55 protein-coding genes are annotated in these 54601 nt (G+C 71.7%); 27 read left to right on the top strand and 28 right to left on the bottom strand.

The annotated features are described in order from the left end of the window. Positions 1–423 precede the first annotated feature (423 nt). On the bottom strand, positions 424–738 hold the full coding sequence (locus Ade02nite_RS17400) for a helix-turn-helix domain-containing protein (RefSeq protein WP_239168836.1): 315 nt from the start codon (positions 736–738) through the stop codon (positions 424–426). Continuing rightward, positions 639–959, bottom strand: a complete 321-nt coding sequence (locus Ade02nite_RS49315; RefSeq protein ID WP_239168828.1) for a helix-turn-helix domain-containing protein — start codon at positions 957–959, stop codon at positions 639–641. Before Ade02nite_RS49315 ends, Ade02nite_RS17400 begins: the two co-directional genes overlap by 100 nt. Before the next feature lie 222 nt (positions 960–1181). Between Ade02nite_RS49315 and Ade02nite_RS17395 the strand changes: the two genes are divergently transcribed. Continuing rightward, positions 1182–1952, top strand: coding sequence for a GNAT family N-acetyltransferase (locus tag Ade02nite_RS17395; protein WP_203763814.1), 771 nt, complete (start codon positions 1182–1184; stop codon positions 1950–1952). Between the two features lie 30 nt (positions 1953–1982). Here the strand turns inward: Ade02nite_RS17395 and Ade02nite_RS17390 are convergent, their stop codons facing one another. Together Ade02nite_RS17390 and Ade02nite_RS17385 are read right to left on the bottom strand one after the other, a co-directional pair. Next, positions 1983–2924: a hypothetical protein gene (locus tag Ade02nite_RS17390; protein ID WP_203763811.1), complete on the bottom strand. Its 942-nt coding sequence runs from the start codon at positions 2922–2924 to the stop codon at positions 1983–1985. A 106-nt stretch (positions 2925–3030) separates the two neighbouring features. Next, the gene (locus Ade02nite_RS17385) at positions 3031–4632 is read right to left on the bottom strand and encodes an alpha/beta hydrolase (RefSeq protein WP_203763809.1); all 1602 of its coding nucleotides are present in this window, start codon (positions 4630–4632) and stop codon (positions 3031–3033) included. A 126-nt stretch (positions 4633–4758) separates the two neighbouring features. Here Ade02nite_RS17385 and Ade02nite_RS17380 point away from each other — a divergent pair, with 126 nt between their 5' ends. From Ade02nite_RS17380 to Ade02nite_RS17360, 5 genes are all read left to right on the top strand, one after another. Next, positions 4759–4917, top strand: coding sequence for a hypothetical protein (locus Ade02nite_RS17380; RefSeq protein ID WP_203763807.1), 159 nt, complete (start codon positions 4759–4761; stop codon positions 4915–4917). 96 nt (positions 4918–5013) lie between these two features. Further along, the gene (locus tag Ade02nite_RS17375; RefSeq protein WP_203763805.1) at positions 5014–8118 is read left to right on the top strand and encodes a sensor histidine kinase; all 3105 of its coding nucleotides are present in this window, start codon (positions 5014–5016) and stop codon (positions 8116–8118) included. 38 nt (positions 8119–8156) lie between these two features. After that, a complete protein-coding gene (locus Ade02nite_RS17370; protein WP_203763803.1) occupies positions 8157–8591 on the top strand; it encodes an SRPBCC domain-containing protein in 435 nt (144 codons plus the stop codon). Then, positions 8578–8907, top strand: a complete 330-nt coding sequence (locus tag Ade02nite_RS17365) for an ArsR/SmtB family transcription factor (RefSeq protein WP_203763800.1) — start codon at positions 8578–8580, stop codon at positions 8905–8907. The genes Ade02nite_RS17370 and Ade02nite_RS17365 overlap by 14 nt, the downstream gene beginning before the upstream one ends. Beyond that, a complete protein-coding gene (locus Ade02nite_RS17360) occupies positions 8904–9662 on the top strand; it encodes a DUF899 domain-containing protein (protein ID WP_203763797.1) in 759 nt (252 codons plus the stop codon). Before Ade02nite_RS17365 ends, Ade02nite_RS17360 begins: the two co-directional genes overlap by 4 nt. On the opposite strand, the gene Ade02nite_RS17355 is transcribed toward Ade02nite_RS17360, so the two are convergent. Beyond that, positions 9649–10764, bottom strand: a complete 1116-nt coding sequence (locus Ade02nite_RS17355) for a SigB/SigF/SigG family RNA polymerase sigma factor (RefSeq protein ID WP_203763794.1) — start codon at positions 10762–10764, stop codon at positions 9649–9651. The genes Ade02nite_RS17360 and Ade02nite_RS17355 overlap by 14 nt on opposite strands. A 130-nt stretch (positions 10765–10894) precedes the next feature. Between Ade02nite_RS17355 and Ade02nite_RS17350 the strand changes: the two genes are divergently transcribed. Genes Ade02nite_RS17350 through Ade02nite_RS17330 form a run of 5 tightly spaced genes read left to right on the top strand, consistent with a single transcriptional unit; the run spans position 10895 to position 14967 of the window. Beyond that, positions 10895–11416, top strand: coding sequence for a GAF domain-containing protein (locus tag Ade02nite_RS17350; RefSeq protein ID WP_203763791.1), 522 nt, complete (start codon positions 10895–10897; stop codon positions 11414–11416). 9 nt (positions 11417–11425) lie between these two features. Then, positions 11426–12130, top strand: coding sequence for a GAF and ANTAR domain-containing protein (locus tag Ade02nite_RS17345; RefSeq protein WP_203763788.1), 705 nt, complete (start codon positions 11426–11428; stop codon positions 12128–12130). A gap of 28 nt (positions 12131–12158) precedes the next feature. Beyond that, entirely contained in the window at positions 12159–13940 is a 1782-nt protein-coding gene (locus tag Ade02nite_RS17340) for a thiamine pyrophosphate-requiring protein (protein ID WP_203763786.1), read from the top strand. Positions 13941–13969: 29 nt separating this feature from the next. Then, complete coding sequence (locus Ade02nite_RS17335) at positions 13970–14173, top strand: hypothetical protein (RefSeq protein WP_203763783.1); 204 nt, start codon at positions 13970–13972, stop codon at positions 14171–14173. Positions 14174–14205: 32 nt separating this feature from the next. Further along, positions 14206–14967, top strand: coding sequence for a nucleotidyltransferase domain-containing protein (locus Ade02nite_RS17330; RefSeq protein WP_203763780.1), 762 nt, complete (start codon positions 14206–14208; stop codon positions 14965–14967). Here the strand turns inward: Ade02nite_RS17330 and Ade02nite_RS17325 are convergent. The 3 genes from Ade02nite_RS17325 to Ade02nite_RS17315 are packed head-to-tail and all read right to left on the bottom strand — an operon-like array spanning position 14927 to position 16700. Next, positions 14927–15556 carry a class I SAM-dependent methyltransferase gene (locus Ade02nite_RS17325; protein ID WP_203763777.1) on the bottom strand — a complete coding sequence of 210 codons (630 nt, stop codon included), beginning with the start codon at positions 15554–15556 and terminating at the stop codon, positions 14927–14929. The genes Ade02nite_RS17330 and Ade02nite_RS17325 overlap by 41 nt on opposite strands. Beyond that, the gene (locus Ade02nite_RS17320; RefSeq protein ID WP_203763774.1) at positions 15553–16017 is read right to left on the bottom strand and encodes a hypothetical protein; all 465 of its coding nucleotides are present in this window, start codon (positions 16015–16017) and stop codon (positions 15553–15555) included. The genes Ade02nite_RS17325 and Ade02nite_RS17320 overlap by 4 nt, the downstream gene beginning before the upstream one ends. Before the next feature lie 20 nt (positions 16018–16037). After that, the gene (locus Ade02nite_RS17315) at positions 16038–16700 is read right to left on the bottom strand and encodes a TetR/AcrR family transcriptional regulator (RefSeq protein ID WP_203763771.1); all 663 of its coding nucleotides are present in this window, start codon (positions 16698–16700) and stop codon (positions 16038–16040) included. A 58-nt stretch (positions 16701–16758) separates the two neighbouring features. Between Ade02nite_RS17315 and Ade02nite_RS17310 the strand changes: the two genes are divergently transcribed. After that, positions 16759–17142 carry a VOC family protein gene (locus tag Ade02nite_RS17310; RefSeq protein WP_203763767.1) on the top strand — a complete coding sequence of 128 codons (384 nt, stop codon included), beginning with the start codon at positions 16759–16761 and terminating at the stop codon, positions 17140–17142. 19 nt (positions 17143–17161) lie between these two features. Then, the gene (locus Ade02nite_RS17305) at positions 17162–17968 is read left to right on the top strand and encodes an alpha/beta fold hydrolase (protein ID WP_203763764.1); all 807 of its coding nucleotides are present in this window, start codon (positions 17162–17164) and stop codon (positions 17966–17968) included. A gap of 221 nt (positions 17969–18189) precedes the next feature. Here Ade02nite_RS17305 and Ade02nite_RS17295 read toward each other — a convergent pair whose 3' ends face one another. The 7 genes from Ade02nite_RS17295 to Ade02nite_RS17265 form a co-directional block, all read right to left on the bottom strand. Then, complete coding sequence (locus Ade02nite_RS17295; RefSeq protein ID WP_203763761.1) at positions 18190–19110, bottom strand: phosphatidylinositol mannoside acyltransferase; 921 nt, start codon at positions 19108–19110, stop codon at positions 18190–18192. A gap of 459 nt (positions 19111–19569) precedes the next feature. Beyond that, on the bottom strand, positions 19570–22293 hold the full coding sequence (locus Ade02nite_RS17290; RefSeq protein WP_203763757.1) for a TIM barrel protein: 2724 nt from the start codon (positions 22291–22293) through the stop codon (positions 19570–19572). A 58-nt stretch (positions 22294–22351) separates the two neighbouring features. Then, positions 22352–22927, bottom strand: a complete 576-nt coding sequence (locus Ade02nite_RS17285; RefSeq protein ID WP_203763755.1) for a DUF6346 domain-containing protein — start codon at positions 22925–22927, stop codon at positions 22352–22354. Positions 22928–22940: 13 nt separating this feature from the next. Then, positions 22941–23939, bottom strand: a complete 999-nt coding sequence (locus Ade02nite_RS17280) for a hypothetical protein (protein ID WP_203763753.1) — start codon at positions 23937–23939, stop codon at positions 22941–22943. Continuing rightward, a complete protein-coding gene (locus Ade02nite_RS17275) occupies positions 23939–24253 on the bottom strand; it encodes a hypothetical protein (RefSeq protein WP_203763751.1) in 315 nt (104 codons plus the stop codon). The genes Ade02nite_RS17280 and Ade02nite_RS17275 overlap by 1 nt, the downstream gene beginning before the upstream one ends. Beyond that, positions 24250–24645 carry a YbaB/EbfC family nucleoid-associated protein gene (locus Ade02nite_RS17270; protein ID WP_203763749.1) on the bottom strand — a complete coding sequence of 132 codons (396 nt, stop codon included), beginning with the start codon at positions 24643–24645 and terminating at the stop codon, positions 24250–24252. The genes Ade02nite_RS17275 and Ade02nite_RS17270 overlap by 4 nt, the downstream gene beginning before the upstream one ends. A 109-nt stretch (positions 24646–24754) precedes the next feature. After that, positions 24755–26176, bottom strand: a complete 1422-nt coding sequence (locus tag Ade02nite_RS17265; protein ID WP_203763747.1) for an LVIVD repeat-containing protein — start codon at positions 26174–26176, stop codon at positions 24755–24757. 127 nt (positions 26177–26303) lie between these two features. On the opposite strand from Ade02nite_RS17265, the gene Ade02nite_RS17260 reads away from it, so the two are divergent. The 7 genes from Ade02nite_RS17260 to Ade02nite_RS17230 all read left to right on the top strand — a co-directional run bounded on the left by Ade02nite_RS17260 (position 26304) and on the right by Ade02nite_RS17230 (position 33082). Next, a complete protein-coding gene (locus Ade02nite_RS17260; RefSeq protein ID WP_203763745.1) occupies positions 26304–26966 on the top strand; it encodes a DUF305 domain-containing protein in 663 nt (220 codons plus the stop codon). Between the two features lie 33 nt (positions 26967–26999). Further along, positions 27000–27707 (top strand): VIT1/CCC1 transporter family protein, encoded by a 708-nt coding sequence (locus Ade02nite_RS17255; protein ID WP_203763743.1) that lies wholly within the window; start codon positions 27000–27002, stop codon positions 27705–27707. Between the two features lie 18 nt (positions 27708–27725). Continuing rightward, entirely contained in the window at positions 27726–28355 is a 630-nt protein-coding gene (locus Ade02nite_RS17250) for a hypothetical protein (protein ID WP_203763740.1), read from the top strand. Between the two features lie 176 nt (positions 28356–28531). Further along, on the top strand, positions 28532–28831 hold the full coding sequence (locus tag Ade02nite_RS17245; RefSeq protein ID WP_203763737.1) for a hypothetical protein: 300 nt from the start codon (positions 28532–28534) through the stop codon (positions 28829–28831). Positions 28832–28972: 141 nt separating this feature from the next. After that, on the top strand, positions 28973–29221 hold the full coding sequence (locus Ade02nite_RS17240; protein ID WP_203763734.1) for a hypothetical protein: 249 nt from the start codon (positions 28973–28975) through the stop codon (positions 29219–29221). Between the two features lie 135 nt (positions 29222–29356). Next, complete coding sequence (locus tag Ade02nite_RS17235; protein WP_239168826.1) at positions 29357–30796, top strand: FAD-binding oxidoreductase; 1440 nt, start codon at positions 29357–29359, stop codon at positions 30794–30796. Positions 30797–31141: 345 nt separating this feature from the next. Continuing rightward, positions 31142–33082 carry a trypsin-like serine protease gene (locus Ade02nite_RS17230; RefSeq protein ID WP_203763728.1) on the top strand — a complete coding sequence of 647 codons (1941 nt, stop codon included), beginning with the start codon at positions 31142–31144 and terminating at the stop codon, positions 33080–33082. A gap of 79 nt (positions 33083–33161) precedes the next feature. Here the strand turns inward: Ade02nite_RS17230 and Ade02nite_RS17225 are convergent, their stop codons facing one another. From Ade02nite_RS17225 to Ade02nite_RS17215, 3 genes are read right to left on the bottom strand one after another with little or no spacing between them, the layout of a single operon-like run. Continuing rightward, positions 33162–33398 carry a hypothetical protein gene (locus Ade02nite_RS17225; RefSeq protein ID WP_203763725.1) on the bottom strand — a complete coding sequence of 79 codons (237 nt, stop codon included), beginning with the start codon at positions 33396–33398 and terminating at the stop codon, positions 33162–33164. A 38-nt stretch (positions 33399–33436) separates the two neighbouring features. After that, positions 33437–34063: a DUF6461 domain-containing protein gene (locus Ade02nite_RS17220; RefSeq protein ID WP_203763722.1), complete on the bottom strand. Its 627-nt coding sequence runs from the start codon at positions 34061–34063 to the stop codon at positions 33437–33439. An 18-nt stretch (positions 34064–34081) separates the two neighbouring features. Then, positions 34082–35728: an FAD-binding protein gene (locus tag Ade02nite_RS17215; protein ID WP_203763719.1), complete on the bottom strand. Its 1647-nt coding sequence runs from the start codon at positions 35726–35728 to the stop codon at positions 34082–34084. 77 nt (positions 35729–35805) lie between these two features. Between Ade02nite_RS17215 and Ade02nite_RS17210 the strand changes: the two genes are divergently transcribed. Continuing rightward, positions 35806–36393, top strand: a complete 588-nt coding sequence (locus Ade02nite_RS17210; RefSeq protein ID WP_203763716.1) for a TetR/AcrR family transcriptional regulator — start codon at positions 35806–35808, stop codon at positions 36391–36393. A 343-nt stretch (positions 36394–36736) separates the two neighbouring features. Here Ade02nite_RS17210 and Ade02nite_RS17205 read toward each other — a convergent pair whose 3' ends face one another. Then, positions 36737–40735 (bottom strand): CHAT domain-containing protein, encoded by a 3999-nt coding sequence (locus Ade02nite_RS17205; RefSeq protein WP_203763713.1) that lies wholly within the window; start codon positions 40733–40735, stop codon positions 36737–36739. 535 nt (positions 40736–41270) lie between these two features. Here Ade02nite_RS17205 and Ade02nite_RS17200 point away from each other — a divergent pair. Together Ade02nite_RS17200 and Ade02nite_RS17195 are read left to right on the top strand one after the other, a co-directional pair. Then, positions 41271–41498 (top strand): hypothetical protein, encoded by a 228-nt coding sequence (locus Ade02nite_RS17200; protein WP_203763710.1) that lies wholly within the window; start codon positions 41271–41273, stop codon positions 41496–41498. A gap of 62 nt (positions 41499–41560) precedes the next feature. Then, positions 41561–41929 (top strand): DUF2255 family protein, encoded by a 369-nt coding sequence (locus Ade02nite_RS17195; protein WP_203763707.1) that lies wholly within the window; start codon positions 41561–41563, stop codon positions 41927–41929. 35 nt (positions 41930–41964) lie between these two features. Here the strand turns inward: Ade02nite_RS17195 and Ade02nite_RS17190 are convergent, their stop codons facing one another. Together Ade02nite_RS17190 and Ade02nite_RS17185 are read right to left on the bottom strand one after the other, a co-directional pair. Continuing rightward, positions 41965–42654, bottom strand: a complete 690-nt coding sequence (locus tag Ade02nite_RS17190) for a polysaccharide deacetylase family protein (RefSeq protein WP_203763704.1) — start codon at positions 42652–42654, stop codon at positions 41965–41967. 21 nt (positions 42655–42675) lie between these two features. Further along, a complete protein-coding gene (locus tag Ade02nite_RS17185; protein WP_203763701.1) occupies positions 42676–42858 on the bottom strand; it encodes a hypothetical protein in 183 nt (60 codons plus the stop codon). A 147-nt stretch (positions 42859–43005) separates the two neighbouring features. Here Ade02nite_RS17185 and Ade02nite_RS17180 point away from each other — a divergent pair, with 147 nt between their 5' ends. Next, positions 43006–43722 carry a GNAT family N-acetyltransferase gene (locus Ade02nite_RS17180; protein ID WP_203763698.1) on the top strand — a complete coding sequence of 239 codons (717 nt, stop codon included), beginning with the start codon at positions 43006–43008 and terminating at the stop codon, positions 43720–43722. Here the strand turns inward: Ade02nite_RS17180 and Ade02nite_RS17175 are convergent. Next, complete coding sequence (locus Ade02nite_RS17175; protein ID WP_203763695.1) at positions 43689–44501, bottom strand: hypothetical protein; 813 nt, start codon at positions 44499–44501, stop codon at positions 43689–43691. The two genes, Ade02nite_RS17180 and Ade02nite_RS17175, sit on opposite strands and share 34 nt — an antisense overlap. 228 nt (positions 44502–44729) lie before the next feature. On the opposite strand from Ade02nite_RS17175, the gene abc-f reads away from it, so the two are divergent. Both abc-f and Ade02nite_RS17165 read left to right on the top strand, forming a co-directional pair. Then, on the top strand, positions 44730–46322 hold the full coding sequence (gene abc-f / locus Ade02nite_RS17170) for a ribosomal protection-like ABC-F family protein (protein ID WP_203763692.1): 1593 nt from the start codon (positions 44730–44732) through the stop codon (positions 46320–46322). Then, on the top strand, positions 46323–46655 hold the full coding sequence (locus tag Ade02nite_RS17165; RefSeq protein WP_203763689.1) for a gamma-glutamylcyclotransferase family protein: 333 nt from the start codon (positions 46323–46325) through the stop codon (positions 46653–46655). It begins immediately after the preceding gene. 31 nt (positions 46656–46686) lie between these two features. Here Ade02nite_RS17165 and Ade02nite_RS17160 read toward each other — a convergent pair whose 3' ends face one another. The 6 genes from Ade02nite_RS17160 to Ade02nite_RS17135 form a co-directional block, all read right to left on the bottom strand. Then, positions 46687–47532: a cytochrome c biogenesis CcdA family protein gene (locus Ade02nite_RS17160; RefSeq protein ID WP_203763686.1), complete on the bottom strand. Its 846-nt coding sequence runs from the start codon at positions 47530–47532 to the stop codon at positions 46687–46689. Further along, positions 47533–48105: a redoxin family protein gene (locus Ade02nite_RS17155; protein ID WP_203763683.1), complete on the bottom strand. Its 573-nt coding sequence runs from the start codon at positions 48103–48105 to the stop codon at positions 47533–47535. It abuts the gene before it with no gap. A gap of 47 nt (positions 48106–48152) precedes the next feature. Next, a complete protein-coding gene (locus Ade02nite_RS17150; RefSeq protein WP_203763680.1) occupies positions 48153–49481 on the bottom strand; it encodes an alpha/beta hydrolase family protein in 1329 nt (442 codons plus the stop codon). 63 nt (positions 49482–49544) lie between these two features. Continuing rightward, entirely contained in the window at positions 49545–50477 is a 933-nt protein-coding gene (locus Ade02nite_RS17145; RefSeq protein WP_203763677.1) for an SIS domain-containing protein, read from the bottom strand. A gap of 30 nt (positions 50478–50507) precedes the next feature. Then, positions 50508–51167 carry a TetR/AcrR family transcriptional regulator gene (locus Ade02nite_RS17140; protein ID WP_203763674.1) on the bottom strand — a complete coding sequence of 220 codons (660 nt, stop codon included), beginning with the start codon at positions 51165–51167 and terminating at the stop codon, positions 50508–50510. A gap of 1 nt (position 51168) precedes the next feature. Continuing rightward, positions 51169–51783, bottom strand: coding sequence for a TetR/AcrR family transcriptional regulator (locus Ade02nite_RS17135; RefSeq protein WP_203763671.1), 615 nt, complete (start codon positions 51781–51783; stop codon positions 51169–51171). Between the two features lie 79 nt (positions 51784–51862). On the opposite strand from Ade02nite_RS17135, the gene Ade02nite_RS17130 reads away from it, so the two are divergent. Continuing rightward, complete coding sequence (locus Ade02nite_RS17130) at positions 51863–53815, top strand: acyl-CoA dehydrogenase family protein (protein ID WP_203763668.1); 1953 nt, start codon at positions 51863–51865, stop codon at positions 53813–53815. Positions 53816–54601 lie beyond the last annotated feature (786 nt).

Raw genomic sequence — 54601 nt, 5'->3', positions numbered from 1 at the left:
CCCAAGCGACGCGCGGTCTGCGTAAGCTCCCGACACGGTCCCGCCCCCGCGGGGCCAGGGCGACGAATTCGCCCGAGCAATGAACCTGCCCGAGCGACGAACCCACCCGGGTGGCGCGCCCGCTCGGGCGGAGGCTAGACACCTTTCGGGGTTGGGGTCTGGCCGGGGTTGGTGGGGATAGACCCGTTCCGGTGAGGTAGCCGTCGAGCAGCGCGGGGCGGTATTGCTGGCGTTTGAGGCGGTTCTTCACCGCGGTGAGCAGGTCCGCGCCGGTGCGCAGGCAGTGGTTGGCCAGGCTGCGTTTCATCGTCGACCAGACCTTCTCGGCCGGGTTGAGCTCGGACACCCGGGCGCTGCTCTTCGCGGTCACCTTCACCACCGGCGTCACACCCCGCGGCGCCCAGGTGGTGGCCTTGGACGCTCTTAACGTCTGCCCGCATTCGTCAGCGAAACAGATCCATGCCCCGGTACGGGCGGCGACTCTTTTAGCGACGGCCACTGATACCGCCGCCAATGCTCGATCGCCGCCTCGTCACGCTCGATTCCGCGATGGATCGGCATCTGCACGCAGTAGCCAAGCCGGCGCATCGCCTGCCACGCCGTGGTGATACCGACTTTCACATGGAACATGGTCGCGATCAGCGCGACAACCCGCGCGAGGGTCCACCGCTGATCATCGCCGTACCCGGCCGCGGCCGGGCCCTGTTCGAGACGTTCGGACAACCGGGCCAACTGCACGTCCGGCAGTTTCGGGTCCGGACCCGACGCGCCCTTAGACACCAGACCCGCAGCACCCACGCACGCCGCCACTGATACGCCGACTTCGCCGACACCTGCAACCGCGCCGCGACCTCGACCGCCCGCAACCCCTGCGCGAACAACTCCGCCGCGCTCTGCCGGACCTGCTCCCGCCGTGCCCGTTCCGCCTGATCAACACCACCACCATCGCCGTACCGCATACACCCAGAACAACCGAAAACACCCAACGACGTCGATCCCCCAGAAGACTCACAAAGGACTCGAACGAGACCTCCACCCCGAAAGGGGTCTAGCTGGGGCGACGGCGCTCCAAGGGGCAAGAGCGGCTGCGGCGGCGGATCGGTGCGCGTTGTCCGTGGCGGAAGCCGCGGGGAAGAGGTGGGTGGGCAGTGCGGATTACCTGATCGGTCTAGCCTGCGTTTGTGGACATCTCTGGATTGGCGCTCCGGACGCAGGCGGCGTGGTTTCGCGCCTTGGCCGCCGGCGGCTTCGCGCAGACCAGCGTCGGGGATGGGTTCGCGGTGTCGACGGGCCTGCACTCCAACAGCGAGAACGGCGCCGTCATCGACCCGTCGGTTGCCGGCTCCGACGAGCTGGACGCGCTGCTCGACTGGCTGCGCGAGAAGGCCGTGCCCGCCTCGGTGCTCGTCACCGGCCCGCCGGGTCCGGAGGCGACCGCCCGGCTGATCGACCGAGGACTGAAACCGGAGCGCACCGGGCACAACATGGGCCGCCCTCTGGCCGGCCTCGACCACGACGTCGCGCCGGCGTGGCAGATCAGCGAGGTGACCGACGTCCAGGCGCTGCGGGAGAACCAGCGCGTGTACGCCGACGACGGCTGGTGGGGCGAACCCGGCGAACTCGACCGCCGCGTCGACGTCGCCGCCCGCCTCGGCTTCGGGCCCGGCAGTCCGATCCGGCACTGGACCGCCCACCATCAGGGTGTTCCGGTCGGAGCCGCGACCTCGTTCCAGTTCGAGGACGCCGTGTGGCTCGTCCACTGTTGCGTCACCACAGGCCGGCGCCGCCACGGCATCGGCACCGCGCTCACCCGCGTCCGGCTCGCGGCCGCCGCTCGCCAGGGTGCCGTCCAGGCCGTCGCCTTCCCTTCACCGGACGGCTACCACCTGCACCACGCCCTCGGGTTCGAGCTGGCGCCGGTCCACCCGGACCGCTGCTTCTACTTGCAATAGCGCAGAGGCTCATTCGTCACCAGGCACGCGTCACCGGTTGCCGGACCGGCGGCCGGCGGTGTGCAGGACGTGCAGGGCGTCGGCGGTGACCCAGGGGTTGGGGCGGCGTGTGCTGGTGCCGCCCCAGTCGACCGGGTCGGGTGTCGTGGTGGTGTAGTAGCGGGCGTGTGCCGGCCAACCGCCGTCGACTTGCAGGGACTCGAGCAGGTCGAGGGCGTCGGCGCAGCGGGGGTCGCCGAGCAGGCCGAGATCGGCGAGGGCCTTCAGGCCGCCCAGGATGTCGTAATGCCAGTAGAGCGGGTAGTGCAGCTTGGTGAACTCCGGATGGATCAGCGAGCCGTCGCTGACCCGGAAGGCCAGCCGGCGGGTCAGGAAGACCTCGGCGGCCCGCTTCGCCTCGGTGATCAGGCCGTGGGCTGCCAGGCCGCGCATCGGCAGCAGGGTCTCGCAGAACGACGACGTGTCCGCCGCGGGGTTCTTGTCGCAGTTCCATCCGCCGTCGGGCCACTGCCAGTGGAGCAGGCGCTCGGCGAGGGCGTCGCAGCGTTCGTCGGCCAGGCCGAGCCGGGTCAGGTACCAGAGGGCGTTGCCCTGCTGGGAGGCGTGGCATCGGTGGCGGCCCCGCACGACGGGCATGCCGCGCCGGCCGTAGGCCGTGGACTTCGAGGAGGCTTCGAACTCCACGTAGTACGCGTCGTCGAGCCAGGCGGCCAGAACCCGCTCGCGCAGCGGATGCAGGGCGGGGTCACCGGGCGGGTAGCCGAGGTCGGCCAGCGCCGCGAGGGCCCAGTGGGCGCCCTGCCACTTGGCGTAGACGCCGGGTGCGGCGGCCGCGTCGAGAATGGCGCGGACCCGCGCTGAGGAACGGATGTCGTCGGGTGCGACGGCCTCGCCCATCTTCCACCGCAGCGAAGGCTCCCTCTCCGAGGGCCACGCGGAGAGTCTCGTGCGCGGGGAGGGGGTGGGCTCCATCCACGCAGGCTAGTCCCGGCCGAAGGCGTCCGGCGCCACCGGCACGAACGAGCTCTGATAGCGCCGATGCGGCGCGGACGCCCGCCGGCATTGTCCGGGATGCACCCTAAGAGTTCGCCGCGGGGAACGGCGCGCGGTCCTGCTCGCAGACCGTGCCCTTCGGCGGCACGGTGCCGGCGATCAGGTACTTCGTGTACCAGTCGGTGACGCACGCGCTGAAGCTGCTCGTGTGGCCGAAGCCGGTCATCGTGAGCAGGCGGGCGTTGCCCAGCTCGCGCTCCATCCGGCGGGCGAAGTCGTAGCGGGTCGCCGGGTCGTACGTCGGGTTGACCAGCAGGACCGTCGCCGACGTCTTGCGGTCCCACGGGCCGGCGTAGCGCTCGGTGACGCGCGGCCAGTTGGCGCAGCCGACCTCACCGAACGCCTCCGCGCGCCCGAAGGTGGGATGCGCGGCCTCGAAGACCTTGGCGAAGCCGGGGTAGAGCGCCGGGTTGCGCGGCAGCGGAGCGTCGGCGCAGTTCACGGCGAAGAAGGCGTCGTTGCCGGTGTACGAGTACGCGTCCGGCATGCCACCGCGGGCGGGCACCGCCTTCAGATCCCTGGTGGGGGCCTTGAGGACCGCGGGCGCCCCGGTGATGGTGTCGTACGCGAGCCGCAGCACCTCGGCAGCCTCGGGGAACGCCGCGACGTCGTACATGGTCGACGAGACGAAGCTGGTGAGGTCGTCGATGGTGACCACGCCGTAGCCGGGGAGCGTGACCGGGCCCTGCCGGAAGCGGAGCCGCACCTTCTCGTACTTCGCCCGGGCGTCGCCGGAGAGCGCGCAGGCGGGACCGGCCGCGTCGCAGGCGCGCAGGAACCCGTCGAGCGCCAGCTCGAAGCCGCCGGCCCGGTCGAACTTGTTGGCCAGCCGGCGGTTGGCGCGCTGGTCCGGGTCGACGTTGCCGTCGAGCACGACCGCGCGCACCTTGCCCGGGAAGAGGTTCACGTAGGTGGCGCCGAGGTGCGTGCCGTACGAGTAGCCGATGTACGACAGCTTGGCGTCGCCGACGCGCCGGCGCAGCAGGTCGAGGTCCTTCGCCACGTTGAGCGTGCTCATGTGCTCGAGCAGCGGGCCGGCGTTGCGCTTGCAGCCCTCCGTGTACGCGTAGTTGGCGCGCAGCGTGCTCGCGATGTCCTGTTTGCTCAGCGGCACGTACTTCATCTGCGCCAGGAGAGCCTCGGCCTCGGCGTCGGTGGCGAAGCACTGCAACGGGTCGCTCGCCCCGATGCCGCGCGGGTCGAAGCCGACGATGTCGAAGCGGGCGAGCACGTCGGCCGAGACGAGCTGGCCGGCGATCGTGGCCATGAAGCGGCCGGCGCCGCCGGGGCCGCCCGGGTTGACGAAGATGGTGCCGATGCGCTGGGCGGGGTCGCCGGCCGGGCGGCGGGCGAGCGCGATCGTGGTGGTGGGGCCGCCGGGCCGGTCGTGGTCGAGCGGCACCTCGGTGGTCGCGCACTGATAGCCGGCGAGGTCCTCCTCGGTGCAGGCGGACCAGCTGAGTGAGGGCGCGGCCGCCGGGGCGGCGACGGCGGGCAGGGGAGCGGCGATGACGGCGGACAGGGTGGCGAGCGCAATGCCGGCTCGGACGGCGACCTTGCGACGCGTCGGAGTCGAAACGGACATGTCGTCCTCCGGGGTCGGAAACAGGTTCAGCCATCGTTCCATGACATCGAGCTTGATCGTTGTCCGGTCGGCGACGTGACGCCCGTCTCGGGGCCGGTTCAGGGCCGCTCCGCGGGGGTAGTTTCGACCTCGTACTGATCAAGATCAAGATCAAGCAGGAGGTACGTCATGAGCGACGCCGAGAAGCGTGAAGAGCTCGAGGAGCTGGCCAAGGAGCGCGTCGAGGAGCTGCCGGGCGAGACCGCGCTGGGCCACCGTGACCCGGAGGCCGGCGGCGAGGGCGAGCCGCAGGACTTCCACGGCAACAGCGACGTGAAGCTCCCCTGAACTGCGCGAGAGGGGCCCGGCTGTGCTCGGCCGGGCTCTTTTTTGTTGCGGCCGGGTTGCCTCAAGGTGGCATGCGGTGCGACCGATAGACCCGGCATGGCTTCGCGGCACCCCGGCCCCGCAGTGGGCGGCTCGGACAGGCTGACCGACCCGGCACGGCTCCGCGCGCTGCGGGCCACCGGGCTGATGAACGGCCCGTCGCACGGCACCCCCGTGCTCGATCGGCTCACCCGGCTGGCCGCGCGCCTGGCCGGTGCCCCGGTCGCCGCGATCTCGCTGATCGGCGACAGCCGCCAGGTCTTCCTGAGCACGGTGGGCGTGCCCACGCGGGAAAGCGAACTCGGCCCGGCGGGCGTGCCCACGCGGGAAAGCGAGCTCGGCCCGGCGGGTGTGCCCGCACAGCGGGCCGTGGGCGAGCGGCGCGACGAGCGGCCGGACAGCCCGCTGGCGCACGCACCCTGCCGGCACGTGGTGGAGTCGGACGCGCCGCTCATCGTCACCGACGCCCGGTCGGACGGCCGCGTCCGCGACCGCGCCGCGGTCACCGAGCTGGGCGTTGCCGCGTACGCGGGCTTCCCGCTGCGGTCGCCGCGCGGCGAGACGCTCGGCGCCTTCTGCGTCGTCGACGTCGTTCCCCGCGAGTGGACGGCCGACGAGCTGTCGACCCTCGAGGACCTGGCCGCGGCCGCCGAGTGCGAGCTGGCCGCCCGGCTGGCGGAGACCGAGAACCGCGCCCGCGAGGCCCGTGCCCAGGCGCGGCTGGACACCGCCGGCGCCGTGAGCGCGGACCGCGTCGAGGCCCGCTTCCGCTCGATGGTCGAGTCGTCGCCGATCGGCGTGGCCCTGGTCGGGCTCGACGGCTCGTGGCTGCGCGTCAACAACGCCGTCGCGGCGATCACCGGCTACGAGCCGGACGAGCTGCTCGCCGGCAACTACCACTCGATCATCCATCCGGCCGATTTGGACGCGACGCTCGACATGGTCACCCGGATGATCGCCGGGGAGGCGCACAGCATCCGCCTGCAGAAGCGCTACATCCGCAAGGACGGGTCGTGGGTGTGGTGCATGCTCTCGGCCGTGCTGCTGCGCGACGACGACGGCCGCCCGCTGCACTTCCTGCTGCAGATGGTCGACATCGACGTGGAGCGGCGCAGCCAGGACCAGGCCGACGCGCAGGCGGCGCGCGAGACGTACCGCCTGCGCACCACGATCAGCATCCAGCGCGAGGTGGCCGCGGCCGCCTCCGACCGGGGCAAGGCCCTGCGCCTGCTCGCCGAGCGCACCCTGACGGCGATCGCCGGTGACGGCTGCGTGGTCGGGCTCGTCGACGGCACGGTGCTGCGCGACGCCGCCGGGGCGGGCTCGCTGGCGAACCGGGAGCTCTTCGCGGCGCCGATCGACGGGTCGCTGGCCGGCCTGGTCGTCCGGACGCGCAAGACCCTGCGGTCCGACGACACCGCTACCGATCCGCGGGTGCAGCGGGAGATGTGCCAGGAGCTCGGGATGCGCTCGCTGGTCAGCGCGCCGTTGCTGGTCGACGGCGAGCCGCTGGGCGTCCTCACGGTCTCCAGCGGGCGGCCGTACGCCTTCGACGACGCCGACGCGCAGCAGCTGACCCTGCTCGCCGACGCGCTCGCCGGTGTGCTGCGGCACGCCGAGGCGGTGGCCCTGCTCCAGCACAGCGAGGCGCGCTTCCGCTCGGCGTTCGACAACAGCCCGCTCGGCATGCTGCTGATCAGCCTGATGCCGGAGAGCCTCGGCACCGTGCTCCAGGCCAACTCCGCCATGGCGGCCATCACCGGCTATTCCGCCGTCGAGCTCACCGGCCGGCTGGTGCACCACCTGCACCACCCGGCGAGCCACGCCGAGACCGACCGTCACCTGCTGGAGCTCAGCGGCGGCGACGCCGACACGGTCAAGGTCTCCGAGCGCTACCGGCACGCCGGCGGCCACACCGTCTGGGTGCAGATCCACGGCACGGTGGTACGGGACGAGGCCGGCCGCCCGCTCTACCTGGTCACGCAGGTGCAGGACGTGACCGCGCGCCGGGCGATCGACGAGCAGCTCCGCCAGCGTGCCCAGCTGCTCGACCTCACCCAGGACGCGGTCATCGTGCGCGACCTGACCGGGCACGTCCTCTACTGGAACCCGGCCGCGGAGCGCGTCTACGGCTGGCCGGCGGAGACCGCGATCGGCCAGGTGCTGGACCGCCTGCTCGGCACCGAGTGGACGGGCGGGGAGAACCGCGAGTCGGTCACCGAGACGCTGCTGCGCGACGGGCTGTGGGCCGGCACGATCGAGCACCGGCGCGCCGACGGCCGCCGGCTGACGGTGCTGTCCCGCAAGGCCGTGCAGTACGACTCGGAGGGCAACCCGGTCGCCATCCTCTCGCTCAACACCGATATCACGGCGAGCCGCGAGGCCGAGCGGGCCCGCGACGCCGCGATCGCCGACCTGGCCGAGCGCAACCAGCAGCTGGAGGCAGCCAACCAGCTCAAGCAGGACCTGATCGGCATGCTCGGCCACGAGATCGGCAACCCGCTGTCGTCGATCCTGGGCTACACCGAGACGCTCACCGACGCCTGGGACGTGCTGCCCGCCGAGCGCCAGCGCGCGATGCTGCAGGCCGTCGACCGCAACGCCCACCTGCTCGACGGCATCGTCCGGGAGGTGCTGGCGATGGTGACCGTCGACGCCGGCAAGCTGACCGCGGCTCCCGAGCCGGTCGACGTCCGCTCGCACCTGGAGGCGGTGCTCACCGCGCCCGATCCCGGGGTGCGCGCCATGGACCGCTTCGGGGTGTCGAGCCGGGCCCGGGTGCGCCTGGAGTGCCCCGAGGGGCTGGTCGCGTCGGTGCAGCCGGGCCATCTCAGCCAGATGCTGACCAACCTGATCTCGAACGCCGCGAAGTACGGCGGCGGCGCCACCGCGCTGACCGCCGAGGCCCGGGGCTCGACGGCCCGCATCGTGGTGCACGACAACGGGCCCGGCGTGCCGGAGGAGCTGCGGCCCCACCTGTTCAGCCGCTTCGCCCGCGCCGAGTGCACCGCCCGCACGGTCAAGGGCACCGGCCTGGGCCTCTACATCGTCCGGGAGCTGGCCCGCGCCAACGGCGGCGACCTCGGCTACGAGCCGGCCCCGCAGGGCGGTTCGCTGTTTGTCATCACGCTACCCCTGGACGCAACCAGTCGGTTGCTATAACGTCTATAGCAACCAACTGGTTGCTATAGGAGGCGACGATGGCATTCCCCGATCGGATCGAGCGCACCCTCGAGCTGGCCCAGCCCGTCCCGCGGGTGTGGGAGGCGCTGACCACCGCCCAGGGCCTGGGCACCTGGTTCGGCAACAGCGCCGAGGTCGACCTGCGCGTCGGCGGGCTCATCAAGCTCGCCTGGTCGAGCGGCGACGCGGCCACGCTCACCATCGAGCGGCTCGAGCCGCCGCACGTGCTCGGCTACACGTGGTCCATCTACGGCCTGCCCGAGGGCGACCCGCGGCGCACCTATGTGGAGTTCACCCTCGAGGCCGCGGGCGACGGCACCACGCTGACCATGGTGGAGAGCGGCTTCGCCCAGCTGCCCGGCGACGCGCACAAGACGGCGTTCGACGGCAACACCGGCGGCTGGACGAGCGAGCTGGGCGAGCTGGTCGCGTACCTCGATGGCCGCCTCTGACCCGGAGGCGGTCGCGCAGGAGGTCTTCACCGCACTGGCCGACCCGACCCGCCGCGAGATCGTCGCGGCGCTGGCCGCCGGCGGCCCCGCCACCGCGACCGACCTGGCCGCCCGCCTGCCGATCAGCCGGCAGGCCATCGCCAAGCACCTCACCCTGCTCGCCGAGGCCGAACTGGTCATCGCCGAGCCGGGTGAGCGGCGGCGCGTCCGATACCGCGTCAACTCCGCACCGATGAAGGTGGCCCAGCAGTTCCTCGCCGCGCTCGCCCGCGACTGGGACGGCCCGCTGGCCACCCTGAAGGAGACCCTGCGATGAACCCCGAGATCGTCTCACGCGAACAGTGGCTCGCCGCGCGCCTGGAGCTGCTGGCCCGCGAGAAGGAGCTCACCAAGGCCCGCGACCGCCTCAACGCCGACCGCCGCCGCCTGCCGATGGTCAGGATCGACAAGGCGTACGCCTTCGAGGGCCCGGACGGCACGGCGAGCCTGCTCGACCTGTTCGACGGGCGCCGCCAGCTCGTCATGCACCATTTCATGTTCACCGACCACATGTGCCCCAGCTGCGCGTCGGCCGCCGACGGCATCAGCGGCCTGCGCCAGCTGCACGACCGCGGCACCACGCTGGTGGCCGTCTCCCGGGCGCCGTACGACGAGATCGCCGCGTTCCGCGACCGCATGGGGTGGACCTTTCCCTGGTACTCGTCGCACGGCAGCGACTTCAACTACGACTTCCACGCCACCCTCGACGACCGCGTCGCCCCGGTCGTGCTCCACTTCCGCACCGGCGAGGAATTGACCGTCCCGTGGACCGGCGGCCCCTGGACCGCCGACATGCGCGGCACCGAGATGCCCGGCATCTCCGCGTTCCTGCGGGTAGACGACGACGTCTTCCACACCTATTCGACCTTCGGCCGGGGCATCGAGGAGTTTCACAACGGATACCGCTACCTGGACCTGACCGCCCTCGGCCGCCAGGAGGAGTGGGAGGAGCCCCGCGGCCGTGCCGAGCCCCTCGGCATGCAGGTCGGCGGCCCCCACCTGCGCCTGCCCGGCGAGGTCAGCCCGGCGTGACCCGGGGCGGCATGAGGCCCGCGATCTCGGCGACCCGCCGGACGAAGGGCTGCGCCCCGGCGATGGTGAGCCGGACCTGGCGGCCGCGGGCCAGGCGGTGCAGGGCCAGCAGGGCCGCGACGCCGGCCGCGTCGAGCAGGGGGACCCGGGTCAGGTCCAGCGTGACCGTCTCGCCCGGGCCCACGCGGGTCAGCACCGGCTGCACGCCGGTGCGCAGGCGGGGTGCGGTGTCGCGGTCGATCTCGCCGATGACGCGCACCCGCGTACGGCCGGCGGAGCGCAACTCGGGCACCACCGTGAGCCGCTCGTCCTCGTCGGTCTCGCCCGGCCAGGGCGGCACGCCGTCGGTGAGCATCGCCTCGCGCAGCCAGCCGAGGGCGCGGCTCAGCAGCCGGGAGACGTGCATCTGCGAGATGCCCAGCTCCTCGCCGATCTCCTGTTGGGTCTTGTTGCCGTGGAAGCGCAGCGCGAGGATGTGCCGTTCCCGCGCCGGCATCCGGCCGAGCAGGCCGGCCAGGCTCAGCCGGTCGGGCACCGTCTCCATCGCGCTGTCCGGCTCGCCGAACAGGTCCACGAACTCGCCGGTGCCCTCGCCGACGGGCCGGCTGAGCGAGACGGCGCGATAGCCGGCGCCGCTGACCAGCGCGTCCCGTACGTCCTGAAGGCCGACGCCGCACCGCTCGGCCATCTCCCGCTCGGTCGGCCACCGGCCCAGCTCCGCCGCCAGATCCTGCCGCGCCCGGTTGACCGCCAGCGCCAGCTCCTGGAGGCGGCGGGGGACGTGCACGTTCCAGCCGTTGTCCCGGAAGTGCCGCTTGATCTCGCCGGTGATGACCGAGATCGCGTACGCGGTGAAGGAGCCCCGCCCCGGGTCGTAGCGCTCCACCGCCTTGACCAGGCCCAGCCGGGCCACCTGGGTGACGTCGTCGGCGGGCTGCGAGCCGTGGCGGTAGCGGCGGGCCAGACGGTCGGCGAGGGGCATCAGCTTCTCGATGGCCGCGTCGCGCAGCCGGCGCGCGTGCGACTCGTCGGCGGCGTCGCGTTCGGCGGCGTACTTCTCGGCGAACTCGTCGAGGTTGTCGAGCTGGGTGTCCGCGGGCACGCGTTCTCCTCCGGTGTCAATCCGCGGACACAGGGCGGAGGGTTTTCGACCAGCGTGCCCTCAGTTTCCCACCGGGCAGCCGCTCAAACGTGGAGGTTTGCCCGGGATCGGGCCGGGAAGCCAGACGGCCATGCCAGTTGACCAGAACGCGCTCGCGGCCAGCCTGGATTCTCTCGGTGCGGCCGGCGCGCCCGACGGCCGCACCCTGGAGCAGCGCCTCGACCAGGTGATGACCGCCGCCCGCGACATGATCCACGTCGACGGGGTGGGCCTCATGCTGCTCGACGAGGCCGGCGTGCTGCGGGTGGCCGGCGCGTCCCTGCCCGCCGGGCTGGCGCTGGAGCGCGCCCAGCAGACGCTCGACTGCGGCCCGGGCGTCGACTGCGTGCGCACCGCGGGCATCGTCGCGGTCCCCGATCTGGCCGCCAGCGACGACTACGCCCCGGTCTGGGCGGAGCTCCGCAAGGAGGGCGAGCCTGCCGTCCGGGCGGTACTGTCCGTTCCGGTGCTGGTCGGCACCATCGTGGCCGGCACCCTGAACGCCCTGCGCTCGCGGCCGCACGCGTGGGAGGACGACAGCGTTCGCGCCGCCGAGGCGTACGCGGGAGTGATCTCGGCCCTGCTCCGGCTCGGGGCCACCGCACAGGGATGAGGATGGCCCATGCCGAACATCGACCCGGAAGTCCTCGCGAGCAGCCTGCGCCGGCTGGAGAGGGTCGGCGGCGCCGACATCCCGAGCGCGGTGGCCGACGTCGTGCACGCCGCGGTCGACCTGTTCGGCGTGACGGGCAGCGGCCTGATGGTCGCCGACGAGGAGAACAGCCTGCACTACGTGGCCGCGAGCAACGCGCCCAGCAAGATCATGGAAGAGGCGCAGAGCAGCGCCGGCGAGGGCCCGTGCGTGACGGCGTTCGTGCTCAACCGGGTCGTCCACACCGACGACCTCAGCCAGGACAAGCGCTGGCCGCAGATCCGCGACACGTTCCTGCGCAACGGCGTCGTCTCGGTGCTCGGCGCGCCCGTACGCCTCGGCGGGGTGCCCGTCGGCACCCTGGACGTCTTCCTCGACCGGCCGCACGACTGGGACGACACCGAGGCCGCGGCGCTGCAGCGCTACTGCGACCTGGTCGAGTCGACGCTGAGCACCGCGCTCGCCGCCCAGCGGGCCGGCGAGCTGGCCGGGCAACTCCAGTACGCGCTGGACTACCGCATCGTCATCGAGCGGGCGGTCGGCTACCTGATGGCCCGGCACGAGACCGGCGCGGAGGAGGCCTTCACCCTGCTGCGCAGCGCGGCCCGCAGCCGGCGCCGCAAGGTCGCCGAGGTGGCGCAGTACCTTTTGGACACCGGCCGCCTGCCCGATTGAGCGCCCCGCCGCGGGGTAGTCGGTGCCCATGGGCGAGCGAACGGTTTCCGATCTTCTGGTGGAGCGCTTGTCGGCGTGGGGCGTCGAGCGCGTCTTCGGCTACTCCGGCGACGGCATCGACGGCGTGATGGGCGCGCTGCGGCGCGCGGGCAAGCCGGCCTTCGTGCAGGCCCGTCACGAGGAGGCCGCGGCGTTCATGGCCGTCGCGCACGCCAAGTACGCGGGCGGGCCCGGCGTCTGCCTCTCCACCCAGGGGCCCGGCGCGGTGCACCTGCTCAACGGGCTGTACGACGCGAAACTCGACAGCCAGCCCGTCGTGGCGATCGTCGGGCAGCAGGCGTCGACGGTGCTCGGCAGCGCGTACCAGCAGGAGATCGACCTGCAACGGCTCTTCGGTGACGTCTGCGCCCAGTTCGTGCAGACCGCCTTCTCGGCGGAGCAGGTGCCGATGCTGCTCGACCGGGCGTTCCGGGCCGCGCTCGCGACCAGGAGCCCCACCTGCGTGATCCTGCCGCACGACGTGCAGACCGCGCCCGCTCCCGACCCCACCGAGCACCAGCACGGCGTCGTGGTGACCGGCCCGGGCCTGCGCCCCGCCCGGCTGCTGCCGCGCGAGGAGGACCTGCGCGAGGCGGCCGAGGTGCTGAGCTCCGGTGCGCGCGTCGCGATCCTGGTCGGTCAGGGGGCGTACGGTGCCGCGGCGGAGATCGCCGAGCTGGCCGACCGGCTCGGGGCCGGCGTGGCGGCGTCGCTGCTCGGCAAGCCGGTGCTGGACGAGGAGCTGCCGTATCACACCGGGGTGATGGGCCACCTGGGCACGACCGCGAGCGCCGAGCTGATGCGCGAGTGCGACACCCTGCTGCTGGTCGGCACGAACGACCCGTGGACCGAGTTCTACCCCGCGCCCGGGCAGGCCCGCGCCGTGCAGATCGACATCGACGGGCGGCGGCTCGGCGTGCGCTACCCGGTCGAGGTGCCGCTGCTGGGCGACGCCGCCCTCACCGTGCGGGCGCTGCTGGAGCTCGTCAAGCCGGCCCCGCGCGCCGAGTGGCGCGGCCGGGTCGAGGGCTGGGTGCGGCGCTGGCACGAGATCGCCTCGGCGCGGGCGGAGGCGGCCGCCGAGCCGCTCAACCCGCAGCACGTGATCCGCTCGCTGTCCGGCCGGCTGCCCGGCGACGCGCGGGTCGCGGTCGACGTCGGGTCGGTCGTCTACTGGTACGCCCGGCACCTGCGGCTGCCGGCGGGGGTGCCCGCCCACCTGTCCAGCACGCTCGCCTCGATGGGCTGCGGCATCCCGTACGGCCTGGCCGCGAAGCTCGACGAGCCCGGCCGCCCGGTGGTGGTGCTGGCCGGCGACGGCGGCTTCCAGATGCTCGGGCTCGCCGAGCTGGCCACCGTGGCCGCCCGCTGGCGCGACTGGGCCGACCCGCGTTTCGCCGTCTGCGTGCTCGACAACGGCGATCTCGCCGAGGTCAGCTGGGAGCAGCGCGAGATGGAGGGTGAGCCCCGGTTCGCGGCCTCCCAGGACCTGCCGCCGGTGCCGTACGCCCGCTACGCCGAGCTGCTGGGCCTGCGCGGCATCGAGGTGCGCGACCCCGCCGAGATCGCCGGCGCGTGGGAGGCGGCGCTCGCCGCCGACCGGCCCACCGTCATCCACGCCGTGGTCGATCCCGCCATCCCGCTGCTGCCGCCGCTCCAGCCCGACGACAAGATCGAGCAGATGTACGCCGGCCTGGCGGCCGAGAAGACCGACCTGGCCCGCCGGGCGATCGAGCACCTGCGCCGCGAGCGCGCCGGCGAGACCCGTTAGTTCCTCCCCGCCGCGGGTAGATCACCCCCATGACCGACGACACCGAAGGCACCTGGCGCGACGAGGAGAGGCTGCCGCTCTCCGAGCTCAACCAGGCCATGGCCACCTATTCCCAGGACGGCCAGGTCGACGACCTGACCGGCGAGGACGCCGGCGCCCCGGCCGCGACGGAGGGCACCCTGCCGCCGTCTCCGGACGGCACCACCGCCACGGGCCGCAGCGGCCCGTCCTGAGGCCATGGCGTGCGATTGCTACGGTCGCGCGCATGATCGAAGAGGTCACCCATCGATATCTGGCGCTTGCGGACGAGCGGCTGCCGGGCTTCGTGACGGGGCTCTACGTGGTGGGTTCCGCCGCGATCGGGGCCTGGCAGCCCGGCGTCAGCGACGTTGACACGGTGGTCCTGACGTCGCGGGAGGCCGCCGAGAAGGATCTCGCGGTCCTCGCGGAGATCCACACCGAGATGGGCCGCCCCTACTTCGACGGCGTCTACCTGTCGCCGGCGCTGGCCGCCGTCTGGCCCGACGACCGCCGTCCCGTGCCCTTCGCCGTCAGCGGGAAGCTCGTGACGGACCGGCCGTGCGGCGAGCTCACGCCCGTCGTCTGGCTGGTGCTCCAGCGGTACGGCATCGCGATCCGGGGCGCCGCCGACCCCGGGGTCCGGGTCGACCTCGGCAACCTGCGGCTCTACCTGCTCGACAACCTGCGGACCTTCTGGCGGAACCAGGCGGCCCAGATCGATGAGTATCTGGCAGGCGGCGGGGACGAGCCGCTGGACCCCGAGATCGTGACCTTCCACGTGCTCGGGCCGGCGCGGCTGCACTACACGCTCGCGCACGGCGACATCGTCTCGAAGTCCGGCGCGGGGGACTATCTCGCGAGGCTGTTCCCCGAGTACGCCGGCCTGGCCGCTCGCGCGGTCCGCTGGCGGGCGGGGGAGCCGCAGGAGTTCACCCGGGCCGACCTGGCGATGACCGCCTCGGCCGTCAACGCGGTGGCCGAGGACGCGGATCGGCGGTTCGGGTAGCCGCGAGGGCGGCGATCGGGCGCTGAGTGCCCTCGGCGGGGCGGCTGTGGCGCTCGGTCTCGGTGAAGCCGGCGCGGGACAGCCGCGCGGACATCTCGCCCACCGGCCAGCGGTAGGCGGTCGTCACCTTGTGGTCGAAGGCGGCGAGCTCGGCGGCCTCGAAGAAGCCGAGCACCAGCGTCCCGCCCGGGCGCAGCGCGCGGCGGAACTCGGCCAGCACGCCGTCGAGGCCGGGCGGCGGCAGGTGGATGGTCGAGAACCAGGAGAGAATGCCGGCGACGGAGCCGTCCTCGACGTCCAGGTCGGTCATCGAGCCGAGACGGTAGTCGCCGTCCGGGTGAGCCGAGCGCGCGTGGGCGACGAACTCGGGCACCAGGTCAAGGCCGGCCGCCTCGACGCCGCGCGAGCGCAGGTGGGCGGTGAGGTGGCCGGGACCGCAGCCCAGGTCGAGCACCCGGCCCGGCCGGATCGTCAGGTGCCGCTCGATGAGGGCGAGGTCGTCGGCGTGCACCTGGGTGCTGGAGCCGAACAGGTCGATGTAGAGACCCGCGACGGAGGCGTACGCGTCGCGGACGTGCTCGGCGGTCATCCGGCGAGGAAGGGCTGGACCCGGTCGGACGGGGTGAGCAGCGTCAGCGTGGAGCCGTCGCGGAAGGCCAGGCGCAGGCGGCCGCCCTGCTCGGTGGCCGAGGTGAGCTCGGTGCGGGCGCACTCCCAGCGCAGCCGCAGGGCCGGCGCCGGCCCGCCGAAAAGGGCGAGCTTCTTGGCGAGCACCAGCAGGCGGCGGTCGGTGAGGGCCAGGACGCGCGGGTCGGTGACGTTGCGCATGTGCTCGTCCAGCCCGGCGGCGACGGTGCGCGCCTTGGGCTGATATCCGCGGCGCTTCGGGTTCACGCTGCGGAAGCGGAACGGGGACAGCTCGGCGCGGGTCATGCCGGCCGATGTGCCCTCGTCCGCCCGGCCCGCCCAGACGGCGGCGCGGAAGGTCTCGCCGGGCTGCAAGTGCTCCCGTACGGCGGCCTCGATCTGGTCGTCGTGCTCCGCTCCCATCCTGAGATCAGACCACGAGGTCACCCGGGCACCGACAGCAGGGCCGCGCAGAGGATGCCGGCGGTGCGGGCCTGCCACTGCTCCGGCGTCCAGCCGCACACGTCGGTGAACTGGAGGTAGGTCTCGGCGTTGCTGAGCGTGAACGCGATGTCGCGGGCCAGCTCGGTGTCGAGCCCGGGCCGCAGGGCGCCGCGCGCGGCGAGCAGGTCGGCGAGCATGCCGTACGCCGAGCGGGTCTGCTGCTGGTTGGTCTGCCACTGGGCGGCCAGCTCGGGGTCGGTGCCCGTGGCGCCCCGCATGACCCGCATCAGCGGGGCGACGCGTTCGAGGATCTCGCGGCCGTGCGCCAGCCAGAGCTCGATGATCCGCCGGGGATCGTCCTCCTGCCGGATCTCGCCGACCCAGGGCCGGTCGAGCAGCGGCACAGGCTCGTCGTCACCGACCGCGGCGACGTCCATGACGTGCTTGAGCAGGGTGCGCTTGTTGCCGAAGTGGAAGTAGACGGTCTGCACCGCGACGCCGGCGCGCTCGGCCACCTGGTCGAGCAGCGTCGCCCCGTAGCCGCGCGCGACGAACTGGTCGGCGGCCGCGGCGACGATGCGCCGGCGGGTGGCTCGCGCCTGCTCGGCCCGGGTGAGCCGGCCGCTGTCGGGTTTCGTCGCTCGCTTGACACGCTCCGCCATTCGCTAGAGCCTACTCTAGTCACTCACTAGAGGCGCTTATAGCGAAAGGCTCGTCGCGATGCCCGACCTGTCCGGCTACCACCACGTGAAGCTGCCCGTCGCCGACCTGGACCGCAGCCGCGGCTGGTACACGAGCGTGCTCGGCCTGACCGTGGAGATCGAGTTCGAGGAGGACGGCGTCGTCCGGGGCCTCGCGCTCAGCGATCCCGGCCGCACGATCCATCTGGCCCTGCGCCATGACCCCGCACGGGCCGCGGCCCTGGCCGGCTTCGACCCGCTCGCCCTGCGCGTCCCGTCGCGCGAGGGCGTGCAGACCTGGCGCGCTCGGCTCGACGAGCTCGGCCAGCCGCACGGCGGCGTGGTCACCGGCCACAAGGGCGGTTCGGTCCTGGTTGGCCTGCACGACCCCGACGGCCTGGAGATCCGGCTGTACGCCGACTGATCGTCAAGGAGAGACCATCATGGAAGACCTGACCCCCTGGTTCACCGGCGACGCCGAGATCGCCTACACCGATTCCGGCGGCGACGGCGAGCCGCTGCTGCTGATCCACGGCGCCGTGACCGCCGACTGGTTCACCCCGCTCGCCGCCGAGCCGGCGCTGCGCGGTCACCGCGTGATCCGCCTGGTGCGCGCCGGATACACCGGGGCCCCGCCGCCGGCCGGGCTCACCGTCGGGGACCACGCCCGGCACGCCGCGGCGCTGCTGGGGCACCTCGGCGTTGCGTCCGCCCCCGTGTTCGCGCACTCCTCCGGCTGCGTGGTCGCGCTTCAGCTCGCGCTCGACCATCCCGGCCTGGTCCGCACGCTCAGCCTCTGCGAACCCCCGCTGGTGGACGCGCTCGCGGCGCCCGAGGATCGCGAGGCGCTGGGCGCGATGTTCGGCCCGATCATGGGGCTGGCCGCCGCCGGTGACCTGACGGCCGCCTTCGAGGCGTTCATGACCCTGGTCTGCGGGCCGGACCATCGGCGCGTCATGGCGGGCGTCCTGGACGGGGAGGACCCCTACCTCTTCACCGGCGAGATGCCGGCGGTCGGCGCCTGGACCGTCGACCGGGCGGCGCTGGCGGCGCTGCGCCCGCCCACGCGGCTGATCCAGGGCGGGGCGAGCGCCCCGCCGGTGCACCGCCTGGTCGAGCACGTGACCGGCATGATCCCCGGCGCGAGCGTGGTGACCGTCGACGGCGCGAGCCACCTCATGCCGTTCACCCACCCGGCCGAGCTCGCCCGCGCGATCGCCACCTTCCACCCCGTCGCGGCCGAGCGGTGACACCAGGCCGCGGGCGACCTGGAGGTCGGTGATGAGCACGTTGACCCAGCCGCCGCGCAGGGCGGCCTTGATGGCGGTGCTCTTGCGGGTGCCGCCGGCCACGGCGACGCGGCGGGGGATCGCGCAGCGTGTCGGCGCCGGCCGGGTGAGCGTGCGCTGGTGGCAGTATCGCGAGGAGGGCACCTACCCCGGCACGGTGCCGGTCACGGCCCGCGGTGTCGTCACGGTGAAGTGAGGCTCGGTGGCCGGTCGGCCAAAAAATACGGCTGTAACATGTGCCAGTCCTCGGGATGGGCGGCGATGCCCTCCGCGTAGGCGTCGGCGAGCGCTTGCGTCATCCCGGCGATCTTCTCCTGCCGGGTGCCGCCGGGCGGCACCGGGATCTCCGGATGGACTCTGATGCCCATCCGCCCCGGACCCGAATACCAGAGGCTCACCGGATACAGTCCGCAGCCGGTCAGCACCGCGAGCGCCGCCGGTCCGGCGGCGATCCGGGTGGTCTCGCCGAAGAAGTCGACCGGGACCCCCGAGGCGCTGAGGTCGCGGTCCGCGACCAGGCAGACGGTGCGGCCCGCCCGGAGCCGCCGCGCCAGCGTCCCGACGACGGAGGGCCCGCCGTCGTGCGGGAGCACTTCCATCCCGAGCTTGCGCCGGTAGTCCCAGAACCGCTCGGCGACCGCCTCGGGCTTGAGGTTCTCGGCGACGGTGGTGAACTCGATCGCGTGGGTCGCGATGAGCCACGCCCCGGCATGGTCGTAGTTGCCGGTATGGCCGAGCGCCAGCACGGCGCCGCGCTCCGAGCGGATCGCGTCGGCGAGGCGCGCTCGGTCCTCGTCCGCGATGTCGACGCTGTCCACGATGCGGCTCCGGTCCCACCCGTTCAGCCGGAACGCCTCGCAGTAATACCGCAGCGCCGATCGCATGCCTTTGCGCGACATCGCGGCGAGCGCCTCCGGCGTCGTGTCCTTGCCCAGGACCCTGAGCAGGTTCGCCTCCAATCGCAGGACCGGCGCCGCGCGCACCTTCCACAGGCGATCGGCGATGCGGTCGAACAGGCGATAGGCCGTCCTCTCCGGCATGGCCCCGATCAGTGACCAGGCGGCCCGGTAGCCGCACGCGATGACCCAGTGCTTGACCTTCATGCGGTTACTGAATCATCCCCGGCAAATCAGGGCCCGGTGATGCGTCTCCGGTCGCCGGGGATGCGGAACGCCGACGGGCTGTAGTAGCGGTGACGAAGTTCCAGAGCAGCGGGCACTCCTCGGCCATCGTGTTGTGCGATCGGTAGACGTTCTTCGTCAGCTTGACGACCGGGACGCCGTCGTCCTCCCAGGTCCACGTCTGCAAGCGGCGGCGGTATCCGCTCCGGCCGTTCTGGATGACATCGGCCAGGGTGAGGCCGTTGACGCGCAGGCGATAGCGCGCCCAGCCGTCGAGCTGGTTGTCGAGGTCGTCCCAGCGGGTGCCCTCCAGGAAGGCCAGATCGCCCTACCCGTAGATCTGGTACGTGGGGGGCGGCCGTCCAAGGGCTTTCTCTCTCGCCCCGGCCTGGGCGGCCTCCGGTATCAGGGCCGCGGTCGCCGCGAGGGTGGCGCTGCCGGTCAGGAGGGCGCGTCGGTCCAGGGGGCGTCCTTCCGGGGTTCGAGGTGAGCGCGGGTCTTGCTCAGGGCGAGCCGGGCGTGCTCCTTGCCGCCGACCTGGGCGACCAGGGTGGCCCGGGGGATCTCCAGGGCGTACGGGAGGCCCGGCGGGAGGGCGCCCAGGATGCCGGGGATGTCGATGCCGCCCTCGCCGGGGAAGAGGCGTTCGAAGCGGGCGGTGTGGATGAGGCCCTCGTTGGTCGGGGGCACGGCCGGTGGGGCGTCGCAGACGTGGACGAAGTGGAACCAGTCGGCGGGCAGCTGGCGCAGGTCGGCGACGCTGGAGCCGGAGCGGGCGAAATGCAGCAGGTCGACGAGGATGCCGACGTTGGGCTGGGCGGCCGCGCGGAGCACGCGTACGGCAGCTGCCAGGTCGGGGGTCTCGGTCCAGGACGGGAACTCCAGGTCGACCGTGAGGCCGAGCGGGCGGGCCATCTCGCAGAGCTGCGCGAAGCGGTCGGTCTTGCGGGCCCGGTCGGGGTCGGGCAGCTGGGTGATGACGTGGCGGGCGCCCAGCTCGGCGCCGGCCTCCAGGAAGCGCTGCAAGTCGCGGGGGTCGTCGCCGGGGGCGATGCGGGCCAGCTCGATGTCGAGGACCTCGATGCCGGTGGCGGCGAGGCGCACCTTGGTCGTCCGCATCAGCGCGGGATCCGTGGCGAGCGGGTAGTGCGGCTCCTGCGGCGTGACCCTCGTCAGCCGCAGGCCCACGTAGCGGTAGCCGGCCTCGGCGGCCGCGTCGACGAGCTCGGGCGGGGAGAGGCTCAGCGCGGTGAGGTGGGCGAGGGAGAAGTCGTGGCGGTGGTCCGGTTCCTTGCGCTGCCGCAGGGTGAGCAGGCGGCGTTCGCGGTGGGCGGCCATCCGGACGGGCGCGCCGACCGGGCCGCCGTAGCCGTGGTAGTCGCCGACGCGCTGCACCACCGAGAAGAAGACCCGGTGGCCGAGCATCTCGGTGCAGAAGTGCAGGTAGGCGCCGTGCTCGTCGCGGTCGTACAGGATGGAGTGCTCGCGCAGCGCGTCGAGCAGGTCCGGCGGCGGGCCGAGGCGGGCGTCCAGGTCGGCGTAGTAGTTGCCGGGGATGCGCAGCAGCTTGGCACCGGCGGCCCGCATCGCGCGGGCGGCGGCGATCGCGTCGCCGGTGGCGAAGGCGACGTGCTGCGGGTTCGGGATGACCGGTGCCCAGTCGCCTCGTCGCAGCGGCGCGGTGTTCACCACGATCCGCACCCGGTGGCCGGGGCCGGTGGCGGCGCGGCTGAGGATCGGCCCGAACGGCGCGGCTATCTCGGTCGTCTCCCCGGCGTGCAGGCCGAGCACGGCCCGGTAGAACAGCGCCGACTCGTCGAAGTCGTCGACCGCGTCGGTGAGGGTCACGTGGTCGGTGCCGGTGATCGTGCCGCCGGCCGGTGACGCGGTGTCCACCGGCGCGAAGTCCTGGAGCCAGCCGTCGTCGCGTACCAGGAAGATCGATGTGCCGTCGGGGGCCGCGACCGAGGCGAGGTCGGCCTCGCCGGGGCGGCGCAGGCGGGGGAGGACCGGGGCGAGCAGCCGCTCCGCGCGCGCTGTCGACCGGGCCGGGTCGGCGGTCTGCACGGCCAGCGCGCAGACGGTGGCCGTGCCGGGGGCGACGGTGCGCTGCGCGGCGTAGTTGAGCAGCACCCGCGCGGTGCCCTGCTGCCAGAGTTGCACCGGCTTGGAGCGGTGGCGGCCAGTGTTGGCGAAGCCGAGCGCGGTCAGCGCCCGCGACACCTCGGGCCCGGAGATCTCGTCGACCGCCAGCTCGGTGAAGACCATGCCGGTCAGTTCGGGCGGTCTCTCGTACGCCTGGAGCGCCAGCAGCGACCGCATGCCGTTGATGGCGGCGTGCCGCGGATCGGCCTGCCGGTAGACGTCGTTCGACACCTCCAGCGAGAGCGGCCCGTCGTAGCCGGTCTCCTCGACGCGTTTCAGGAACCCGGCGATGTCGTACGCGCCGAGGCCGGGGAACAGGCGGTGATGCCGGCTGCGCTCGGCGACGTCCATGACCCGGCGCGGGGCGTCGGCCAGCTGGACGTGGAAGATCTTGTCGCCGGGGATCACCCGGATGCCGTCCGGCGTCTCGCCGCGGGCGAGCACGTGGAAGCTGTCGAGGCACAGACCGAGCGCGGGATGCCCGGCGCGGCGGACGATGCGCCAGGCGTGCGCGTACGTGCCGACGAAGCGCCCCCAGGCCGGCGCCTCGTAGGCGAGGCGCAGCCCGTGGCCGGCGGCCATCGTCGCCAGCTCGTGCAGCTGCTCGGCGGCGAGGTCGTCGTCGTCGACCGCGTCGGCGGACATCGACGAGCAAACCACGACGGTTCGTACGCCGATCTCGGCGAGCGTGGTGAAGGTGCGCTCCGCCCGGCGCAGGTTGGCCCGCAGGACGGACGGCGGCACCGCCTCGAAGTCGGGGAACGGCTGGTACGCGTCGACGGTGAGCCCGCGCCGCGCGCACTCCTCGCGGATCCGGCGCGGCTCCCACGACGAGGCGACGAGGTCACTCGCGGTGAGCTCGACGCCGGAGAACCGGGCCGCCGCGGCCGCCGCGAGCTTGTCCTCCAGCGTCCCGGAGAGGCAGCACGTGGCGATCGTCCACTGCCCGCCCCCTCTTGGGGACGAACGGACTGGATAGTTCATTGAGGAGCGACGGGCCGGCTCATCGAGCGTCGTCATGGCGTGACCCTAGCGCCCGGTCCGTCTCGTGGTCCAGGGATACCGCACAGCGGATCGGCTAGCGCTTCCGGCGCAGGGCCTCCCGCACGGTCAGGACCAGGACCAGGGTGGGCACGAAGGCGAGGAAGCCGACGGCGTAGCCGATCCAGGCCAGCCACGGCCGGTACGCGGCGTCCTCGCGGACGAGCTCGCGGGTGGTCCGGTACGTGCCGAGGTCGCCGACGCGCACCGGGGAGCCGATGTCGCCGGACGTGAAGACCGCGTCGACGGTGGCCCGGTCGGTGTCGCCGCCGTCCCAGGTGATCGTCGCGGCGCAGCTCTCCCAGTAGCCGAAGCCCTTGTTCGTGATCGGGCCGTGCCGCACGCACGACGTCACGTCGGCCCGGCCGTAGCGCTCGGCGTCGCCGAAGTCGTCGCCGGCGAGCCGGGTGAGCGTCACGGCCAGGCCGAACAGCCCGGCGGCCGCGACGATCAGCACGATCACGAACACCGTCGAGCGGAGCGCGCCTCCCTTGCGGCGGTCGACGACCGCGCTGCCGAGGTCGTCGGCCGGCGCCGGCTCCGCGTCCGCCGCGGCCTCCCGCGCGCGGATCTCCTCGAGGCGCTTGGCGATCCGGTCGTCCGGCGGTTGCATGTGGGTGCTCCTGTCAGAGCGGGAGATCGATGGGGCCCGGAGCCGGGTTCTCCCCGGTCATGGTGCTCCCCGTGGCCCCCGTGTTCTGGGACGTGTTGGTCTGGCTCGCGCTGCGGGCGGTCTCGACGACCACCTTGTCCACCGGTCCGTAGACCGACACGTGACCCTGGCCGAGCAGATCGTACGCGCTCCGGAAGCCCGGCCAGCCGGGGCTGGAGGTGCCCGCCGCCTCGAGCCGGAAGGCCTCCAGCCGCAGCACGTTGCGGTTGGCCTGGCCGATCTGCTCGACGATGCCGGACATCTGCCGGGTCAGGACGCCCATCTCCTTGATCGCGGTGAACAGCCGCTTGAGGACGTTGAGGATCTTGGCGCTGGCCTCGCTGACCAGGATCGCCACCTCGGCCGCGACCTTGGGGATGAGCACCACGGTGGCCGCCTGGATCGCCTTGGAGATGCACGCGCCGACCACCTCGGCGATGATGTCGCGCAGCGTGTTGCGGATGACGCCGACCATCGCGCCGACGATCGTCGTCGCCTTGCTCATGCCGTCCGCGATCTTGCCGAGCGCCTGGACCGACTCGGCGTGCTCGCGGGCGAGCCGGCGATATGCCTCGGCCGACTGGGCCGCCCACGCCGCCGTGCTCTCGTTGACCTGATCGACGAAGAAGTCGACGGCGTCGTACAGGCGCTGCTCGATGTTGTACCAGCTCTTGGCGTGCCCCTCGATCGCCTTGGGGTCGCCCATCAGCTTGTCGAGCGGCTCCCGCAGGAAGCTGACGTGCTCCATCAGCCACCCCACGCCGGCCGCGAAGACGGCCTGGAGCGGATCCATCACCGCGCCGATCAGCGACAGGCCGGTGGCCACCGCGTTGCCGCCGGCGCCCAGCCAGTCGCCGTGGGCGATACCGTCGACCACACCGGACGCCGACTCGACGATGCCGGCGCCCTCGTAGCCCTTGGTCTCGCTCTCCGCCGCGATCACGCTCGCCCGGGAGGCGGTCTCGCCACCCATCACTTGCCGCCGCTGCGGAAGCGCTCGGCCGCGGCCTGGTCGGTGGTGTCCGCGTCGTCGGCCACCGCCCGCAGCAGCTCGGCCAGGTGGGTGGTCGCGTCGGCGCCGCCGCGGATCTCGCTCAGCGCCCAGTCCTGGGCCGGGTTGATCAGGGGCACGAAGAGTCTGCCCGGCCATTCGCCGTACACCTCGTCGTGCAGGTCGAGATGGGCCGCGCCGGCGGCGGCCTCGCCCACCATGGCACCGGCCTCGTCCACCATGCGCGCGTGGGCGCGCAGGGCCGCCGCGTCGAGCTTGATGTCGGGCTGCGTCATCGCCGGTCACGCTCCTCGTCCTGGTCGTCGTCGGCCGGCTCCGGGAACTGGGCCGCGTAGGTGCCGCCGATGAACGTGGCGGTCGCCGAGTCGGACCCGTACATGCCGCCGACCAGCTCGGCCACCCGCCGGGCCAGCACCGCCTGGGCCTGCCGGCTCGTGGCCATGATGACCCCCGCGAGCTCGGCCGCGGGCAGGCGCATCGCGCGGTCGCTGAGCCGCAGGTCGGCCAGCCCACCCGAATGGTCGACCGTCACCGTCGCGTCACCGCCCGGCGACTCGGCGAAGCCGGTCACCCGCTGCAGGCGCTCACTCAGCTCGGTCGTCAAGCTCGTCTGCTGCTCGATGCGCTGCGCCCAGCCCTCGACAGCGTCCTCAGGATCTAGCGGCAATGTCGTCCCCCCGGTTCGGCCGACGAGTCTAAGGCACCACGGCCACCGGGCGCTGCCTGCGCACAAGGAGGCCGGGCCCCGCACGAGGCGGGACCCGGCCGGGAGTGTGTCACCAGCGGAAGTAGTTGTCCTGGGTCTGCGCGTTGAACTCGTCGGTGCGGAACAGCTTGGCGATGTTGGTCCTCGGGTCCCGCAGGTCGAGGACGTCGATGCCCTTCGCGATGTCGTTCGAGTAGATGTAGCCGTTGTACCAGTACGCGGACCACGAACCGCCGCCGATCTCCTCGGTCAGCGAGATCGGGCCGCGCTCCCAGTACGCGATCTCCTTGGGCCGGCGCGAGTCGGTGAAGTCCCAGACGGAGATGCCGCCCTGGTACCACGCCTGGACCATGATGTCGCGACCCGGGACCGGGATCAGCGAGCCGTTGTGGGCCACGCAGTTCTCGGTGTCGGCGTTGGTGCGGGGGATCTTGAAGTAGCTGCGGAACACCAGCTTGCGCTTGCCGACGATGTCGTAGACCGCGTCCGCGCCGAGCTTGGGGCCGAAGCGCTCGTTGCAGGTGGCGAGGCCGCCGCCGCCGAGCTCGTCGGTGAAGACGACCTTGGTGCCGGCGTTGTTGAACGTGGCCGAGTGCCAGAACGAGAAGTTCACCGTGTCGCGGACCGTGGTGATCACCTTGGGCGCGGTGCGCTTCGAGATGTCGAACAGCACGCCGTCACCCATGCAGGCGCCGGCCGCGATGTCCTTCTCGGCGTAGACGGTGATGTCGTGACAGCCCGTCGTGGCGCTCTTCTCCTCGCCGTCACCCCCGTAGCCGCCGTCCGGGAAGACGACCGGCGTGGCGACGACCTTGGCGGCCTGCGGGTTGCGCTTGGGCACCTGGATGATGGAGATCTTGTCGTGCGGCAGGGCGCAGTTGGGCAGGTCCACCGTCGACAGGTTGTACGACGAGATGTAGAGGTAGACGTTCGGGTCGCCGCGCTTGCCCGGCACCAGCGTCTGGGTGTGCGAGCCGCAGTCGGTCTTGACCGACTTGAGGTACTGCGGGTTGAGCGGGTCGCGGATGTCGAAGATCTTGATGCCCTCCCAGCGGGCGCCCGGCTTCTCCGTGGTGGAGCCGGAGCTGGTGCAGGAGTCGTCGGTGCGCTGCGAGTCCGTGCCGAGGAACAGCAGGTTGCCGCTGACCGAGACGTCGTTCTGCGAGCCGGGGCAGACCACCTGGGTCGCCTCGTACGGCGCCTTGGGGTTGCTGATGTCGTAGACGGTGAAACCGTTGTAGTTGCCGCTGAACGCGTATTTGCCCTGGAAAGCCCAGTCGGAGTTGGTCGAGTTGGCGAACGGGCCGATCTTGTCACGGTGCGCGACCTGCTTCAGGTTCGGGCTGCTGACGATCTCGTCGACGCCCGGGATGGTGTTGCCCTCTGCGGCCTGCGCGGCGCCGCTCACGGGTGCCGTGAGCAGAGCAGCCGCGATCGCCACCGCGCCGATCGCGGCCAGGCGCCTGAGCCTGCGCCCTCGTGGGTGCGTCATGGAGCTCCTTCCGGATGACGGCCCGGCAGGGCAGGATGGTGTCCCACGGACCGTATTCAACTCTGTCGCTACAGTAATTGCCGGGGCGCGCCTCGGGAACATCTTTTCGAATCGATGAAGGGTTGTGATGAGCCGTTCACGGGTGTCGATGCTGCTGGCGCTGCTCGTGCTGGTCGCGGTGGTGGTGAGCGCCGTGGTCGCGGCCCGGTCGGGCCCGGGCGGGTCGGCCGCCGCGCCCCGCGCCGACGAGAGCGCCGCGCCGCCGGTGCGGGTCGTGGTGCCGGGGCTGCCCGGCGAGTCGTCCACTGTGACCGATTCGCGCCAGGTGCGGGCGCCGGACGGCTCGACGTACAACGCGGCGGACGTCGCCTTCGTCCAGATGATGATCGTGCACCACGGCCAGGCGGTCGAGATGGCCGCGCTCGTGCCCGGCCGCGGCCAGAACAGCCAGCTCCTCGCCCTGGCCCGGCGCATGCAGGCGGTGCAGGAGCCCGAGATCGGCTGGCTGCGCACCTGGCTCAGCCAGCGCAAGCTGCCCGACAGCGACCCGTCGCACGATCACAGCACGATGCCCGGCATGCAGTCCGGCGCGGACATGCAGGCGCTCGCCGCGGCGAAGGGGCCCGAGTTCGATCGGCGCTTCATCGCGATGATGACCGACCACCACCGCGGCGCGATGCGGATGGCCGGCGAGGTGCTCAAGAGCGGCGAGGACGAGCGCCTCCGCGAGACCGCCGGCGAGATGGCCGTCGAACAGGGCAGCGAGATCCGGCGCATGCAGGACCTTTAGACGTACGGCCGCCGGCCCGGCAAGATCGGTCGGGTGAGCACACACGCGGGGGAGCCGCACGACGCCGCCCTGTCTGGCCGGCTCAACCGGCTGCGCGCCGGCGTGCTGGGCGCGAACGACGGCATCGTGTCGACGGCCGGCCTGGTCGTCGGCGTGGCGGGCGCGACCACGGCGACCGGCCCGATCCTCACGGCGGGGATGGCGGGCCTGGCCGCCGGCGCGGTCTCGATGGCGCTGGGCGAATACGTCTCGGTGAGCAGCCAGCGCGACTCCGAGCGCGCGCTGCTCGACAAGGAGCGCGGCGAGCTGGCCGACTTCCCCGAGCAGGAGCTCGACGAGCTGGCCGCCCTCTACGAGGCCAAGGGGCTCAGCGCCGCGACCGCCCGGCAGGTGGCCGTCGAGCTGACCGAGAAGGACGCCTTCGCCGCGCACGCCGACGCCGAGCTGCACCTCGACCCGGACGAGCTGACCAACCCGTGGCAGGCGGCCGGGGCCTCCGCGGTCGCGTTCACGGCGGGCTCGCTGCTGCCACTGGCGGCGATCCTGATCCCGCCGCCTGCCGCGCGGGTGCCGGTGGCGTTCGCGGTGGTGGTGGCCGCGCTCGCGCTCACCGGCTATCTGAGCGCCCGGCTCGGCGGCGCCCGCCCCGGCCGGGCGATGCTGCGGCTCGTGCTCGGCGGCGCGCTGGCGATGGTCGTGACATACGGCATCGGTGCGCTTGTCGGCACCGCGGTCGGCTGAAACGGGCACAATGGCGGTGTGACGCTGAGTTACTGCCCCGACGTGAGCGCCGCCGACTGGATCGTCGCGAGCGACCGGGACTGGCCCGAGCTGGTCACCTTCGGCCCCGGCGGGTTCGAGGCGTACGCGCGGCTGCGATTCATCCCCGACCCGCCGCATGCGGGCATGGCCGAGGCCGATTACGACCGGCCCGACGACGACCTGTCCGACGCGCGGCAGGTCGGGGTGGCGCTGGAGATCCTGGCGCGGCACACGGCCACGCCCGGCGACTGCTACTTCGGGCTCTGGGAGGGGTGGGCCTCCGACCTGCACGGCTCGCCGCCCGGGATCGCGCCCGCTTTTCCGCCGGCTGTGCTCGACGGGCCGCGGGTGCGTTTGCCAGAACGACCGTTCTATCTCTTTCGCGGCCCGCTGTCGGACTACGGCGACTACGGCGCGGCCGACCTGTGGCCGGGCCAGCCGCGTGGCGAGATGCCGCCGCCCTCGCTCACCTGGCCGGCCGATCACGCCTGGTGCGTCGCCGCCGACGTCGACCCGCACTGGGCCGGCATCGGGGCCACGGCCGCGGCCGTCGCGGACCTGATCGCGGACCGGCGCCTCGACGTCGTCCCGGCCGATCCGGCGAGGCCGCAGCCGTACTACTCCTGACGCTCCTTCGCTCGCCCGGCGTGGCGCCTCGCGGGCCTCGCGCGGCCCGGGAGTCACGCCGCGTGAGGATGAATGAACGCGCCGATGGGTTAGCCGATCGCGGAAGCGGGGCACGAATCGCCCGAACAGCCGCGGTTCCTCCCCGGGCCGCGGCCGGCTCGAGACCGAGGAGTGCCATGAGCACCGACCTTCCCCGCACCAGTGCCGACCTCGCCGACACCGATCTCGTCGACGCCGGTTCGTCCGGCGCGGACACGTCGATCACGCCGGAGACGACCCGGCCCCGCCTGCGCCAGGTCCTCACCGCGGCTCCCGCCAAGGTGCGCCAGGCCGGCGGCGCCGTCCGCCGCAAGCCGGCGCCGACCGCGGGCGCCCTGGCCCTCGCCGGCGGCGTGATCGCGGTGCTGCTCCTGCGCCGGCGCGCGGCCCGCGCCAAGGCGACCCGCAGGTGGGTGCCGGCCCGCTTCCAGCGCTGACCCTCCGGCGGCGGGTGAGCCGGCCCGGCTCATCCGCCGCCGGGGTGTACTCGCGCTGACTCTCTCGCGCGGGTCTGACCCCGTCGATCGCCGTGATGATGGCCGGCCCGGTTCGCGCAGGGCTTCGCGGGTGGCTGGGCCATGGTGATCGGCCGGGCGGTGATCGTCGACCGCGGGACCGGCGCCCAGCTGGTCCGCGTCCTCAACGTGGTCGCGGGCGTCGGCCTCGTCGCCCCGATCGCCGGGCTCGGCGGTGCGGACACGGCCACCCCGACGGCCCTGCTCGTGACCGCCGGAGCCGCCCTGTCGACGGTCGGCCTGCTCGTGCCGGCCCGCCCGGCCCTCCGTCCGGCATGGGTGGGGGAAAGTCCACCGCCGAGGTATGCCTAGCCATATGGTGCCGCCCAGCGCCAACTCCCTAGGGTCGGACACACCACATGGGGGAGGGCGACGATGGGCATTTACAGTCGGCGAAAAGTTCTCCGCGGCGCCGCCGTGACGGCGGGTGCGCTGGCGGTGCCACCGATGGCAACGAGCGCGACGGCGGCCCCGGCAACCGTGAGCGCCATCGGGCCCGGCGATCCGCGATACGCGTTCCTGGCGGGTCGCGGTTACAACGAGCGGTTCACCGGCTCGCCCGGCCACTTCCGCCTCGCCGGCTCGACGGACGACGTGGTGCGTGCCGTCGGCGACGCGGTGCGTGCCGGCCGGCGGGTCGCGGTGCGCAGCGGCGGGCACTGCTTCGAGGACTTCGTCGACGATCCGGCCGTGCGGGTGGTCATCGACCTGAGTGCCATGACCGATGTCGCCTACGATCCGGCGCGCCGGGCGTTCGTGGTGGAGGCCGGCGCGACCCTCGGCGAGGCGTACCGGCGGCTCTTCCTGCACTGGGGCGTGACGATCCCCGCGGGGTGGTGTCCCGAGGTGGGCGTCGGCGGCCACGTCGCCGCGGGTGGATACGGCCCGCTGTGCCGGCGTGACGGCCTGGCGGTCGATCATCTGTACGCGGTGGAGGTGGTGGTCGTCGACCGCGCCGGCAAGGCCCGCGCCGTGGTCGCCACTCGCGAGCCGGCGGATCCCCATCGCGATCTGTGGTGGGCGCACACCGGCGGCGGGGGAGGATCGTTCGGCGTGGTGACCCGGTACTGGTTCCGGGACCTGCCGCGGCCACCCGCCGACGTGCTGTCGTTCACGCTGGAGTGGGCGTGGCCAGGGCTGGACGAGCCGGCCTTCGCGCGGCTCGTCGGCAACCACGGCCGCTGGTTCGAGCGGCACGGCGACCGACATCCCGGCCTCTACACCGAGTTGCTGCTGTTCCGCCGCGGCCAGGGCGCGATCACCATGATCGGGCAGGCCTTCGGCGGCGACGCCGAGCGGGTGCTCGACGAGCACGTCGCCGCGCTGGGCGACGGCGTGGGCGGCCCCACCACGCGCACCCAGCAGCGGCAGCCCTGGCTCGCGGCCGCGCTCGAGGGCCCCGACGACACGTCCGGGTGGCGGCTCAAGGTGAAGTCGGGATACCTGCGCCGGCCGCTCACCGACCGGCAGATCGCCACCGCGTACCGCCATCTGACGAACGACCGCGACATCCTCGGCGGCGCGCTGAGCCTCAACTCCTACGGCGGCCGGGTCAACGCGGTGGCGCCGGAGGCCACTGCCACGGCGCATCGCGACGCCATCCTCAAGCTCTTCTACCTGGCGGCGTGGGCCGAGCCCGCGGACGACGCCCACCACCTGCAGTGGATCCGCGAGTTCTACCGCGACATGTACGCCGACACCGGGGGTGTGCCGGTCGGCGACGGCGCCTACATCGGCTATCCGGACACCGACCTCGCCGATCCGCGCTGGAACCGATCGGGCCTACCGTGGCCCACCCTCTACTTCGGCGGCAACGCGCCGCGGCTGCGCGAGGTCAAACGGCGGTGGGACCCGCGCAACGTCTTCCACCACGCGCTCACCCCGTGAGGCCACGGTGAAAGAAGCGCACACGGTCACGCACGCCGACCATGCCTTCCAGCCGGGCGACGTCACCGGTGGCAGCCGCCGCCGCAGCCGTCCAGTCAGCGGAATCTGCCTGTCAGCCCGACCGTGAAGACGCCCGCGCAGGCCTTCACCGGCGACGTGAGCGGCGGTCGCCCGTTCGCCGTTGCGGAGAGGAGCCGCTAAGGCGGAGCGTCACATTGACATCGGTGGAGGTGTCGGCCAACCTTCTGGCATCGCACAGGGGACCGGTTGCATTGACGTTTCCCTCTGCGCCAATCGAATACGGAAAGACTACGGGGGGTTGACATGCGCGCGATGACGCATGCCATGAGATCGAGGCTGGCCACCGTGGCTGCCCTGGCGCTGGGCGTGGTCGGGGTGTCGGTGGTGCCGGCGTCGGCGGTCACCGGGGGAAACACCGTCCCGTCCGGGCAATACAGTTACGTCGCCCATCTGCGCGCCACCGGAACCGATCGGGCCTGCACCGGCGTCCTGGTGCATCCGCAAATGGTGGTGACCGACTCCGCCTGCGTCGCCGACGCGCAGGGAGTCGTCACCGCGGGCGCTCCGAAACTGCCGACCACCGTCACGGTCGGCCGCGCCGACCTGGCCGCCACCACGGGCGGGCTCGTCACCGCCGCGACGCGAGTGATCCCGCATCCGAGCCGGCCGGTCGCCCTGGTCGAGCTGGCCGCGCGCACCTCCGTGCCGCCGGCCACCGTCGCCAGGGCCGCGCCGGCCGCCGGCGACAGCCTGGTGCTGGCGGGCTACGGCCGCACCGCCGACGAGTGGGTGCCCACCGTCCTCAAGGCGGGCACCGCCACCGTCAGCGCGGTCGCCGACGGCACCATCACGGTCACCGGCCCCACGAGCGTCTGCAAGGGCGACGCGGGCGGCCCCGCGTTCCGGCAGGCCGGCGGCGCCGTCGAACTGGTCGCCCTGCACCACCGGTCCAATCAGGTCGGCTGCCTCGCCGAGGCGCAGACGGGCACCCGTGAGGCGGTCGAGACCCGCCTCGACGACCTGTACGCCTGGATCAACGGCAACGTCCCGTCGATCGGCAGCACCTTCGAACCCGGCGACCACCAGCCGCACTGGCGCAACGCCACCGGCGCCGGCATGGGTGCGGGCCACGGCGGCATCGCCAACGTCACCGGCGTCCGCAGCGGCATACCGCCGGAGCTGTTCCTCGGCCAGGACGCCCGCGCGCACAGCGGTCAGGGCCTGCTGCTCTACTCCGGCGAGGACACCAGCACGACCTCGTCGTACGCGTACTTCAAGGCCTTCACGTACGGCAACGTGATGCTGCGGCCCGGCAGCGTCCTGTCCTACTGGATCTACCCGCAGAGCAAGAGCAACAGCTACGACTACGCCGACGGCACCAACAGCACCTGCGTGGCGATGGACCTCGTCTTCACCGACGGCAGCACGCTGCGCGACTCGGGCCTCAGCGACCAGGACGGCCGCGGCGTGCACCCGGGCAACCACTGCAACACCATGGCGCTGGACACCTGGCACGAGATCCGCGTCGAGCTGGGCAGCAAGTTCGCCGGCAAGGTGCTGCGCACCGTCATGGTCGGCTACGAGCAGGCCGCGAACGTCGGCGGCTTCCGCGGCTGGATCGACGACTACAAGATCACGGACGTGGTCGCGACCGACAAGTTCACCACCGGCCTCCAGTCCGGCCAGCCCCAGCCCACCTGGACCAACACCCTCGCCGGAGGCGTGGCGCCGCGCGGCGGCACCGTCAACGTCCTCCCGGTCCGCGACGGCATCAGCGGCCCGGAGCTCTTCGTCGGCACCGACCACCTCAACACCGGCGCCGGCAACATCCTGCTCTACTCCGGCAGGGACAACAGCGGCCAGACGTCGCACGCCTACCTGAAGAGCTTCCAGCTCAGCCAGACCTTCGGCGGCCCGACGACCAAGCTGCACTACCGGGTCCTGCCACAGAGCAAGGAGAAGAGCTACAACTTCGCCGACGGCACCAACAGCAAGTGCGTCGCCCTCGACCTGATCTTCCACGACCGGCGCACCGACACACTGTCCAACCTGCGCGACTCCGGCACGGTGACAAGCAACGGCAAGACCATCCACCCGGCGCAGCAGTGCGCCGCGCTCCGACTCGACGAGTGGAACGACGTCACCGTCGACCTGGGCGCCGTGGCCAACGGCAAGGAGATCGTCGAGATCGACTTCGGCTACGACCAGCCGGGCAACACGGGCGGCTTCCGCGGCTTCGTCGACGACATCCGCATCAGCTTCTGACCCCGTCGTGAAGGCTCGGCCGGCGACTCGCGGTCACCGGCCGAGCTCCTGGCACACCACCTCGTCCCGCCCATCGTTCTCACCCCGCGAGGGTGTGACGGCCGAAGGCGGCAGGCCAGAGGAGTCCACGCGCCTGCATCTCGGCCTCGACGGCCTCGCGCCGCCGCCAGTCGCGGCGAGCCTTCGGGTTTGCGGGCCGGGGACTGTTCGACGACTCCTCGCGCTCGCGCGCCAAGCCCAGCCGCGACAGCAACTGCTCGTCGGTGAGCCCCGGAAGGTCCCGGTCCCACGTCTCCAGCATTTTCCAGAGCGACACGAGCCCATTCAACGTGCCGGCGTGGCCTCATTCGCGGGCTAGAGGTCGGCGTTCAAGGTGCCGATGGGTCTTCCCAGGCCGCGCCGGGACGCGTGTCCGGACATTGATGGTGGAGACGCGGGGTGGGAATCGGCCGGCAGGTAGGCGGTGAGGAGCGGCCCAGCCAGGACGCGGCGTGTGACGCGGGCGCCCAGGTGCTCGGCGACCATTTCCAGCGCGGCGTGGCGGGCGCAGAGATGCCGGCTCCGCATCAGGTGGTGCGTGTGCTCGGCGAATTGCCGGGCCTGCGGTCCCCGCGCCGATCGGGGTGCGCCCGGTTCGAAGGACGCCCAGCGCCGCCGGTCGCGGTAGGCGTGGACGAAGCACTTGCCGGATCCGTGGAAGACACTGAAGACCTCGGTGCCCGCCGACAGCCGGGCGAGGAGGCCGGGCTGGGTGGCGCGGTATCCGACGTATTCGAAGCAGAACGCCCAATCGCCGACGATGCCGGCGCGCACGCTGTTCTCCGGGTTCCGCTGGACTGTCTGGTCCCAGGTCAGCGTGAGCAGGCCGGCCGGGCCGGCGCCGTACGCCGTGAGCGCCGCCCGCGGGGTCGTCCCGGCGGCGAACGTGATCGTGTATCCGAGCTCCGAGTCCCAGCCCCACGGCCCCGAGGTCAGGTCCACGCCGTCCTCCTAGCAGGGTCAATGCGCCGCGGCCAGCTTTCCCGCCGCGTGCTGGGCGGCTGCGTAGCCAAAAGTCAGGCCCTGGCCGATCGTGGCGCCCGGTCCCGGGTACACCCGGCCGAAGGCGTTGCCGGCCGCGTTTCCGGTGGCGTACAGGCCCTCGATGATGCTGCCGTCCGGGCGGAGGGCTCGGGCCAGGCCGTCGGCCCGGATGCCGCCGCAGGTGCCCAGGTCGCCGGGGACGACCTTCACCGCGTAGAAGGGGGCCTGGTCGATCGGGCCGAGGCAGGGGTTCGGGGTGACGGCCGGGTCGCCGTAGTAGCGGTCGTAGGCGCTGTCGCCCCGGTGGTAGTCGTCGTCCCGGCCGGAGGCGGCCTGAAGGTTGAAGCGGTCGAGCGTGCCGGGCAGGGCGGCGAGGCCGGTCTTGGCCGCGAGCTCCGGGACGGTGGCCGCCTTCACCGCGACGCCGGCGTCGTACCAGGTCTGGGGTAGGGGTTGGCGGGGGAAGACGCCGCCGCCGAAGACGTAGCGGTTGCGGTAGCGCTGGTCGAAGACCATCCAGACGGGCAGTTCCTCGCCGAGCAGGATCTGGCCGGCGGTCATGTAGTTGACCGCCTCGTTCATGAAGCGGCGGCCCTGCTGGTTCACGATGATCTGGCCGGGCAGGGAGCGCTCGGCGAGCAGCGGGCCGGGCATCGGGCCGGGGACCGGCACGGCCGGGAACCACCAGGCCTCGTTCATGAAGGCCAGGTCGGCGCCGGCGGCCTCGGCGATGTCGATGGCGTCGCCGGTGTTCTCCGGGTTGCCGAGCGACCAGTCGGTGTCGAGCTGCGGCGACTGGTGCTTGTGCCGCCGGGCGGCGTTGCGGTCGAAACCGCCCGCGGACAGCAGGACGCCGCGCGAGGCTCGTACGGTGACGTCCTTGCCGTCGCGGGTGACGACGACTCCGGTGACCCTGCCGCCCTCGACGACGAGGTCCTTGAGCGGCGTCTCGAACCAGACCGGGATGCGCGCCGCGCGGACGCCCGCGAAGAGGCCGGCCGCCAAGGCCGCGCCGCCCGCCTGGTACTCGCGGCGGATCGCCAGGCCGCCCAGGCCGAGACCGAGCAGCTTGGCGCCGGTCACGACGCCGCGCGGGTGACGGGCGACGAGATTGAGCCACTTGTACGTACGCCCGGACACCGGCATGGGGAACGGCGCCGCGAGAGCGGGCGGGCGCAGCCGGGCGCGGTCGGGCCCGAGACGGCGCACGTCGAACGGCTTGGGCTCCATGGCCCGCCCGGCCGCCGACCCGCCCGGCAGCTCGGGGAAGTAGTCGGCGTAGCCGGTCATCCACTGCCACCTCAACGGGGTGCGGCGGCGCATCACGTCGACCGCTGCCGGGCCGTGGCTGATGTGGGTGTCCCAGCGTGACTCCGGTGACTCGCCGGCCGTGACGTGGCGCAGGTATTCGCGGGCGCGCTCGGGGGTGTCGACCACGCCGGCCCGCCGCAGCAGCCCGTTGTTCGGGATCCAGAAGCCGCCACCGGACAGGGCCGTGGAACCGCCGAAGTACTTCGACTTCTCGACGATGAGGACCGACAGGCCCGCCTCGGCCGCGGTGAGGGCCGCGAGCATTCCCGTGCCGGAACCGACGACCACGAAGTCGTAGCGAGCCTCGTCCATGGAGCGACGGTAAGCGGGGCCACCCGGAAAGGCAACAGGCCGTCGCCATCCGGGGCGGTGGACTAGGGTCGAGGCCGATGACTGACTCGACGCGGCGTACCCGGGGCCTGCAGCGGGGACCCCGCAGCGTGCAGGTGGTCGAGAGCGTGCGCGCGGCCACCCTCGGCGAGCTGTCCCGCGTCGGCTTCGCCGGGCTCACCGTCGAAGGGGTGGCCAGGGCGGCCGGCGTCAACCGCACCACGATCTACCGGCGCTGGCCGTCCAAGGCCGCGCTGCTCGCCGCGATGATCGAGCCGGTCCTCGAGCGCTGGGACGGCGACCCCGACACCGGATCGGCCCGCGACGACCTGCTGACGCTGATGCTGATGATCCGCGACAGCACCACACTGCCCGAGGGCCGCGCGCTCACCGAGGCGATGACGGCCGGCGCGAGCGAGCTCCGCGACCTGCTGCGCGACACGATCAACCGCACGCTGGCCCCGTTCCACCGGGCGCTCGACCGGGCCGTGGCGAGGGGCCAACTCCGGGCGTCCACAGACGTACGCGTCATCGCGCACCTCGCGTTCCACGGCGTCGTGGCGTGGGAGCCGGCACACGGCGCCCTGCCCACGGACGACGACTGCGCCCGCATGGTCCGGGTCCTGCTGCCCGGCGCGGAGCAATAGCCGGCCGGGAGAACTGGACCGACGGCTCCTTCAACCACCACTGCGAAGCACCGTAGCCGGCTGGGTTCATCAGGGTTTGGCCACGTCCGAATGGCGCCGCCTCCCTGACGGTCGCGTTCGCCTGAACGTGGAGATCCAAGCCCACACGACCGCCGAGATTCGGGCCCCGGGACAGGCCGAGCCCGTCGAACGGGGCGAGAACAATGCCGACGGTAAGAACGTCTACCGGGCAAGCGCGGGCACACACAGCTGCACCGGACCCACACTCCGGGCCGGTCACGGCGGCGCGCCGTGGCCGGCATGTGCTGGTGTGGTCAGACCGCAGAATCGCTTCCAGCGGGCGTCAACCTGCTCCGACGATCACGAACGCGGCCCAGTGAACTGGGTCTGCGAAGGGGTGGTGCCCGTGAGGTACGCCCGCGACTGACGGCAGCCCGAAGCGCTTCGCGAACCGGTGCAGCTCATCGACCGATGAGTCGCGCAGCCATTGTTGGGCATTCGCGAGGGCCTGTGCCGGAGATGACTGTCCGTTCGCGAAGTGGTTCTCATAGAACCGGGTGATCAGGTAGGAAGCCGATTCGTCGTTCACCTTCCACAGCGTGCCCAGCACTGCCGCGGCACCGGCGTACAGGAAGCCGCTCGGAAGCCCGATCGCCTCATCCAGGGTACGGTGCGGATCAGTGACGGCGGTCTCGCAAGCCGCAGCGACCACGAGCTGAACTCCGCGCAATATGCCGCCGCCGAAGAGTTCCGCAAGAGTCAATCGATCGCCATTGGCGAGCTGTAGGCCAGACTGCAGCGGCTGGCGGATGTCGTAGTTGGCGTGGCAGGACAGGTGAAGGTGAGTGGCGCCAGGAAGTTCGCCAATCAACGCCGCTGCAGTGGCCGCCTCTCTTTCCAGCACCCGCACCGTTCCGGGGAAGAGTTCGCCCACGGCCGAGAGTTCGGCAGCAGCAGCGGGCAACGGCGATCCCGGTTGGGGGTCCGCTACTCCCACCAAGCGTGGCTCTCGGCCGGAGGCAAGCATCGACCTCGCCGCGATGAGAGCGCGTGCTGACTGTGCGTAGGAGACGGTGACGTCGTCGAGCAGATGCCGGACGTTCTTCCCGCGCGTGTATCGGCCTGCGTGAAGGGGAAGTCCGCAGAGGACCCCGGTGGGCACCAGTACGGCACGAGATAATCCGCGTCGCGCGAGTTCATCTGTGATCGGGCTTAGAAGACGTTCGCCGATGGACGCCAGCACAACATCGCTGTGCTGATCTCCGTGCAGCCGAAAGACGGTGAGATCCCAGGCCGTAAGGGGAGCGAAGATGGCGCTGGTGCCGGATGGCTCTGTCACAAGTGCCATGCTTCCGGCGGTGGCCGTCACGAGATGGATAACTGGTTCGTCGTCGCGAGCTGAGCGCCACGCTGCGCCCTCAATCGGCAGAGCGAAGTGCTCGTGCCCGGAATACTCGCGAATAGTCGCCGTGACAGCGCGTAGACGGGATTGCGCGTCCACGAGCATCGCGTGCAATTCTCGACGATCGTCACGACTGGCCTGGACAACCATCCGCTGGGATGATTCCGCAATGGCCAGGCAGTCGGCCGCATCTCGGTACGCCGCGGCCAAGTTTGGGGCCTCCTCTTCCAACAGCCGAAGATCGATGTGATCCCGATCCAGCAGCCGGGCTAGTTCTCTCGCGCGCGAGCCTTCGACGATGGCAGCTGCATCGCCTGGCTTCCCGGCCTTGGCCAACGCGTAGGCAGCCTCCGAGAAAAGCCACCCGATCCGGTTGAGCTCCCGCTCGCGTGCGGCATTTAGTGCCGGTGCGAGGTACAGCGCCTCGGCGGCCGCAGTCGCTGACCGGTATTCGCGAGCGGCCATCTGCCACTCATTCCGGAGAGCGTGAGCGCGCCCAAGAAGACTGCCGATCTCATGCGCCTCGCTTGGGGCGGACTCGGGTGTGGCGATCTGCGCAGCGCTGTGGAGAAGCTGAAGTGCTCGTTCGAAGTCAGGATCGGATCCGCGGTTGATCAGAGCTCGTGAGAGTGCGATGGCAGTCTCTACCCACTCTGCCGGATGCTGCTGGCGGGAACGGCCAGCAAAGCTTTCGTCGTAGAGTTGGATTACCCGATTGATAATCTGGGAAGGCGGGGCGACGAGCAGCATCTCAACGTCGTCGAATTCGACGGGCCCAGCATCCCGGACCGCGTTCGGCAAGGTCCCGGATCCGGTTTCTTTACGAAATGTCAGCGACTCCGTCAGCAGACCCAGCCTTGCGAGGCTGCCAGCAAGGTTGAAGCGCGCCCGTGCCCCGCCGCTGATGTCACCATGCTCGTCGAAAAGATGCAGCGCTCGTTCGTGCAGGCCCACCGCGCGGTGGAGGCGATGCTGGTTAGCGCTGCCAGAGGAGAGCGCGTTTGCGAAGTCGTCCAGCGCAGCCGCGTAGTCCCGCGGTGAGTCGTCGACCGTTGCCTCGGACAGTGCAGCCTCGAATCGGTCGACGATTTTGTCTTCTTCCAAGTCGCCTATTCGGTCGCCGAGCCTGATCTCGGCGATGGCAACGAGGTGCGCTGCACTCAGGCGCTCCTGAGGCGAACCTTCGGCCCGATAGAATTCCTGCGCGTTGACAGCATTGTGCAACGCGAGACGGAGGTTGACTTCCGGATCGCCGATCAGTCGGTTCGCGTACGCAAGGCTCAAGTTACGCAGGGCCGCGGCACGTGTCGACGAACGGCGGAGCGTTCGCAGCGCCTGGTTCAGAAGAGCAATGCCAGCGTCGATGTTACTGGAGCTTGCCGGCATCATCGGCTCTGTCAAGACCAGACCGAGGTTCATCAGGGCGTGCCCGCGTTCATCGGGATGCTTGTCATGATCGAGTACAACCAATGCGGCTCGAAGGCGCGCCTCGGCGCGTGGAAGGTGCGTGCGCTTGTCCGGATGGGACCAGTAGGCATTCGCCAAGTTCATGATGCTGGTGGCCCATCTAAGTGGGTCGTCCCGGCGGCGGCGGATCGCCAAGGCGTGACGGAACGATGTCAGTGCTTGGTTGACGTTGTAGCGCGAGTCTCCGTCGGAGAGGGTGCGCCACCAAATGCCGACGAAAGAATGGGCGTCTGCAGCTTCCCCGGCCGCGCCGGCCAGACGAAAAAGTTCCGCCGCGCGAACGCCGATCTCGATCGCCTTACGCTGGTCGCTGTCGCTCCACAGGTGAGCGCGACGCAGCAGGAAGTAGCCGTGACAGCCCGGCAGCTCGGCTTCGGGTATGAGCATGAGGATACGATCGATGAGGTGTTCGGACTCGGACACAATTAGTTCACTAAGCAGTGGCCGGACAGCGGGAGAAGGTGCCGCGGCGGTTTTGATATCGAGCGTCAGGAGCTTCTCCCAAATGGCGTCCACCATTCGGGGAAGCGGAGAATCAGGATGTGCCATCAGGTGTGCCAATGCGGCCTGGTTTTTCGGACGAAACTCCAAGGCGGCGAGGAATCCCGCATCGGTCAAGAGCTCCGGATGGGTCGCCAGTACGATGTCGCGCGCGTCATCCGACGGAGCTTCGCTGAGTGCCCGCAAAGCTAGTTCTGTCGAGAGGGTAAACCGGAAATTTTCGATACCTTGGGAGAGGCTTGCGGAGAAATCGCGGGACAGTTTCAAAGCGGCCTCTGCGCGTGCCAGGGCCTCTGCGATGTCTTCATGGGCGATGAGCTGAGCGGCACGAAATGCGGCCTCGGCCGCCTGGACAGGGTTTTGACCACGTCTAAATAGGTCGGCCGCGTCGTCATAAAGCTTGATCGCACCGAAGTGGTCGTCCTGTCGGAGCGGGTTCGCAGCTAGCAGGTATAGCGCGCGAGCCTCCCCTTCAAGGTCTCCGATCTCTTGGAAAATCTGCCGGGAACGTTCGGTGTAATGGCGGAACTTGCTGTGGTCGCCTAGGTCAGTGAATACTGAGGCTAGATCGCCCAGCGCTCGAGCCTCACCTTGGAGATCCTCGGCCGCGCGATAGGCCTCTACTGCCCTGTTGAAGAGATCCGCCGCCGCGATCGGATCGACGTCGCGCGTGATGCCGCCGAGGTGCGCGAGCGCCTTCGCTCGTAGATCGAGCGCTCCGATCGCGAGGGCTACCTTTGCGACCTCCTCGAAGACAGTCGTTGCATAGGATTCTTGGCCTAGCTTCTGCAGGGCGACACCTAGGTTCTGTGAGCACCGGACGAATGCCTCCCAGAGGTTTGCAGCTAGCGCGAGCTGTCTTCCTCGAGCAGATTGTCGGAGCAGGCCCGTCCAATCCTCGAGTGTCACAAGGAACGGCGTCATCCAATTGTAGGCATTGAGCACAGTCGCCACGGACCAGCCAGTGTTCACGCCGAACTCCGCCACTAGAGCGCGGTGTGCCTGGCGGAACCACCGAAGGGCTATGTCGCGCTCACCGTTCCAGTACTGTGCATGCGCAGTCTCCAACTCCCGACAGAGGTTCTCATTCGTCACAGTCTTAACTGACGGACCGCCTCTCCGTGATGGCTTCTCTCAGGAGCCCATCGCCACCAATCTGTGCACCCATCAAGGACCTCGACGTGGAGGTCGCAAGCGGCGTAGCCGGCCGCCGTTTCGGTTCCGGCTTACTTCAGTGGGTGCCGGCGCCACCTACGGCTAACCCGTCGGTCCCGGGTCGCCGACGTCCTTTTTGCCGCAACGCCGGGCCCACGCCATCGCCCTCTGCGGGCACTCCTGCTGTGGGTCGTCCGCGAAGACCTGTGCGATGACGTCCCCACGTGGAGGCCGCACCGACATTTCGATGGCGTGAGAACCTTGCTGACCCCGCGCTACCCGTCACCGAAGTAGTGACCTGCCGCCCAGTGGTCCAGGGTCGGCCGCGAGTGCATGGTCGAGGCGATGGGGAATGGACGGTTCACCGCCCGGCGGTCGCGGGCGCGACGGAACGGGCGGCCGGCCGCACGGCAGCCGGGAACGTCGCGGCCTTGACCTGAAGGCGGCCGAAGTGTCGGAGCTTCCCGGACCTTTCCGAGCGCGCATGCACGAACAGGAGGCGAAATCCGCGATCGATGTCGTGCGCGACTTCCCCGGGTTCGCAGTCGCCGACGCGGAGGACCTCGACGAGGCCGGGTGACGCTACGGTGAAGGCGCGGCGTCGAGGACTGCTCGGCTGTGCCGGGCGAGGAGGGGACACCCATGGCGTGGGACGCGGGCACCGTGGCGCGGCTGGCGGGCACCTCGGAGGTCGACGTGATCGTCTCGGCGCCTGATCGGCCGGTGGTGCGTGCGCCGATCTGGATCGTGGGGGTTGGCGGCGATCTCTATGTGCGGTCGTGGAAAGGCGATCAAGGGCGCTGGTACAGGCGCGCGCGGCGGTATGGGGCCGGGGTTCTCGCAGTGGGTGGTGAGGAATACGCGGTTCGCTTCGTGCCTGTTGCCGACGCCGGTCTGGACGCGGCGGTTGATGAGGCTTACCGGGGCAAGTACCGCCATTCCCCGTACGCGGAGGCGATGACCCGCGCCCCGGCCGCCGGCACCACGCTGCGTGTCGAGCCGGTGAGCTGACACGGCGCGTCGCCGCCGGCGGCCCGGGGTCTCGGTCAGGCCAGGACGAAGGTGTAGCCCTTCGCCTTGAGCTGGCGGATCGTCGCGTTCAGCGAGGCCACCGTCTGGCTGCGGTTGCCGCCGCCGTCGTGCATCAGGATCACGGCGCCGGGGCGGGTGCCCTTGACTGCGCGGGACGTGATGGTGGCGGTGCCGGGGCGGGACCAGTCACGGGTGTCGACCGTCCAGCCGAGGATGCGCAGGTTCTGGGCTCGGACGACGGTGCGCGTGCGGGAGTTGCTCGCCCCGTACGGGAAGCGGAAGACCTTGGGTCTGACCTTGGTGACGCTGTAGATCTTGTTTTGGGTCCAGACGACCTGGTTGCGGGCCGCGGTGTTCGACAGCTTGGTGAAGTTCGGGTGGCTGCGGCTGTGGTTGCAGAGGCGGTGGCCCTCGCGGACGACGCGGCGGGCAGTTGCCGCGTACGGGCCGACATTGTTGCCGAGCATGCAGAACGTCGCCTTGACCTTGTTGCGCTTCAGGATGTCGAGGATCTGCGGCGTGTACTTGGAGGGCCCGTCGTCGAAGGTGAGCGCGACGGTCTTCTTCGCGGCGGCCAGGTCGACGATCTCGAAAGACGTCGTCTGTGCCTGTGCCTGTGCCGGTGCGGACGGCGCGGCGACGACACCGGCCACGACGGCCGAGGCGAAGGCGAATCCGGCTGCGAGGTTTCTCGTGAGTCTCATAGAGGCCGAGGGGCTTCCCGTCTAGTTGAGGAGTGATCGCGGAGGCGGCGAACCGGGTTCGAACACAACGGTGGGCACGGGCCGGCGGATGCCGAGTGCCTGATCGCCGAGCACGCCCGTGCGAAGGGCCTCGAGGATCGCCTCGACCAGCAGGTCCAGTTCGGACTTGCCGGAACCGTCGTCGAAGTCGGAGATGTGCGACATCGATGCCCCCACCTGTGCGCCTGGCCGGTTGCCTCTTCGAGCGTGCGGCCGCGCGCGGCGACGGGCATCGGTCGAGTGACTGTTCCGCGAGCGGTCGTGGCCGTCGTCACTTTCCGGTTACGGCCGGGCGTGTGCTAAGCCAGACGCATGACGATCTTGGACGTGGCGCCGCTGGACAACCCGGTGTGGAGTGCGCTCTCCGGTGTGCAGGCGGGGTTCGCCGACACGTACGGCCGTGCCGCGCGGTTCCGGGCCGAGGTCTCGCCGTTCCACGCGCTCGCCGACGCGGCCGATCCGGCCTCGTGGGCCGACCTCGCGGTGCTGACGGACGGTGACGAGGCCGTCCTGCTGCCGGCAGGGCCGGACACCGCGGGCGAGGGCTGGGAGGTCACGGCACGCTTTCAGGGCGTTCAGCTGGTGGGTGATGCCGTACGCGGGGAAGCCGACCCGGAGGCGCAGCGGCTGACCGCGGCCGACGTGCCGGAGATGCTCGACCTGGTGGCCCGCACCCGGCCCGGCCCGTTCGGCCCGCGCACCATCGAGCTCGGCACCTACCTGGGCATCCGCCGCGACGGCCGGCTCGTCGCGATGGCCGGGGAGCGCATGCGCCTGCCGGGGTGGACCGAGGTGAGCGCCGTCTGCACCGACCCGGCCTTCCGGGGCCACGGCTTCGCGGGCCGGCTGGTCAACGCGGTCGCGGCCGGCATCCTGGAGCGCGGCGAGACGCCGTTCCTGCACGCGGCGGCCGGCAACACCGGCGCGATCCGGCTCTACGAGAAGCTGGGGTTCTCGCTGCGCCGCCCGATGAGCTTCCACCAATACGGGCGGCGTCAGGCGTACGCGATGTCGAAGCCCCTGTCCTGAAACTCGGGGCGGCCCTTGAACGGGTTGCCGCAATTGAGGAAGCGCACGCTCGGGATCTCCAGCAGGGCGTCGATATTCGTGAACTTGCGGCTGTTCAGGACGTCCAACTCGTCGAGGCCGGTGAGCAGCGAGCAGTCGATCTCGGCGCGGACGCCGTTGAGGCGGAGCGCTTTCACCGACTTCGGCAGGCCGGTCATCGGGAACCGGCGGCCGGTCCCGGCGATCTCGAGCGCCTCGACGGGGGAGCGGATGTCGGCGAGCACGTCGTCGTTGCGGACGTCCTCCAGCTCCAGATGCCGCAGGGTGGTGAGCGACCGGAGCTGTTCGCGCGGTTTGTCGCGGCCGCCGATGAGCGTGCGGAGAAAGGCGACCGGTGGCAACGGGTCGACGACGCGGGAAAGGTCCGTGCCGACGTACAGAAGGGACTCGATCTCTCCAAGGGTGACCGGGCTCTCGGCCTCACCGCTGATGACGAGCGCGGGTGGCACCGTGTCGCCGAGCAGCGCCACCATGGCGGCCGGCAGCGACAGCGACCGCAGGTGGGGCAGGTCGGCGAGGTAGGGCGGCAGCTTCGGCCGGCGCAGTTGGGCGGCGCTCGGCACCAGGTCCAGGCAGCGGATCCGGTCGAGGTCCTCCGGCGCGGGCTCCTTGCCCCACGGGATGCGGGTGGCGCCGTCCACGGTGAGGTAGTCGCACTCCACCACGTTGCCGACGCAGTAGATGCCCTCCCCGGTCGGCGAGTACACGTACCGGTATCGACTCCGCTCGAACAGCTCCACGGCGCCAGATCATCTCACGCGCGCGGGGCCGCGGCGGCGCGCTAAGCTTCAGCAGTTGCCTAGATCGGGAGTGGGCATGGCAGTCGAGGACGACATCTCCGGGTGAGGACCCCGGCGGGCCGCAGGCGCGCGTGAAAAACGCGCCGTCGCCGCGGCCTCTGTTGTCGTGCCCTTCGTCAGCCGACGGGTCCTCGCGCCGAGGGCCCGCGATCCTTGGGAACTCCAAAAATGTCCGATGGTTACATCGTTTGTTCGTCGCTGTCCTTTTCGTGGCCGGATGACACGCCGGTCTTCGAGGACCTCTCGCTGTCCGTTCCGGGCGGGCGCACCGGTCTCGTCGCGTCCAACGGGGCGGGCAAGTCGACACTGCTCAAGCTGATCGCCGGGGAGCTGAAGCCGACCGGCGGCGCCGTCCACGTCGAGGGCGTGCTCGGCTACCTGCCGCAGCACCTGCCGTTCCAGCAGGAGCAGACCGTCGCCCAGGTGCTGGGCGTCGACCGGATCATCGCCGCGCTGCTCGCCATCGAGGCGGGCGACGCCGACGAGGAGCACTTCGCCGTCATCGGCAACGACTGGGACGTCGAGGAGCGCACCCGCGCCGAGCTCGACCGGCTCGGCCTGGGCGACGTGGCGCTCGACCGCCGGCTCGGCACGCTCAGCGGCGGGCAGGTCGTGTCGCTCGGGCTCGCCGCCCAGCTGCTCAAACGGCCCGACGTGCTGCTGCTCGACGAGCCCACCAACAACCTCGACCGCACCGGGCGCGACCGGCTCATCGAGGTGCTGCGCGCCTGGTCCGGGTGCCTGCTCGTGGTCAGCCACGACCGCGAGCTGCTCGACGAGATGGACCGCATCGCCGCGCTCGAGCCGCAGGGCGAGGTCCGCTGGTACGGCGGCACGTACACCGAGTACGAGGAGGCCGTGCGGGCCGAGCGCGAGGTCGCCGAGCGGCAGGTGCGCAACGCCGAGGCCGACCTGAAGCGGCAGAAACGCGAGATGCAGCAGGCCCGCGAGCGTGCGCAGCGCCGCGCCTCGAACGCCAGCCGCAACCTCGCCGACGCCGGCCTCGCCCGGATCGTCGCCGGCAACCTCAAACGCGACGCGCAGGTCTCCGCCGCCAAGCAGGCCGAGACCCACGCCAGCCGGGTCGGTGACGCGCAGGCCCGCCTCGACCAGGCCAGCCGGGCCGCCCGCCAGGAGGACCGGATCAGCCTGGAGCTGCCCGGCACGAACGTCCCGGCCGGCAAGACGGTCTTCCAGGGCTCGTCGATGAGCGCGAGCTACGGCGACAAGCCGGTCTTCTCGGACGTGGAGTTGAGCATCCGCGGGCCGGAGCGCATCGCGCTGATCGGCGACAACGGGGCGGGCAAGTCGACGCTGCTGCGGCGGCTCGCCGAGGAGGCGCTGGTGCCGGTCGCGTATCTCTCCCAGCGCCTCGACCTGCTCGACGACGACCGCACGGTGGTGGAGAACTTCGCGAAGTTCGCTCCCGCCCTGGCCGACGCGGAGCGGATGAACCTGCTGGCCCGGTTCCTCTTCCGCGGCGCCCGGGCGCACCTGCCGGTCGGCGTGCTCTCCGGCGGCGAACGGCTGCGCGCCACCCTGGCCTGCATCCTGTTCGCCGAGCCCGCGCCGCAGTTGCTCCTGCTCGACGAGCCGACGAACAACCTCGACCTGGTCAGCGTCGGGCAGCTGGAGAGCGCGCTCACCTCGTACCAGGGGGCCTTTGTGGTCGTCAGCCACGACGACCGCTTCCTCGCCGAGATCGGGATCAACCGCCGCCTGCGCCTCGCCGGCGGCCGGCTCACGGAGGATCGAGCGTAGATGCCAGTGCTTTTCTCGTACGGAACCCTGCGCGACCCGGCGGTGCAGCGCGCCACGTTCGGCCGCGAGCTGGCCGGGCGCCCCGATCGCCTGACGGGCTTTCGCCTGGAGCAGGTCAGGATCACCGACCCGCACGTGCTGGAGGTCAGCGGCGAGACGCACCACCCGATCCTGATCGCCAGCTCCGACCCCGCCGACGGCGTGGACGGCTCGGCGTTCGAGGTGACCGAGCAGGACCTGGCCAGGGCCGACGAGTACGAGGTGGACGACTACCGCCGCGTGGCGGCACCGCTGGCGTCGGGGGAGACGGCCTGGGTGTACGTGGCGGCTTGAGAGGCTGTGGGGCCGGCTGATCCGCGGGTGGTCAGCCGGCCTTCTCGGCGTCCGTGTCCGCGGTGCGGGTCTGACGGGCTGCCCGCAGGGTGAGGGCGGTCGCGGCCGTGAGGGCGAAGGCCACGGCTATCCACCAGATGCCGATGGCGTCGAGCCAGGTGGTGATCTGCCCCTGGATCTCGGTGACCGTGCCGACGATCGGGTCACCGGCGGTGTCGCCGGCGATGAGGCGAAGCTCGTACCAGCCGTAGTAGGCGACGTACACGCCGGCGAGGAGCAGGAACGCGCCGCTGATGCGCCGGATGTGCGGCAGGACGGCGCGGGTCCTGCGCACGGCGGTGTCCCGCGCGAAGGCGACGAGCATGGCGAGCAGGCCGACGACGAGTCCCATGCCGAGCCCGTAGGCGATGAAGGCCGTCAGCCCGTTCACGATGTCACCGGACCCGGAGACCAGCCCGGTCACGGCGAGGAACGGCGCGATCGTGCAGGACAGCGAGGCGACGGCATAGGAGGCGCCGTAGCCGTAGAGGGCGAGGAACGAGCCGGTCGGCCCTCCGACGGTGAGCCGGGGTATCGGCAGCGAGAGCTCGCGCCCGGTCAGCATCCAGCAGCCGAGGCCGGCCAGGGCGGCGCCGGTGACCACGGTGACCCAGGGCAGGTGCTGCTGGATCGGGGCCGTCGCGACGCTGATGACGAAGCCGATGATCCCGAAGACGGTGACGAAGCCCGTGGTCATGGCGGCCGACAGCCGCAGGGCGCGGACCACGCCGCCCGGCCCGGAGACGAGCATGGCCAGGAAGGAGGGCAGCATGGCGAAGCCGCACGGGTTGAACGCGGCGACGAGGCCGGCGGCCAGCGCGAAGGTGATGTCGTCCATCTAGGCGGTGTGCTGGTCGATGAGGTCGGCGAGCTCCCGCTCGTCCAGGGGCCCGGTCGCGGACTCCGTGCCGCCGCCGGGGCTGACGAACCGGTAGGACGACTGGGAGGTGACCCCGAAATGCTTGTAGAGCGCACCGGTCCGGTCGTCGAGGTGGACGATGCCGGAGGTGCCGGTCCGGTCGACGAACTGGTTGATCGCGTCCTTGCTCTTGTCGAGACCGGCGATGCCGACGACGCGCACCTTGTCGCCGTACTTCGCGGCGGCCTTGGCGACGGCGGGTCCCTCGGCCTGGCACTTGGGACACCAGGGCGCCCAGAACCAGAACACCACGGGCTTGCCGGCCAGCGTTGCCCCGTCGAAAGCCTCGCCGTCCAGGGTCGTGCCGGTGAACTTGAGAACGGCGGGCACGGTCGCGGTCGCGGTCGTGGCGGTCGCGGTGGGCGCCGCGGACGTCGCGGTCGCGGCGCTGCTGGGCACGGGCGGCGCGGAGCCGGCGGGTTCCTCGGCGCCGGTTCCGCAGGCCGTCAGGACCAGGGCCGCCGCTGCCATCGACAAGCAGAGCTTTCTCATGGGCACACCGTATCGGCGGCCGGGCGGGCCGGACCCTTACGAGACGCTTACCGCCGCACCGACACCTCGCCGTACCTTCCCAGCGTCGCGGGCAGGTCGACCGCCTTGCCGCGCAGGGTGGCGTCGAGGAACGCGGCGGTCGTCTCCGCCGTCATCCGCACGCTCTCGGTGCGGCCGAGGGAGCCCACCAGCGAGGGGACCGGTGGCAGGTAGAGCGGGGCGTCGGTGAAGGTGAGGTGGGCGCTGCCGGGCACGCTGAGCCGGTAGCTGGTCGCGCGCCCGCCGTCGAGCGCCTTCGTCAGCCTTTCGACATAGTCGGTGTCCGCCTGGTCCCGCACCTCGTGGGTCAGCGCGAGGACGGGCTGACGCGGCGGGGCCTGGTCGGCGTCGAGGCCGCCGTCCAGGTTGACGGCCGCGGTGAAGCGCTGGTCGCGCTCGGCGGCGCGCATGGCGGCGGCCCCGCCGACGGAATGGCCGGTCGCCGCCGCGTGCGTGGTGTCGAGCCGTCCCGCGAGGGGCCCCGCGCCGAGGGCGCTCAGCTGGGTGAGGACGAAGCTCAGGTCGGCCGCCCGCGTCGTGGTCCAGGTGATGCGCCGCCGGTCGTCCTCGGCCCTGTTCCCGCTGGACGCGACGCGAGTCCGCACCACGCTGCCGTCGGCGAGGACGACCACGGCCGAGTCGTACGGGTGGTCCACGCCGGCCACCACGTAGCCGCGGCTCGCCAGGTCCTCGGCCCACGCCGTGTTCTGGGTGCGCACCCCGCCGAGCCCGGGCGAGAACAGGACGACCGGGAAGCGGCCGTCCGCCGGCGGCGCGTCGGGCACCGCGTGCGTGTGGGCGCGGGCCGGGCCGTCGAGCAGGAAGCCGGGCGCCCCGAGATAGCCGGCCACCGCGTCCGCGACGGTGTCGGCTTCGCGGCGGGTGCGGCCGAGATATTGCGCCCGCGGCGCGTCGGCGGACACGTGCTGGGCCGGATACCACAACTGCACGACCACGGTACGGCGGTCACGGGCGGCATCCGTCCATTGCAGCACCGTGGTGCCCACCGCCGACGGCCCGGACAACGGCGGGAACGACGGTACGGGCAGCGCCCAGGCCGCCCCGGCGCCGGCGAGCACGAGGACGGCGCTGAGCACCGTGGCCGGCAGCGCGAGCCGCCACCGGGCCCGGCCGAGCAGCCAGAGCGCGCCGGCGAGGAGGTCCGCGCCCAGCAGCAGCAGGATCTGCCAGCGCGGGTCCGGCAGGGTCCACAAAGCACCGGCGATGGTCACGGCGGCGGCACCGACCGCGGTGCGCCGGCGGGCGGCGGCCGGCAGCCACCACGCCGCCACCAGCACGGCCGAGGACAGGACGACGGCGAGCTCGGCGATGATCATGGGGCACAGCATTGCCGGGCGTTGCTGAGCGCGCGCTGAGAGATTGCCGGGCGCTGCCGAGAGTCAGAGGGCCTCCCACAGGGCGTGGTCGGCCCAGGCTCCCGTGATGGCGACGTCGGCGTTCTGGCCCCGCTGGCGGGCGAAGCGCAGCGCCAGCAGCTGCAACCGCACCGTCATCGGGATCTGGGCGAGCAGCCCGTCGCCCTCCTCGCCGCGCAGGATGAAGACGCCCATGCCGGTGACGCGGGCGGCGTGGGCGAGGCCCGCGGTGAGCTCGTCGGACGGCGCCAGGGCCAGCAGGGTGTCCGAGGCGCTGTAGGGCACCGCGGCGCCGTGCAGCAGGCGGTCCGGGTCGAAGCCCTCGCACAGGATCCGGGCGCCCTCCCGGATCTTGAGGGCGCCTTCGCGGGCCGTCACCGCCCAGTTGCCGGGGCCGACGATCGCCATGGCGCGGGCGGGCAGGGGCACCGCGTCGATGCCCGGCTCGGCGAGCACCTCTCGCACGCGCGACGCTGTCTGCCGTACGGCTGCGGGGTCGAGACCCGGCGCACCGAGTTGGTGGGCGATGCCGGCGAGCACGGTCAGGGCGGCGGTGTAGCTCACGGTGTACGTCTCGGAGGTCTCGGCGATCGGGGTGCGCACGGCGTCGGGCCAGTCGCAGTCCGGGCCGGTGATCGAGACGAGCGGGATGCCCGCGTCCAGGGCGACCCGGCGGCTGCGCAGGGCGTGCGCCGTCCGGCCGGTGTGCGTGAGGACGATGGCGGCGTCGCCCGGGCGCACGGAGGTGAAGCGGTTCGCCGGGATCGCGCGGGCGTCGGCGCCGGCCGTCTCGAGGGCGGCGGCGCCCAGCTCGGCCGCGTGCAGGCTGGTGCCGGTGCCGACGAGCCAGATCCGGGTCGCGCCGGCCAGGCGCTCGGCGGTGGCGGGGCCGGCGGAGGCCAGCGAGTCGATGACGTCCGGCTGTGCGGCGATCATCGACGCGAGTGCTGTGGTCATCCGCCCATCCTCGTCATCGGCGAGCCGTTGTCAACGCCGTTGACTTGTGGCTTCGCGTTCGATCATGTCGAGCAGGGCGCCGAGCAGGCCGGTCAGGACCACGTCGTCGTCCACTGTGGCGAAATGCGGCCGCACGGCGGCGATGTTCGGGTAGTCCGCGGCGGGAAGCTGCTGGTATTCGCGGGCCCACGCCGACTCGTCGCCGCGGCGGCTGCGCTCCTCCAGGGTGGCGTAGCCGGCGCACATGCCCGCGTACGACAGGAGGGTGTCGGCGAAGACCCGGTGGTGCACCGCCGCTTGCCGGTCGCCGAGCCCGGCCTCGCGCAGCGCGCCCAGAATGACCTCGACGGTGCGGAACTCGCCCGGGCGCCGCGTCGTGCGCATCGCGACGGTGGGGGCGATCGCCGGATGGCCGACGAAGGTGCGCACCAGCGCGCGGCCCAGCCAGTCGAGCCGCTCCCGCCAGGGCAGGCCGGCCGGCAGCTCCTCGATGATCTGGCCGATCAGGCGGTCGGCCACCTCGAGGACGATCTCGTCGCGGTCGCGGAAATGCCGGTAGACGGCCGTGGGATCGGCGCCCAGCTCCTTGCCCAGACGGCGTACGGTCAGCGCCTCGGCCCCGGACGTCGCGGCGAGCCGGCTGGCCGCGTCGATGATCAGCTCGGGGCTCAGCGAGGGACGGGCGCGCACGTCAGCCCTCGTACGACGGAGTGAGCGCGGCGGCCGGGTCGAGGGTCGTGAGCGCGGCGGAGAGCAGCAGCCACACCTGGGCGGAGAGCGACGCGCTCAGGGCCCGCTGGTCGATCTGGTCGCGGTGCTCGAACCACCACAGGACGCTCGCGTCGACCATGCCGATCACGCCGGCCACCACGTGCTCGGGCGGGCCGTCGTTGCCCAGGTAGGCCGCGAGGGCGCCGGTCAGCTGCGGCACCGCCTCGCCGGGGCCGAGGCGCACCCGGAAGCGGTAGAGGTTGGGATGCTCGGCGGCCCACTGGAGCACCCGCGTGATCAGGCCCTCGATCACCTGCGGGGGCGTGCCGCGCACGGTCAGCGACGGGCGGATCCAGGCGCCGAGCGTCTTCGCGGCGTGCCGGGCCACCGCACGGTCGAGCTCGTCCTTGCCGGTGAAGTGGCGGTAGACGTGGGGGCGAGGCAGTCCGGCCAGGTCGGCGATGACGGCGAGGCCCGCGTCGCCGCCGTGCTCCTCGATCGCGCGCACGGCCGCCGCGACGATGCGGTCGCGGTGGTTGCTGCCACCCGCGCGCCGCGCGGCGATGGTGTCCCTCCTGACCGCCGCTGAGCTCATCGGCTCAGGATAGCTGGTACAGTCTGTACCCACGACGGGGTACAACCTGTACCAGGCGGTCTCGCGTTGGGAGAGCCTCATGATCGACTCGGCTGCGCTGCGTGACGTGCTCGACGGCCGCTGGGCGCACATCCGGCGGGCCGCCCGCGAGCGCCTCGACGACAGCCGGTTCACGCCGGTGCCGGGCGAGAGCATCGACGAGGCCCGGGCGCGCATCACCGGCCTGCTCACCGAGCTGCCGGCCGATCTCGGCGTCACGGCCGCCTTCCCTTCGGCGTACGGGGGAAGCTTCGACCCGGGCGCCGCGGTGGTCGCCGCCGAGATGCTCGGGCACGTCGACCTGTCCCTCATGGTCAAGGCCGGCGTGCAGTGGGGCCTGTTCGGCGGCGCCGTGTCCGCGCTGGGCACCGAACGCCATCACGAGGCCTACGTCCGCGACATCATGTCGGCCGAGCTCATGGGCTGCTTCGCGATGACCGAGACCGGTCACGGCTCCGACGTGCACCGGCTGCGCACCACCTGCGTCTACGATCCCGCCACCGGCACCTTCGACCTGCACACGCCGCACGAGGCGGCCCGCAAGGACTACATCGGCAACGCGGCGCGCGACGGCCGCATGGCGGTCGTGTTCGCCCAGCTGATCACGCTGGGCGAGAGGCGCGGCGTGCACGCGTTCCTCGTGCCGATCCGCGACCAGCACGGCAACCCGATGCCCGGCGTCACCATCGGCGACGACCGGCACAAGGCGGGCCTGCTCGGCGTCGACAACGGCCGGCTCAGCTTCGACCACGTCACCGTGCCCCGCGACATGCTCCTCGACCGGTACGGTCAGGTCGCCGAGGACGGCACGTATTCCAGCCCGATCGAGAACGACACCCGCCGCTTCTTCACGATGCTCGGCACGCTGGTGCGCGGCCGCGTCAGCGTCGGCGGCGCGTCCTCGGCGGCCACCCGCGTCGCGCTGACCATCGCGGTCCGCTACGGCGACGTGCGCCGCCAGTTCAGCGCGCCCGGCCACGGGCGCGAGGTGGCCCTCAACGACTACCTCGCCCACCAGCGCAAGCTGCTGGTCGCGCTCGCCAAGACCTACGCGCTGCACTTCGGCCAGGAGGAACTGGTCGCCAAGATGCACGACGTGCAGGTGGCCGGCGCCGACGCCGCCGAGCACGACCAGCGCGAGCTCGAATCGCGGGCGGCCGGGCTCAAGGCCGCCCAGACGTGGCACGCCACCCACACCATCCAGACCTGCCGCGAGGCGTGCGGCGGCGCGGGCTACCTGTCCGAGAACAGGCTGCCCGGCCTCAAGGCCGACACGGACGTGTTCACCACCTTCGAGGGCGACAACACGGTCCTGCTCCAGCTGGTGGCGAAGGGCCTGCTCACCGGCTACCGCGACGCGTTCGGCTCGCTCGACGGCTGGGGCCGCACGGCGTTCGTCGCCGACCAGGTCCGCGAGATGGTGCTGGAACGCACGGCGGCCCGCTCCCTCATCCAGCGCCTCGTCGACGCCGTCCCCGGCCGAGGCGACGACGTCGCGCTCACCGACCGTGGCTGGCAGCTGAAAATGCTGGAGGACCGCGAGAAGCACGTCCTCGAGGGCGTGATCCGCCGCCTGCGCCGAGGCGCCGCCACGAAGAAGGACCGCCCCTTCGACATCTTCAACGACGTCCAGGACCACGTCCTCAAGACGGCGACCGCCCACATCGACCGCGTGGTGCTGGAGGCCTTCGTCGCCGGCATCGAGCGCACCGAGGACCCCGACGTCAAGGCCCTGCTGTCCCGCGTCTGCGACCTGTACGCCCTGACCACCATCGAGGCCGACCGCGGCTGGTTCCTCGAACACCAGCGCTTGACCCCTGCCCGCTCCAAGGCCGTCACCAACGCCGTCAACGACCTGCTCCGCTCGTTGCGGCCGCACATGCGCACTTTGGTCGACGGCTTCGCGCTTCCGGACACATGGCTCGACGCGGCCATCCTCCGCGAGGAGCCCGAGCGTCAGGAGACCATGGCCAAACACGACGCCGAGCAGTAGGCGGTCCGGCAGGCTCACCTGCCGGGTGCGCCGTCGGCTTCTGCCCTGCCGCTGGTGGCAGGGCGTCCGTCCCTCGGTGATCCATGCCCTCGGCCAGACGGACTGGCTGACCGCGGCCATGCGCCGCCCTGTTTTGCCGCCGCACACCGCCTGTGACGTCATGTCCGCGACCGGCGGCCTCTTCGCCGCGACGTCAACGCTGCTTCGCCGCCAACCCGTCCGATTGCGCCGCCATTGGGGTGCCGCTCCTGTGGGGCGGCCGGCGAGTTGCCGAAACGCCATGACCGCCGGCTCAAGATTGCGGTCCGCGTGGAAGCGTCATCGACGCGGCGCGGAAATGATGGAAAGTGGCATGATCCAATACTGACATGAGCCGTCCCCGGTGCGGGACAATTGCTTATGCGGCAGTTGCGGCTGTTCACCGGAGCGGAATTGACCCCCCCCATGCGCGACCACACCCGAGCGCGCAATTGTTCGCCGGAGCGTGAGACGTTTCGTTGCGATCATCGAGAGCTCCGCTATGGGGGCTTGAAACAGTGCCGCGCTCCCGGCTCCGTTGCGGCCGCGGGCGCTTTCTGTCGCGAGCGCTGTGCGCAGCTGCGAGAGTCGTCCACCTCGGCGGCGAGTGCACCGCCGCCGCGCCCGCCGGAGCGAGACCCCGGCCCGCCGGCCGCGCCGAAGACGGTTGCAGCATGCGGGCCCGCGCCTCACGAAAGCTCGGGTGACGACGCCAAGCAGGCTGCCGCGGAGCAGGTCGCCGCAGTGAAGGTGGGGCCGACGGGCTGA

This window comes from Paractinoplanes deccanensis (genome assembly GCF_016862115.1).
In the GTDB taxonomy this organism is placed as follows: Bacteria; Actinomycetota; Actinomycetes; order Mycobacteriales; family Micromonosporaceae; genus Actinoplanes; species Actinoplanes deccanensis.
This window is presented reverse-complemented; position numbering and strand designations above follow the sequence as displayed.

Excerpts from the sequence above, each read along its gene's own strand:
- Ade02nite_RS49315 (WP_239168828.1), bottom strand. The coding sequence starts at position 959 with ATGCGGTACGGCGATGGTGGTGGTGTTGATCAGGCGGAACGGGCACGG.
- Ade02nite_RS17390 (WP_203763811.1), bottom strand. The coding sequence starts at position 2,924 with ATGGAGCCCACCCCCTCCCCGCGCACGAGACTCTCCGCGTGGCCCTCG.
- Ade02nite_RS17385 (WP_203763809.1), bottom strand. The coding sequence starts at position 4,632 with ATGGAACGATGGCTGAACCTGTTTCCGACCCCGGAGGACGACATGTCC.
- Ade02nite_RS17380 (WP_203763807.1), top strand. The coding sequence starts at position 4,759 with ATGAGCGACGCCGAGAAGCGTGAAGAGCTCGAGGAGCTGGCCAAGGAG.
- Ade02nite_RS17375 (WP_203763805.1), top strand. The coding sequence starts at position 5,014 with ATGGCTTCGCGGCACCCCGGCCCCGCAGTGGGCGGCTCGGACAGGCTG.
- Ade02nite_RS17370 (WP_203763803.1), top strand. The coding sequence starts at position 8,157 with ATGGCATTCCCCGATCGGATCGAGCGCACCCTCGAGCTGGCCCAGCCC.
- Ade02nite_RS17365 (WP_203763800.1), top strand. The coding sequence starts at position 8,578 with ATGGCCGCCTCTGACCCGGAGGCGGTCGCGCAGGAGGTCTTCACCGCA.
- Ade02nite_RS17360 (WP_203763797.1), top strand. The coding sequence starts at position 8,904 with ATGAACCCCGAGATCGTCTCACGCGAACAGTGGCTCGCCGCGCGCCTG.
- Ade02nite_RS17350 (WP_203763791.1), top strand. The coding sequence starts at position 10,895 with ATGCCAGTTGACCAGAACGCGCTCGCGGCCAGCCTGGATTCTCTCGGT.
- Ade02nite_RS17345 (WP_203763788.1), top strand. The coding sequence starts at position 11,426 with ATGCCGAACATCGACCCGGAAGTCCTCGCGAGCAGCCTGCGCCGGCTG.
- Ade02nite_RS17340 (WP_203763786.1), top strand. The coding sequence starts at position 12,159 with ATGGGCGAGCGAACGGTTTCCGATCTTCTGGTGGAGCGCTTGTCGGCG.
- Ade02nite_RS17335 (WP_203763783.1), top strand. The coding sequence starts at position 13,970 with ATGACCGACGACACCGAAGGCACCTGGCGCGACGAGGAGAGGCTGCCG.
- Ade02nite_RS17330 (WP_203763780.1), top strand. The coding sequence starts at position 14,206 with ATGATCGAAGAGGTCACCCATCGATATCTGGCGCTTGCGGACGAGCGG.
- Ade02nite_RS17325 (WP_203763777.1), bottom strand. The coding sequence starts at position 15,556 with ATGACCGCCGAGCACGTCCGCGACGCGTACGCCTCCGTCGCGGGTCTC.
- Ade02nite_RS17320 (WP_203763774.1), bottom strand. The coding sequence starts at position 16,017 with ATGGGAGCGGAGCACGACGACCAGATCGAGGCCGCCGTACGGGAGCAC.
- Ade02nite_RS17315 (WP_203763771.1), bottom strand. The coding sequence starts at position 16,700 with ATGGCGGAGCGTGTCAAGCGAGCGACGAAACCCGACAGCGGCCGGCTC.
- Ade02nite_RS17310 (WP_203763767.1), top strand. The coding sequence starts at position 16,759 with ATGCCCGACCTGTCCGGCTACCACCACGTGAAGCTGCCCGTCGCCGAC.
- Ade02nite_RS17305 (WP_203763764.1), top strand. The coding sequence starts at position 17,162 with ATGGAAGACCTGACCCCCTGGTTCACCGGCGACGCCGAGATCGCCTAC.
- Ade02nite_RS17295 (WP_203763761.1), bottom strand. The coding sequence starts at position 19,110 with ATGAAGGTCAAGCACTGGGTCATCGCGTGCGGCTACCGGGCCGCCTGG.
- Ade02nite_RS17290 (WP_203763757.1), bottom strand. The coding sequence starts at position 22,293 with ATGACGACGCTCGATGAGCCGGCCCGTCGCTCCTCAATGAACTATCCA.
- Ade02nite_RS17285 (WP_203763755.1), bottom strand. The coding sequence starts at position 22,927 with ATGCAACCGCCGGACGACCGGATCGCCAAGCGCCTCGAGGAGATCCGC.
- Ade02nite_RS17280 (WP_203763753.1), bottom strand. The coding sequence starts at position 23,939 with ATGGGTGGCGAGACCGCCTCCCGGGCGAGCGTGATCGCGGCGGAGAGC.
- Ade02nite_RS17275 (WP_203763751.1), bottom strand. The coding sequence starts at position 24,253 with ATGACGCAGCCCGACATCAAGCTCGACGCGGCGGCCCTGCGCGCCCAC.
- Ade02nite_RS17265 (WP_203763747.1), bottom strand. The coding sequence starts at position 26,176 with ATGACGCACCCACGAGGGCGCAGGCTCAGGCGCCTGGCCGCGATCGGC.
- Ade02nite_RS17260 (WP_203763745.1), top strand. The coding sequence starts at position 26,304 with ATGAGCCGTTCACGGGTGTCGATGCTGCTGGCGCTGCTCGTGCTGGTC.
- Ade02nite_RS17245 (WP_203763737.1), top strand. The coding sequence starts at position 28,532 with ATGAGCACCGACCTTCCCCGCACCAGTGCCGACCTCGCCGACACCGAT.
- Ade02nite_RS17240 (WP_203763734.1), top strand. The coding sequence starts at position 28,973 with ATGGTGATCGGCCGGGCGGTGATCGTCGACCGCGGGACCGGCGCCCAG.
- Ade02nite_RS17235 (WP_239168826.1), top strand. The coding sequence starts at position 29,357 with ATGGCAACGAGCGCGACGGCGGCCCCGGCAACCGTGAGCGCCATCGGG.
- Ade02nite_RS17230 (WP_203763728.1), top strand. The coding sequence starts at position 31,142 with ATGAGATCGAGGCTGGCCACCGTGGCTGCCCTGGCGCTGGGCGTGGTC.
- Ade02nite_RS17215 (WP_203763719.1), bottom strand. The coding sequence starts at position 35,728 with ATGGACGAGGCTCGCTACGACTTCGTGGTCGTCGGTTCCGGCACGGGA.
- Ade02nite_RS17210 (WP_203763716.1), top strand. The coding sequence starts at position 35,806 with ATGACTGACTCGACGCGGCGTACCCGGGGCCTGCAGCGGGGACCCCGC.
- Ade02nite_RS17200 (WP_203763710.1), top strand. The coding sequence starts at position 41,271 with ATGGACGGTTCACCGCCCGGCGGTCGCGGGCGCGACGGAACGGGCGGC.
- Ade02nite_RS17195 (WP_203763707.1), top strand. The coding sequence starts at position 41,561 with ATGGCGTGGGACGCGGGCACCGTGGCGCGGCTGGCGGGCACCTCGGAG.
- Ade02nite_RS17190 (WP_203763704.1), bottom strand. The coding sequence starts at position 42,654 with ATGAGACTCACGAGAAACCTCGCAGCCGGATTCGCCTTCGCCTCGGCC.
- Ade02nite_RS17185 (WP_203763701.1), bottom strand. The coding sequence starts at position 42,858 with ATGTCGCACATCTCCGACTTCGACGACGGTTCCGGCAAGTCCGAACTG.
- Ade02nite_RS17180 (WP_203763698.1), top strand. The coding sequence starts at position 43,006 with ATGACGATCTTGGACGTGGCGCCGCTGGACAACCCGGTGTGGAGTGCG.
- abc-f (WP_203763692.1), top strand. The coding sequence starts at position 44,730 with ATGTCCGATGGTTACATCGTTTGTTCGTCGCTGTCCTTTTCGTGGCCG.
- Ade02nite_RS17165 (WP_203763689.1), top strand. The coding sequence starts at position 46,323 with ATGCCAGTGCTTTTCTCGTACGGAACCCTGCGCGACCCGGCGGTGCAG.
- Ade02nite_RS17160 (WP_203763686.1), bottom strand. The coding sequence starts at position 47,532 with ATGGACGACATCACCTTCGCGCTGGCCGCCGGCCTCGTCGCCGCGTTC.
- Ade02nite_RS17155 (WP_203763683.1), bottom strand. The coding sequence starts at position 48,105 with ATGAGAAAGCTCTGCTTGTCGATGGCAGCGGCGGCCCTGGTCCTGACG.
- Ade02nite_RS17150 (WP_203763680.1), bottom strand. The coding sequence starts at position 49,481 with ATGATCATCGCCGAGCTCGCCGTCGTCCTGTCCTCGGCCGTGCTGGTG.
- Ade02nite_RS17145 (WP_203763677.1), bottom strand. The coding sequence starts at position 50,477 with ATGACCACAGCACTCGCGTCGATGATCGCCGCACAGCCGGACGTCATC.
- Ade02nite_RS17135 (WP_203763671.1), bottom strand. The coding sequence starts at position 51,783 with ATGAGCTCAGCGGCGGTCAGGAGGGACACCATCGCCGCGCGGCGCGCG.
- Ade02nite_RS17130 (WP_203763668.1), top strand. The coding sequence starts at position 51,863 with ATGATCGACTCGGCTGCGCTGCGTGACGTGCTCGACGGCCGCTGGGCG.